This is a genomic window from Sphingobium sp. FG125 (genome assembly GCF_057809795.1).
In genome coordinates this window covers 55,274-112,944 of the sequence record NZ_JBMDKQ010000005.1, presented here as the reverse complement: position 1 = coordinate 112,944, position 57,671 = coordinate 55,274, and the positions used below count along the sequence as shown (strand labels likewise).

The window sequence follows — 57,671 nt, the reverse complement described above, 5'->3', positions numbered from 1 at the left end:
ACGGTGTGCGGCCTAACGTCTGCCGCCTATAGGTTGGGGTGGGACCTGTCCGCTCCGTCTAGCGCATGTGGAGTGCGGCCAAGTCAAGTGGCATCATAGAATTCTGTAAAGTGGGCCTTTGGAACGACCGTCGTATGACACCTAATAACCCCTGCTAACAGGGAGTAAAGCCATGAGCTATAAAATAGGGTCATCGACGGTTCTCGCGACATTGTTCATGCTGGCATACAATAATCCAGCATGCGCCCAAGGCACAGACTTGGCAGCTTCTAGTCCTGAGCCAGGTTCCGATATTGTCGTCACCGCAACTCGCCGGAGCGAACGCCTCCAAGATGTCCCGCTGAGCATCACAGCTGTTGGCGAAGACTTCATCAAGAACACAGGAGCGCAACAACTTAGGGACGTTGTTTCCGCCATTCCGGGTCTTTCGGTAGTCCCCAACGGCGGTGGGGCTTCTGTATTCACCATCAGAGGGGTAAACACAAGCAGCGCGACCACGAGCATCCAAGCGCCAGTCGCCATATACATGGACGATGTGCCAGTCTTGGATCCTTTCATTCCATACGCCGTTCCAGAGTTTCACCTATACGACATTGAACGCGTTGAGACGCTTCGTGGACCCCAAGGAACGCTCTTCGGAGCTGGTGCGCTTGGCGGTGCGATAAGATTCATCACAAAGAAGCCGAACATGTCTAAAGTCGAGTTCGGCACCCAGGAAAGCATTCAGGTAATTGATCACGGCGGCACGGGCTATGAAGCCAACGTCATGGCAAATTTGCCTCTGATGACAGATCAGCTGGCGCTGAGGGCTGTCGGCTATTATACCAAGAGGGCGGGATGGGTGGACAATCCCGGGCTCGGCGAGAAAAACACTAATCGCTTGGTTGCTTATGGTGGACGTGCATCACTCGCCTGGCAAGCTTCCGACAACTTTAAAATCACTGGAACCGTGTCAATAGATGCAACCAGACCTAATGACTCGAGCTATACTCCTTATGGTACGGGCGATTACATAAGTACACTACCCCTGAAAAGTTTTACTGAAAACGACTCTTACATCTATAATATTACTTCAGAGTTAGAGCTATCATGGGCGAACCTGACTAATAACCTTACATATATACGAAGGACCGCTCACCAGACTGTTGATTTCAGCGGGACGGCGATTCCGGTGACGGGTATCAACAGTCCATCCGAAGTACTTGATGATACAGTGTCCGAAAATTACGTTCAGGAAACGCGACTCTCATCTCGTGGTGATGGCCCATTTACGTGGATTGTTGGGGCTTACTATCAGAACTATCTTCTTGATCTGCGCGAAACGATATCTCAAGCCGGTGTGGCAGGTTTAGGGTATTCAAGCGATCTTCTGTCAGACGCTCGCTATACCGGGAAGGTCATCGAGCGCGCCTTGTTCGGAGAACTGGCCTATAAGCTGACGCCTGAACTCAAAGTCACATTGGGCGCCCGACTGTTCAACCAGACGGTAGGAACGACTGCTGACGTGGGAATAGGCGGAGAGACTTTGTTTGACGGGCCGCCAAACTCAACCAAAAACGGCGACCGATTCACGAGAGTGACCCCGAAAATCAATGTCTCGTACAGCCCGAATAAAGATTTTCTTCTCTATGCCACAGCTTCCAAAGGCTATCGCGCCGGACAAGGCAACCTCTTCACGGGGGAAGATCCCGTATCGAATCAGAAGATCCCCTCGGCTTACGGCCCAGATGAGTTATGGAATTATGAACTCGGTGCAAAGATCTCCGCGCTCGGCGGCAAGCTGGTTATAAGCTCAGACATATATTACATAGACTGGTCTAACATTCCACTTGAGACGTTTACCGACGGATTGGGATTGCCCTACACCGATAACGTCGGAAATGCCGAGGTGAAAGGCGTCGAACTAGAAATCGTCGCGCGGCCGATCTCAAGCGTCGAGACGGGCGCGTCGATAGCATATACGCATGCCCGCATCACCTCTCTCGCACCAAACGTAAATGCGCTCGTCGGCGATCAACTGCCCGGTGCCGCTCCATTCACCTCCTATGTCTACGGCCAGTATAATGCCGAATTAAGTGGCGGAACGAGCGTTTTCGTTCGCGCAAGCCATGCCTATGTTGGGAACCAGTTTACGAACCTTAATAATCCCACATCGCTACGATATGGAAAATATAACTCGGTCTCCGCTCAGGCTGGAATCAATATGGGCAGAAGCAGCCTAGTTTTGAAGATCGAGAACTTAACGAAGGAACGTGGCCGGGTGAACGCCCGCGACCTGTTCGGCACACCTGTACAAGTGTTGCAGGCCCCCAGAACAATCGGAATGACTTTTAATACGCAATTCTAATGGCAGGGCGCTTCATCGACCGGGGTTGATCTTCGGGCGGTGAAGCAGTCGCCAGCGCTATGAACCGCAGGGTGGCAAATCTCGTTCAACCCAATCAATCCCGCATTGCCAGTTCTCGCGGCTCCTTCGACCTATCATCATTGGCGAAAGGATTTCTCGCCAGAGCCGACACGTGTTGAGATGCATTCTCAATTCGATCGCTTGCCCTCGAAAGGGTTGTTTATGAAATTGAAATGGCTAGCAGCCGTGCCAGCAATCGGTTTATTATTCGGAACGCCTTTACTGAACAAAATCTCATACAGTGTATTTGGTCTGCCGATCATTCTCGCTTGGGAGGTATTTTGTACTATATTGACAAGCGCTATATTGCTTTTTATCTATTTCAGCGAACAACGCATGTCTGGCAAAGAGGAAATTGACCAAAAATATATTGAAGGGGATTCAGTATGACCCTTCCTTTGTGGATTATTGCAGCGACTACAATCGCCACGATCTTCCTTGCATTTAAGGCACGTTCAACAGGTCCAAAAAGCGTTGAAGAGTGGACCGTTGGCGGGCGAAAACTTGGTCAGCTATTCGTGCTTTTTCTGCTCGCGGGCGAGATATACACGGTATTCACTTTCCTTGGAGCGAGTGGCTTTGCTTACTCTCATGGTGTTGCTGTTTATTATATTCTTTCTTATTGCGCCATTGCTTACTCACTTTCATATTTTCTGTTGCCTCCCATTTGGCGATATGGAAAAAAGCACGGAATTTTCACACAGCCACAGTTCCTCGCTCACCGCTATGATAGCCCGACGCTTGGTCGCATAGTGACGGTCGTCGGTGTTGTTGCTCTGATTCCCTACACGGTTATTCAATTACGTGGCTTAGGAGTAATCGTTTCTGAAGTTTCGGAAAACAGCGTCAGTTCTGACCTAGCTGTTTACCTAGGAGGTACGGTAATGGCATTATATGTCATGATTTCCGGACTTCGCGGATCCACCTATGTTGCGGTGGTCAAAGATATTGCCGTCCTTTTTGTCGTGATCTTCATTGGTTTGTACATTCCCATACACTATTATGGCTCGGTGCCGGCCATGTTCCAGTCCATTCAAGACACCAAGCCAGAGACAATGATTTTTGGTCCAGAAAACAAAACAATTGCATGGTACATAAGCTCAGTAATCGTGACGTCATTAGGATTTCTAATGGCACCTCAAATATTCCTGACGATCTTTTCGTCCAACGGTGAAAATAACATTAAACGAAACGCGATTATTCTTCCCTTGTATACGCTGATGCTTTTGTTTGTTTTTTTTGTCGGTTTTGCGGCGATTTCACAAATTCCCGGGCTTCAGGGACGGGAGAGCGACCTGATACTGTTCCGGGTCGTAAAGCAGGTTTTCCCAAGCGCCATGTTGGGGTTGGTAGGGGCCGTAGGAATACTCATGGCCTTGGTGCCAGGATCAATCATCATCATGACTACCGCCTCTCTAATATCGAGCGGAATTTCAGACTTGTCCCGCAAGCAGGTCTCGTCGAAATCCGAGCTGTTGATGTCGCAGATTTTGGTGCCGGTCATATCTCTCTCCTGCTGCTATCTCGCCACGTCCTATTCAGGCACGATGGTGACAATTCAACTCATCGGTTACGGTTTGGCGACGCAGCTTGTCTGGGTGGTTGTGGCAGCGGCATTTCCTGGGTCCCCATATTTTACCAGCGCAGGAGCGTCTTGCGGTATTGTTGCGGGTGTCGCGGTCAGCAGTTGCATTTCTCTTGGCATCATTTCGCCAGACATACTCTGGACCCAGGTATCGCCTTCCTTGGCGCAAATCGACGGAGGGGTGATCGCGCTGGTCGTCAATTTGATTGTGGCGGTATCGGTGACCAAATTGGGCAGGCGTCGCAGGTCCATCAGTGAAGCGGCATTGCCAGATCGAATGGGCTCCCCAGTGATCCCGTGAGGAACTCGGCATTGTCAGCAAATCGCTGGTATGAATGGAGGTGTCACCTCCTGTCAGTCTTCAAAACATCTCGACAGATGGGGACGCGGATTAGATGTTTGGTCGCGGCGATTGCTGGTGCGGGTTGATATGAAGCGGATCACACTGATCGGCTCACCTGCAAACCCCAAACCACTGCATCGGCCATCAATCTTTAGCGTGATTGGCCTTTCCTTATGGGCAAGCAATGGCCCTATGCCGCTTTGCCGTTGTTGGACAAAAGGGCAGAGAATTGGAGCAGCGCAATTGTGAATTCGGCCGAAGAATCGAATACGCTGAAAGATGAATCGGTGTGTCCGACGACTGAGCGCACCCGGCTTTTCCGTCTCTACGAACGCGGCAGCCACGAACGAGCCGACGTTCATGAGGTGGTAGACCGAGCGCCGCTCTGCCACGTCGGATACAACTGCGCTAGCCGGATCGGGCCGGCCTATGCCTTTCATTTAGTGGAGTGTGTCGCCGAGGCCGGCGTGGCAGCCGGTCTTCTGTCACTACTTGCGGGTCGTCTGGCCGGCGTGACCGTGGAGGGTTCTGGAGAGATGCTGGCTCGATCTAGCCGCGCTCATCGCGGACGACAGGCAATGGGCTACTGGGCAAGATGAACGGCATGGCGCACGTCCTGGCACATGAATCCAAAGAGGAGGAACTGATGACGCAAATGTTCGACGCCAAGGGCATGTCCTTGAAGGAGGCTCAAGACTGGATCGATGATATCATCAGTCAATATAGCACTTTAGACATAGACATCATGCTGAGCTGCTTCACGCCGAATATCATCGTGAACTACGGCAATCTCCCTCAGATCAGGGGAATCGCCGCATTGCGGGCGTTTTTATCAGATAGATATGGCGCCGTGACCAACTTCAAGCTTGCCAAGAAAGTGAGATGTGTGACGGACGCCGTCGTCGGCCTCGAAGCTACGGTCAGTTACACCAACGCTAGCGGAAAGAGAATCCAGGGCCTCGCTTTTGAATTTCTTACCGTAGAGGAAGGTCGAATTTCTGTATGGGACAACGTCTCGATCTTACGGGACGAAGTGTGAGTTGAAACGAGTGACAGGCAATTTCGTACTCGGGAACGCTTTGGCCCCGAACCCATTTAAGCTGTCCGGCCAAGATGGTTTTGTCTCGCTGCTGTAAGCGAGATCGGACGGTACCGAATACGAGGTAGGCACGCTGGACTTCTGATCAGGGTCGCTTCGAATATCGGCAGCTGCCAGCGGCCATTGACGCGGCCGCCTTGGTCGGAACCCACGTTGGCAAACCGCTCGCAGAATTGATTGTGTAACGTAAATGGCGAGGAAATCGTCAGCGGTTTTGTGACGGGCGCGCGGGCCTCCGCCGTGGGCTGCCGTCAAACGGGAGAGGTAACGTAATGTACAAGCTGCTTATCAACGGCGAACTCGTTTCGGGCGATCAGACAATGGAAGTTTTGAATCCCGCCACTGAAACGATGTTGGCACTCTCCCCTCGCGCGTCCGAAGCGCAGCTCGATGCTGCAGTTGCGGCGGCAAAAGCGGCGTTCCCGGCTTGGTCACTCACAACCATCGAGAAACGCCGCAGGCTTCTTCAACAGCTTGCTGACGCCATCGACGCGGATCGCGACGGTTTCGCGCGGCTGTTGACGCAGGAGCAAGGCAAGCCGCTGACCGAAGCCACGGCCGAGATCACCTATACGGCCGCCTTCATCCGTCATCTTGGGTCGCTTGAGCTCAGTTCGCGCCTTCTCGATGACAGCGATAGCCGCCGTGTTGAAATGCGGCGCCGGCCTTTGGGGGTCGTGGCGGCGATCATACCATGGAATTTTCCGGTACTGATCATCGCGTTTAAAATGCCGCTCGCGCTCCTTGCCGGAAATACGATCGTCATCAAGCCAGCGCCGACAACCCCCCTGACTGCTCTGAGGTTCGGTGAACTTTGCGCCACCATTTTCCCACCGGGCGTCGTGAACGTCATAACCGATCTGAACGATCTTGGCGGTCGGCTAAGCAGCCATCCCGACGTGGCCAAGGTTTCATTCACCGGCTCTACGGAAACGGGCAAGAAGGTGATGGCGAGCGCCGCGTCGAGCATCAAGCGGATCACGCTTGAACTGGGTGGTAACGACGCCGCGATCGTGCTGCCCGATGCCGACGTCAAGGCTGCCGCTTCCGGCATTTATAATGCTGCAATGATGAACGCAGGCCAAGTCTGCCTCGCCATCAAGCGCGTGTATGCGCACAGCTCTATCTACGATGAGCTGTGCCGCGAACTGGCGACCCTCGCAGACGATGCGGTGGTGGATGACGGGCTGGCGCAAGGCGCGCAGATCGGTCCGCTTCAGAACAAGGCGCAATTTGAGAAGGTGAAGGGTTTTCTGGACGATGCCCGATCCAACGGGACGATCATTGCTGGCGGTCAGGTTCTCGATCGACCCGGGTATTTCGTCCGTCCAACCATCGTGAAGGACATATCTGATGGCACCCGCATCGTCGATGACGAGCAGTTTGGCCCGATCCTGCCCGTGATTGCCTACGATGACGCCAGTGACGCAGTCGCCCGGGCGAATGCTTCGCCTTGGGGTCTTGGCGGATCCGTATGGGGAACGGATCGCGACACAGCCTATGACGTCGCATGCCAGATGGAATGTGGAACGGCCTGGATAAACAAGCATCTCGATTTCGGGCCGGACATCCCCTTTGGCGGCGCAAAGCAGTCCGGGCTGGGCGTTGAATTTGCCGAGGAAGGTCTGGCGGAGTTCACACAGATCCAGATTATCAACGAGGCCCGATGAGCTACGATATTCGCCACATGGAAGTCGGTATGACAAACCCGCCAGCATCATGCTATGGCTCAAATGATTAAATCGTCACTCCAGCCTAACAGTTCATGATATAAACTTGACAACAAAGCGATCGATTTTCCTGCTAGGCGCTTGCTACTCCCCCCAAAGCCGAAGACGATGCCTTGCGGCGCATTCTCGCTCATGTATAGTGTCGACAGGGCTTCAGGATATAGCCCGTGGACCCGAGCGTGCTGCACCAACTTAGCATCAAACGCATCGGGCAACACTCTGTTAAAGAAAGTCAGCAAGAAGAGGCCTGCAGCATCTTGCCGAGCTATGATCAAATCAGAAAAGTGAGATTTTACATAGACAGTCAACTCATGCCTGCGCTCGGAGTATAATTTGCGCATTTTCCTAATATGACGAAAAAACAATCCGTCATCCATGAATCGAGATAACGCTCGCTGCGATATTAGAGACGTCGGCCCATCACTAGCATGCTTAACATGACAGAAACTCGCGATGAGGTGTTTTGGGACTATAACATAGCCCAGCCTAAGAGAAGGGAACATGGTTTTTGAAAACGTACCAATATAAATGACTCTCTCGTATTTATCGAGGCCATATAATGCAGGTAGCGGTGGCTCGTTATAGCGGAACTCGCTATCGTAATCATCCTCCAAAATCCACCCGTCACTTTTAGAGGCCCACTCCAACCAGGCCCGTCGCCGTTCTAAAGTCATCGTGACGCCAAGCGGATATTGATGCGATGGCGACAACGAGACCATCTTCGCCCAAGCGGCTTCCGGAACTTCGCCTGGAGTTCTGATACCTTCTCGGTCGACGGCCGCAGGCAGAAGTGTTTGACCTGCAGCGATCAATGCGGAACGGATTCCTGGGAAGCCCGGATCTTCGACGATCACCCCATCGCCGGGATTCAACAACGTTCGGGCGCTCAGATCGGCCCCCTGGCGTGTACCAGAAACAACGATGACCTGATCCGCATCGCATTGTATGCCCCGGGAGGCGGCTACGTAACTCGCGATATTCTCGCGGAGAGGCCAATAGCCCCCGATGTCGCCGAAGAACGCGCCGAGGCCGGGTGACTGCCATTCCTCCGCCAGAAGATCTGCCCAAGCGCGGAATGGGAAGTCCATGACTGCCGGCATACCCGGGGTAAACGTCGCAGGCCAAAGGGACAGATTGGCGGTGGCCTGCTCGATCCTCGCTCCACGCGCTGACGGGCGCGTAGACGCCGGAGGGTACATCGACAACTCGGCATTCGCGTTGAGGAGGAGGTCCGGAATCACGCTGGCTATGTACGAACCGGACCCCACACGACTTTCGATGTATCCCTCCGACTGGAGTTGGTCGAACGCATTGGCCACGGTGCTGCGCGCGATCCGCATTTCGGAAGCCATAACCCTCGTCGAGGGTAGTCGCGCTCCAGGCGACAATTGACCGGTCAATATCATTTGCTTAACGCGATCATATATCTGCATGCGCATCGATTGGGTCGAGCAGCGGTCGATATGGATAGAGAGTATGATACCGTCACTGCCATTTGAGGACGTCGCGGCTTTAGCGAGACGACGCATCATAACGCGTGCTGTCCTTGTAGTGGTATTGCAGCTAGCCTCTTTAAAAGTATTCGCATCCGGCCGCACCTAAATGGGTTGAAAGGCCTTTGATCAGGATGATCGAAAAAATCCTTGATCAACGGGTTTGGCTTGGCCTGACATGCACGGGATGGGCGTACAGACCATCGTGGTCGACCGCCCGGAGCATTTTTAAGTGCGGCTCGTGGTACGGTTCGGCTATATCAACACGATCTTCATCGGCCCGGACTGCACCAACGATGAAGGGTAGACCGGTCCAGCATGACCACGGTTCATGCCGGACCGGCCGCACGCCCTAAAAGTTGAAGCGAGCTTCGACGCCGTAACTACGTGGTGGTGAATAATAGACCCCCTGGCCGATCCCCGCGAGGAAAGAGCCCGTGGTGCCGTAGATTTCATCGGTCAGGTTCTTGCCGTAGAGCGACACCGTCATGTGTTTGTCAGGTGTCGTGTAGCTTACCGAAGCGTCAAGCAGCTTGTAGGCAGGCAGAAAGAACGTATTCTGGACGTTGGCCGTCGTTCTGCCGGTATAGCTGTAGTTGGTGTTTGCCGATAGCTTGCCAAGCGGCCCCGAGTAAACGTCCCAGGTTCCGCCGATCGACCACGTCCACTTGGGCGCACGTTCCAGCTGTAGCTGCTTGGCCAACGCGGGATCGGCGACCCCATCGCCCGTCAGGTCGAGCCCGTTGAACGATTCATAACGCGCGTTGGTATACCCTATGGTGCCGTCGATCCGCAGGCCCCGGAACGGCACCACCGCCCCCTCGAACTCGAGCCCCCACATGCGCGCGTTCGCGGCGTTCAGGACGGTAGAGATCGCATTGGAATTTAGCACGGTGCGCTGCAGGTCGCTGTACTTGTTGTAGAAGCCTGTCAGATTGGTGCGCAGGCGCCCGTTCAGGAACTCCTGCTTCAGGCCGGCCTCGAACGCATCGACTTTTTCCGGGCTATACGGCCCCGGCGGGGACAGCACGGCGAAGTTGCGGATATTGTAGCCGCCGCTGCGGAAACCGCGGGTGAAGCTGGCGAACAGCAGCGTATCGCTTGCGGGGCGATAGCTCAGCCCCACTTTCGGACTGATGTCCGTCCAGGATTTCGCGCCCTTGAAAATGGTCGTACACGACGCCGCCGGCAGCAGCGCCGCGTCGCAGGTGCCCGCCGGAGTTGCTTGCTGGAGCCCGTAGCCCAGGTCGGCACTCTTTCGATCATAATTGGCGCGCAAACCGCCGATAACCGAAAACTGGTCGGTTACGTGATATTCCGCTTGACCGAAGGCACTGAGCGAAACCTCTTTGAGTGTTCCCTCAGATGCTGACGAACGGCCGGGGTTGCCCTGATTGAATAAGGTAGCCGCAGCATCCAGATCTTGGCCAAACACATAGACGCCGATCGTATAGTCGAGCCTGTCGTCGAACGCGGTCGCCGCATAGCGCAATTCCTCGCTGATCTGTCGCTGCTTCACGTCAGTGTACAGGCGCAGGACAGGTAGCGAGGTGCCGTCGAGGTCGGTGAGGGTGTTGTATTTAACTTCGCGTAGTCCGGTGACCGAGGTCAGGATGCCGTTGCCGATTTCGTGCGTGATCTCGAGAGTTACGCCCTTGATATCGATGTCGGTGCTGCCGACCGTGTCGTGATCGAGGATCGTGCTGTCCGGCGACGGGGGTACATAGGTGCCAGCCTGCAAACCGACACCCGGTGTCGGCAGCAGGCGCAGTATCGATCCGCCGTCGCGATACCGGCTATACTGCCCCAGCAGAGTGACGGTCGTGCCACCGTCGCCCGGTTTCCATTGCAGGGTCGGGCGCACGTCGAGGTCGCTACGGCTGTCGACCTCGCGGCCGTTCACGCGATTGGTGAAGAAACCGTCGAGCGAGTGGTAGGACACCGACACGCGGGCGGCGAGTTCGGGCGTCAGCGGTGTGTCGACGGCCACCGATACGTCGCCGCGCCCGCCGTTGCCGACGTTCACCACCGCGTTGAAATGGGTGTCGCCCGTCGGCCGTTTCGTCCGGATGTTCACCGCGCCTGCGGTGACGTTGCGACCGAATAGCGTGCCTTGCGGGCCGCGCAGGATCTCGAGCGATTCGAGGTCGAACGCATCGACCATCGCACCGTAATTGTTCGCGAGGTAGACGCCGTCGACAATGATGCCCACCGTCGGTTCGTCGGACGCGATGCTGGAATTAATGCCCATGCCGCGGATCGAGAAATTGGCGGTGCCGGGTGCCGTACCGACCGGATCCAGCCGGACGTTTGGCGCTTGCCGACCGATATCGGTGATCGTCGTGGCGAAGGTGTTCTCGAGCTTCGCGGTATCGAACGCGGTGATTGCTATGGGAACGCGCTGAAGCTGTTCGGCGCGCGCCTTCTTTGTGGCGGTAACCACGATATCGCCGAGCCCCTCTGCGGCTTTATCGTCGGCAGGCGGCACGGATGTCTGGGCGATCGCCGCCGGCGAGGCGAACAGCATCAGCATGGATGCGACTGACTTGATCTTCATTTTCATTCCCCCTTTTGATTGTCAAAGTCATGCGTCGCCCCCCCCACCACGGGTACCAATCGCATGCGAGATCACATTAATAGCGATGCGGTTCGTCATATTCGGGCGGATACGGCGACCGGAGATGTCCGGACGCGACGAGTTCAGCCAGACTGTCCGGCAACTCGAGGCCAGGCATCAAGTCAGGTGCCGGCTCCGGCGCACCCATCGTCATCTGCAGGGGAAGAACCCCAGCCCACACAGGATGCGATGCGTCCTCCGGATCGTTGGGAAAGCCGGTCCGCACCTTGGCGGTCGCTTCCTCGACATCCATGTAAAGGATCGCGGTTGCCTTGAGCTCCTGCGCCTGCATCGGCCGCAGCGTGTCCCAGCGTCCAGGGAACAGACCATCAACGAAGCGGCGAAGGGCCGCTGTCTTGTTTTCGTCACCTTCGACGATCCGCGCCTTGCCGAAGAGCATGGCTGACCGAAATCGAACCGAGTGAAAGAATGCGGAACGGGAGAGCACGAATCCGTCCAGGAACGAGACGGTCAGGCACACGTCGGTTCCCTCGGCCTTCTTCAGGAACCGGCTTGCTGCTGAGCCGTGCCAATAGACGCGATTGCCCTCGCGCCAATGCGTGGTCGGCGTGACATAGGGCCGCCCATCGATGTTATATCCAACGTGGCAAAGTGGCGCTGCGTCCACCACCTCATGAACGTCGGCTCGCATGTGGCTGCCGCGTTCGTAGAGACGACGTAGCCGGGTGCGTTCAGTCGTCGGATACTCCGATTCATCTTTCGATATATTAGATTCTTCAGTGGAAGTCATAATTGCGCTGCTCCAATTTTTTGGCATGTTGTCCAACAACGGCAAAGCGGCATAGGGCCATTACTCACCTGTAGGGGGAGCCAATTGCGCTCAAAATTGATATCCCATGCAGTGGCTTCGTTTTTGAAGGTATGTGCAAAGCTTGCTACTCGGCTGAAGCAAGTACGGACTCGATCGAACTTGGTCTCTGTCTCTCGAGGGTCAGGATCTTTAATTGCAGAGCTAGGCGGTGTGATCCCTTCGCCGCAAGGTCACGCAGCCGGATCGCATCGCGGGGACGACGGCGAATTGAGAGCGCCATATACGCGCGGTCGCCAAATATGCCGGCCGTGCGCGCCCGCGCCGCCCCGGTCGTCGCGTCGGCGCGATCGGGCGCAAGCATCGCGATCGGATCTTCATTCCATTCCTCGACATCGGACCGGTCGAGATGGCAGGCACCCTTGCCGACACTCAGAAGGCGGCACATTCGCCCGTAGCCGGTGCGGTTCATCGGATAGACCAGCAAGGCCGATCCATCGACCAGGTCGAGGCGGCTGTCGGCGTCGCGTCACAATATGCTTCCTCGCTCCGCAAGACCTCCAACTGCCAGTCGCGCGTGTCGGTGACGCTCGCCTCGCGCGAGGTCCGGTGATGATAGGTCTGCGGCTCTTCCTCTCGGAGAGCTCGACGGCGGATGCCGAGCGCATGACGCGGGCGCGTCCCACTGGACCGACAGAAGGCTCTGACCAAGCCCGAGATCGCCATCGAAGAGATCGACCGCGTCATCGCCTCAGAGCTGCGGTTCGGCTGCGTGCTCGCCGACGTGGAGTATGGATCGAACGGCCCTTTCCGCCAGGCGTTGAGCAAGCGTGGCCTGCTCTGGGCAGTGGGGCTTTCGCGACGACAGAACGTCTATCCGGCCGATATCGGCCTGGTCTTTCCGGTCGCAAGCCGCCATGCCCAGCTGCTGCCTCTGGCCTTCTCAGATAAGTGCTATTCGGCGACAATCACTTCCGGGTTAACGCCCACCTACCATATTGGGCAGATCACTTGGCAGGTGCATGGTTCGTCCAGTGCGATCCGGCCTTTTCCAGGCAATGTGATGGTGCTATTGATGGTTTCGTCGATTTGCCACTGTCAATTTGCAGGGTAAATCAGCTGGTTGAGTGCCCTATAAGAGTGTTCTTCTGGCACCAGAGACCTTTCCGGCGACGTCCGGGAAGGTCCAGCAAGCAGCTGGTTTTACAGCATTTCTTGACCGTGAATCGCCAGACACCGTCCGGCGAAATCCGGCTAAGACCACCAGCAGCGACCCCAAAATGTTGCTCTTATTGGTGGCCTCGGATCGACCCGGCTTTGCTGGGAAAACGACTATGCTGACCTACATCCAGATCAATGCCGCCAAGCCGAAGGCGAAGGCTTGGAGCCTTGCCGATGCCCGCGTGCGGCGTGACGAGGCGAAAAAGAAGATCGCACAAGGTATCGATCCGGCGCTAGAGAAGAAGCGCGCCCGGATCGCCGCTCAATACGCCGCAGCCAACACCTTCGAGGCCGTTGCCAAGGAATGGCTCGTCAAGTGCGAGCGGGACGGCCTCGCGCCGGTGACCGTTGACAAAATCCGCTGGCTTCTCGCCAAGGCCTATCCATTGATCGGCACGGTCCCGATCGCCCAGATCACCCCACATGAGGCGCTCGCCGTCCTTCGCAAGGTCGAGGCGACCGGCGCCTACGACAGCGCACGGCGTATGCGCAGCGTACCGAGCACACTTGTGTCGGCGACGCCCTCATGCCGCAATGCCGGTCATGCCGAGCGCCACGTTACGCTTCCCGCACTGGGACACGCCGCAATCTGGACGCCCTGAGTGCCGCCGGATGGCGGCTGATGGTATCGGCACGCTGTGCCCTTCGCACTGAAGGATTCCGCTAAGCGCTCGACAACCGCGCGTGGACCTCGTGCCAGCGTGACGAGCCCTTGCATGTTGCCGCGTTCGAGAGGCTGGCTGGAAGGATCACGCTATGACGCTCAATTGCCTGCGATCGCGGCCATGACGAGATCGCCGACCATCGAAGAGCGCAGACAGGCGAGGCAGGAAGCCCTCGCCGCTCTGGAGACATTGCCGACCGAGCCGATCAGCGTGCGGGTCTCCACGGCGGTGAAGTTTACAGGCATCCCCCGATCGACGCTTTACGAGTTAATCAAGTCCGGCGAGATCGAGACCGTCAAGATCGGCAGATCGACATTCATCCCCTATCGCTGCCTGGGGCGGCTGGTTGAAGGCTGAAGCAGCAAATTGTCGAGGGTGTACGCGCGGCAACGCAAAGAATGTTCCTGATCCCTTTGCACTATCCTGCGACGTTACTTTCGTGCCGTCGCTCGGCAGGACCCGGACGGCTCCCGGCAGATCCGCGCCGAGCGCCGCCAACAGGTCGAAATCATTGGCCGGACGGAAGGCACCTGCGTGATGCTTTTCCATCGCCTCGCGCAGCTTGTCCTCTGGCAGCAGGTTCGCAAAGAAGGGCGGTAATCCAAACCGGCGATTTCGAGCCTTTTGGGACTCGAACCTCTCAGATAAAAAGTCCCAGGGCATCAGTTACGGCGCTTGCGACTTGAGGCGGTATGACCCTCGATTCCCTGTGATGTCATCAGCCCGTTGGGTAGACGGGCGCCGACCTTCACCGCACGGGTGAGGTCGGCGCCAAACCGTTACATGCGATAATTCAGCGTCACACCGATGGTGCGGAATGAGTTCGGGCCGAAATTATGCCAGTAATTGCCGCCCAACGCACCGTCGCTCTGCCCCGTGGAACCCGTATAGAAATTGGCGACCGGATCGGCAAGAATGTAGCTGGGCACGCGCTTGTCGAACAGGTTACGCACGAAGGCCGTCAGGGACAGCCGGTCGTCGGCACTGCGGGCACCGATCGAAAGGCCGACAATCGCATTCGCTTTGACGCGCAAGTTCGGATCGTTAGTCTGGGAGAAGTAGAAGGAACTGCGGTGGTAAACGTCACCCTGCAAAAAGCCGATCCAATTACCCGAAACAGGGTGCTCGTAACGGGCCGTTGCAGTCGTGGTCCATCGCGGCGCATTTGCAAGCGGGTTTCCGCTGACGTCGGTAGTGCCGGGAGCGCCGGGGATAGCGCTTGGAATGCAGACATTCGTGCCACTCGTGCCTGACGGCTGACCATAGTAACATGGAATGCCGGACAGGTCCTTATATTCGGTATGATTATACGTCGTGCCGCCGCTGATCGTCAGGCCTTCGAACGGCAGCGCGGTAAATTCGACTTCGACGCCCCGGGTCTTCAATTGACCCGCGTTAAGGTTCATGAAGCCGGCCGCTGTACCCTGTTTCTGCGCCTGAGTTTGATAGCCATCGAAGGTTGTATCGAACAGCGCCACGTTCAACCGGAGCCTGCGGTCCAGAAGCGTGGACTTGAGGCCCAGTTCGATGCTCTTGGGTATCTCGGGATTGACAGTGGTACCGCTTAGCTGGTCGAATGTCGGACCCTTATAACCCCGCGAGTAGGTAGCATAGGCAAGCACCTCCGACGCGATCTGATAGTCGATACCAAAGCGATAGGACAAATTATTCTTGGTAAGCCGACGTGTGAAATGGGTGTCAGGACCGTATAGCGGTAGGATTGCCACGGGGTTGGTCAGGTCCAGACTGTAGCCGATATCGTCATGCGTGTAGCGGACCCCCGCGGTCAGTCCCAGCTTCTCTGTGAGCTTGAATTGACCTTCGAAAAATCCGGCATAACTCTTGGTCGGGGATGTGGCATCCTGATATCCGCCAAGGAGCGACAGCCCGGGGGGAACCGGCGCACCGAGGTTTGCTCCCTGCAGGAGAAACTCTCGAGCGACAAGGTTCAGATAGAAGGCCCCCAACTGATAGCTGAACCGGCCTTCCTGTGGTGATGAAAGGCGCATTTCTGCAGTCGTTTGATGGCGCCTGAAACCTCCGGTGTTGATACTGAAGAGGTCGGCCGTGGTCGTATCAGTGTCGATTGACGTGTTCATCTTGTAGTTGCGGTATGCAAGGACGTTGGTCAACGTAAAGCCGCCGCCCAATTCCAATTCCGCTTTGAGCTGCACCCCATAGACGTCGGAATCGTTGTCATTGGGGACATCCGTGGCTATGCGGGTATTATTGGGCGATGCAAAAACGCCATTGGAAGCGTTGATCGTATCGATCAAGCCGCCCGGTGCCGTGAAACGATGCACGAGAACGCCTTCACCCGGCCCTTTGGAATGCTGATAGTCGCCCGCGAGCGTTAGGCGGATAGCATCGCTCGGCTCCCAAAGAAATTTGAGGCGTCCGCCATAGGCCGTATTGCCGAGATTCTGATCGAGCGCCACGTCGCGAACATAGGCATCCTGACGCGTGACGAACGCGGAAATCCGAATCGCTGAATTATTCGTGACGGGAAGGTTGGCCGCTGCCTGGACCGTAGCGATATTGCCGGATCCCGGCGCGTTCGTGTTGCCATACTGGGCGTTGGCCAACAGTTCGGTCCGCCCCAATTTCGGTTGGGCCGTGACGATATTGATCAGGCCTGCTGCCGCGTTTTTGCCGAACAACATTCCCTGAGGCCCGCGCAGGACTTCCACACGCTCAAGATCGAAAAACTGGATATTACCGAATTGCGGGCGGCTCATGGCGACATCGTCGATGACGATACCGACGCTCGATTCAACCTGCGGCCCGAATACTGTCGTCCCGATACCGCGAATAGCGAAATTGACGGCACCAGTCTGCTGATTGCTCGATTGCACCTGCAAGCTCGGGGTCAGGTTCACGAGCTGGTAGGCATTGAGAACCTGATGCTGCTCAAGGGCAGTAGCGCTTACAACGCTGACGGCAACGGGAACGGTCTGGGCGCTTTCGCTGCGTCGGCGTGCCGTGACGATGATGTCTTCCAGCCCTTTGCCGCCGGTGGATGCCGCTTGCCTTGCTCCTGTTGGCGCAGAAGTGGCGGACATGGCCTGCGATGGGCTGGAAGTCAGCTCGGCATCCGCCGCCGGAGCCGGAGCCGGAGCCTCTGCCGTCATCTGCGCATGTGCAGGTGCAGCGACCGCTCCCAGCATGCCGACCACACCGACACTGCCCAGCAGGGCGCGCTTGCTTTTCATTTGAATCCTCCCGTTCATTTTTTTGCCAAACTCAAGTGGTCATCCTCGCTACAATAGGAATATATATTCTGTCAATCATATAGATGGAACAGTGACTCCAGATGGGCCGCTTCTGAAACCCGACATTGACTGGGCCAGGTCGGGCTATTGTAGCAGGCGGACGCGCTCGGCTTGGGGTGACCTTGTTACATGACCGGAGCAGGGATTCCCTGAGTGAAATCGAGGTGCTTAGATGGCGTCCTTGGCCGACGGCTCAATGCCGATAGACGCGGGGGCATCAAGAGATTGGGCGAAGGCCAATGGGGGATGCGCAAAGGCGAGACGTCCTATCGCCGCCGATGGCGCAAGGTATATTGGCGACCGGCACCTGGTTGGCTGATCGCTCCTCGCTTCGTTGCTGGTATTGAGTTTGGCATTGAGGAATCAGCGAAATGAGTCGAAATTCCGGCGGTGCTCTTGACGGAATAAAAATTCTATTTCATCCTGGTCGGGATGGTGAGCTGCAAAGAAGATATGAACGCATTGCCGCGACGGCGCGTATCTAGTGCGCGAGGGCGTGTTCGGGCAACGTCGCAGACTCGCTGATCGAGTGCGACATGGTCAGAAGCGGCGCAACTGAATGCGGCTGACACCAAGCGGTTCGTAGCGCGGCGATACCGCGAACAAGAAAGTAAGGATCGATGGAGAGAGAGATGACGAAGCAGGCCTCTATCGACCGGCTGGAGCGGTCAATGTCGGTGACCGTGGAAGCCGACATGCCGGTGCCGATGCGCGATGGCACCATCCTGCGCGCCGACGTTTACACGCCGGAAGGTCCGGGGCCGTGGCCTGTCCTGCTGTCGCGCACGCCCTATGGCCGGGCGGCACCGGATCACCTGATGGTTCTGGAACCTGTTCGCGCGGCGCAAAAGGGCTTCATCATCGTGCATCAGGACACCCGCAGCCGCGGCGGGTCCGAGGGCGAGTGGATGCCGTTCCGCCACGAATATGACGACGGCCATGACAGTGTCGAATGGGCGGCCCGCCTGCCCAAGGCGAACGGTCGCGTCGGCATGTTCGGCGGCAGCTATGTCGGCAATACCCAATGGATGGCCGCAGCGGCGCAACCCCCGTCGCTCGGCGCGATCTCGCCGATGGTGACGTGGTGCGATCCAATGGACGGCCTCTACGGCCGTGGCGGCGCGATCGAATGGGGCGTCGAACTGCCGTGGACGATGCAGATGGGGTTCGAATATATTGTCAAGCACCCTACGCTCCCGCCCGAGGAGAAGGCGCGCCTGGGCGGGGAGCTGCTCGCCGACGTCGACGGCATGAAAGACCGGGGCTATTGGGATTTGCCCGTTCGCCGCAGCCCGACGCTCGAAAAATACAAGCTGCCGGGCCTGGGCGCGATCCGCGCGATCGACGAGCCCGAGACGGTGGCATGGTGCCGGGTGGCCGGTCAGCATGACCGGATCGACGTGCCGAGCCTCCACTGGGGTGGCTGGTATGACATCTTCCTGCAGGGCACGCTGGACAATTACGTCGCGATGGCGGCGGCGGGCAAGGATGCGCGGCTTCTGGTCGGCCCGTGGACGCACGGCATCTTCCGCGATCCCATCGGCGACCTGTGCTTCGGCGCGATGGCGTCGCGGCTCTATGCCCCCGTCCATCCGCACGGCGACACGAATGACTTCCAGCTGGCGTGGTTTCGGCGCCACTTAACACCCGATGCCGAGGTGGCGCTACCCGACACGCCGGTGCGGATCTTCGTGATGGGGCGCAACGAATGGCGCGACGAGCCAGCCTGGCCACTGGCGCGCGCCCGCACCGAGCAGCATTTTCTGCGCAGCGGCGGCGGCCTGACCACACGCAGGCCGGATGCGGCGGAAGCTGTCTCGACCTTCACCTATGATCCCGCCGACCCTGTGCCGACGCTCGGCGGCCCGCTTGTCATGGCACCAGCCTACCCAGCCGGGCCGCTGGACCAGGCGCCGGTCGAGGCGCGCAACGATGTGCTGATCTTTACCTCCGCGCCACTGACGGAAGAGGTCGAAGTGACTGGCCGTATCCGCGTCGTCCTGCACGCGGCGAGCTCGGCGCCATCGACCGACTGGGTCGCGCGGCTGTGCGACGTGCATCCCGACGGACGCTCGATCATCCTGGCCGACGGCATCACGCGCGTCGTGACCGGCGCGGACGCGATCGATCGCCACGAGATCGACCTATGGTCGACCAGCAATGTGTTTCTGCCCGGACATTGCATCCGCGTGCAGGTGACCAGCAGCTGCTTCCCCCGCTGGGACCGCAATCTCAACACCGGCGATCAGGACGGCACCGCGATGCGCGTCGCGCAGCAGCGCATCTTCCATGATGCCGATCGGCCCTCCTTCATCGAGCTGCCGGTGGTCCCGGTCAGCGGAGAGATGTCAGCATGAGCCGCCAGGACTATAGCATAGCGGCGGCCAGTTTCGATGCGGCAGCGGCGTTGGCATCGGTGGCGATGGACTCCGCCGGGCATATGAACGCGGCGGAGGTCTGCTGCGATCGTCATGCCGGTGACGGAGACCGGGTCGCGCTGCGTCACCGCGATCCGGCCGGCGAAACCCGCAACTGGACATTCGCCGAACTGAAACAGCGGTCGTCGCAGTTCGCGCATATGCTGGCGGAACTGGGTGTGGGCAAGGGGGACCGGGTCGCCGGTCTGCTGCCGCGAACGCCGGAGCTGATCATCACCATCCTGGCCGCCTGGCGGCTGGGCGCGGCCTATCAGCCGCTGTTCACCGCGTTCGGGCCAAAGGCGATCGAACATCGTCTCACGCTCGCTGAAACGCGGGTGGTGGTTACGGACGGGGCGAACCGACCGAAGCTGGCCGGGCTGGAGCATCTGGCGGCCATCGTTCAGGTCGGCGCGACGGCGGGATCGGGCGATCGCGACTTCTGGTCGTCGCTCGAAGGCCGCGATGAAGGGCTGGAGCCGGTTGCGTGCGATGCACAGGACCCGTTCCTGATGATGTTCACATCGGGCACCACTGGACTGCCCAAGCCGATGTTCATCCCGCTGCGCGCGGTCGCCCCGTTCATGAGCTACATGCGCGACGCTGTCGGCCTGCGCGAGGATGACCGCTTCTGGAACCTCGCCGATCCCGGCTGGGGCTATGGTCTCTATTATGCTGTCATCGGTCCCCTGGCGATGGGCATTGCCACCCTGTTCCACGAAGGAGCGTTCAGCGTCGAGTCGACCTATGCGACGATCGCCGACCATGGCATCACCAGCCTCGCAGGATCGCCTACCGCCTATCGCATGTTGATGGCCGACGGCCCGGAGAAGGCGGCGAAGATCAAAGGGCAGTTGCGCACGGTGAGCAGCGCGGGCGAGCCGCTGAACCCTGAGATCATCCGATGGTTTGACCAGAATCTCAGTGTGACGGTCCACGATCATTACGGCGCGACCGAACTAGGCATGGTCCTGTGCAACCATCACGGCCTCGATCATCCGGTACGGATCGGATCGGCGGGCTACGCCACGCCTGGGCATCGGGTGGTCGTGCTGTCGCCTGAAGAAAAGGAGCTGGGCATAGGCGTGCCGGGCGAACTGGCGCTCGACATCGCTGGCTCGCCGATGATGTGGTTCACGGGCTATCATGGTCGCGAAACGCCTGCTCTGGGCAAGGCCTATTTTCGCAGCGGCGACATGGTCGAGCTGAACGATGATGGCAGCATCTCGTTCGTCGGGCGCGCGGACGATGTCATCACGACGTCCGGCTACCGGGTCGGCCCGTTCGACGTCGAAAGCGCGCTGCTCGAACATGAGGCGGTGACCGAGTCGGCCGTCATCGGCAAGCCCGATCCCGAGCGGACCGAGATCATCAAGGCGTTTGTCGTGCTCCAGCCAGGTTATGAGCCGGGCACGGAACTGGCTGATCAGTTGCGGCTCCACGTCCGCTCGCGCCTGTCCGCCCACGCCTATCCGCGCGAGATCGAGTTCGTCGCGGACCTGCCCAAGACGCCGAGCGGCAAGGTACAGCGTTTCCTGCTGCGCAACCAGGAAATCGCCAAGACCAAGGCACCGGCATGAGGCCGGCCGTCCTTCATATCGGCGGCGGCGAAGCTATGTCGATGGCTTTCGAGCAGGTGGTTTGAGCGATGGCGGAACCCGATAAGACCGTTTCCGCCTACGACGCGGTCGGCGACCGTCGCTCCGTGCGCGCCTTCCTCCCCACCGCCGTAGCCGATGAGGCGATCGACCGGATACTCGTGGCGGCGTCGCGCGCGCCGTCAGGTCAAAACATGCAGCCGTGGCAGGTCCACGTCGTGACCGGCGACACGCACGCCCAACTGTGCGCCGAGGTTACCACCGCAGCGTCCGCCGGGGAGCGCAGTGATGAATATCCCTATTTCCCGGCCGACATCCGTGAGCCTTACCGCAGCCGTCGGCGCAAGGTCGGCTTCGACCTCTTCGCGATCTACGGTATCGGTCGAGACGATCTGGCGGGGAGACAGCGCGCGCTGTTGCGCCATTTCGACTTCTTCGGCGCGCCGGTAGGGCTGTTCTTCACGATGGAGCGCGACTGGGGCTATGGTGCCTGGATCGACATGGGCAATTTCATGACCAATGTAATGACGTTGGCACCGGCGTTCGGTCTCGCCACCTGCCCGCAGCAGGCCTGGGCGGAATATGGTGCCGCGGTCCGGCGCGTCCTGCCGGTGCCGGATGAACAGGTGATCGTCTCTGGCATGGCACTGGGCTATGCCGATCCGGGGGCCGTTGTGAACGGGCTGGTGACCGAGCGCGCCGGCATCGACGAGTTCGTCGTTCGACATCGCTAAGCGTTCGCAACAGGATGCAATGCTGGCCATCGCGCAGTCAGTCATCGCGGCCGCAATGATGTCGCTAGGAGCCGGTGCCTGTAATCTTGCGGCTGGCAAGCCCTATCGCAAGGGATTGCGCGAGACACATTGATGCCGCCAGAGAACGGAAGCCGCGGACTTCGGACTCACGAACCTGGAGAACCAGCGCGTCCTCCTTGGTAATGGCACCGATGACGCTGTCGGTGATAGCGATCACCGCGCCATGACCGGCGAACGCATCGACGAGGGCGATCGTTTCGAGGCTGTACGGCGCATAGCTGATTGCCACCAGGACGTCTCCGTCGCGCACGCCGCGGGCTTGCTGCAGGTGAAGGCCGCCGACCCCGTCGACAAGCACAGTCCGTTTGTCAGCCTGCGCAAGCATGTAGGTGAGATAGCTGGCGACGGGGAAAGAGCGACGAAAACCGGCGACATAGACCGTGTCGGCCTGCTCGATGAGGTCGATGGCCTGGGTCAGTTCACGCATTCCCACCGAGTGGTTCAAATTCTCCAGCGCCAGGATGTTGCCCTTGACGAATTCGGACAGTAGCTCGCGCGGCCCCTCCGCCTCTCCGGCAGCGGCATAACGATGCTGTCGTATTCGCTCGGCATAGCCAAGCGATCGGTCCTCCTTGAGCAGTCCGTCCCGGATCAGGCGCTGCATCGGGCTGGCACCGGAAAACCCGAACGCCTGCGCGAATCGGACAATAGCCGAAGGCTGCACGTTGCTGCGTTCGGCCACGACGGCTACCGTTTCGAAAGCAAGGTCGTTGGGTTCGTCCAGAATGTGCCGGGCTATGCGCTGCAAACGATCGCTTAGCGCATCATAGCGCTCGCGTATGGCGGAAAGGAAGGCTTCCAGGTCCTCAGGCGGGGTGTTCATCGTTTGCATCACGCCGACATTGACCATGAAATGGATTTCGGAACAACAATTTCATAATCGCTCTCGATATGGCATTCGTGCCAATCGCCCCTCGGCACCGCAGTCACCGCCTGCGCCTGAGCGACGGTGAACGCGGCACGAAATGCGTCGAGCGCGGTGGCGGGGTCACCCGATGCCCAACCTTCCAGCCCGACAATGCCGTCATAACTCATGTCCGCCAACGCGCGTGCGATTGCGGGATAGTTGATCTCGCCCGTTCCAGGTTCACAGCGGCCCGGCACGTCGGCAACCTGGATCTCACCGATATAGGGCAGCGCCTGGCGGCATAGCTCGATCAGATTCCCCTCACCGATCTGCGCGTGATAAAGGTCGAGCATCAGGCGAAGCGAGGGGCTATCGACGAATGCGATCAGCTCCAGGCATTCGGCTGCCCTGCCGAACGGCACGCCAGGATGGTCGACAGCGGCGTTCAGATTCTCCGGCACGAAGGTCACGCCGGCTTCCTCGCCCAGGTCGGCGAGGCGGCGCAGCGTGTCGCCTGCCTGCAGCCACATGGCACCCGTCATTTCGGTCGCCGGTCGCAGTGGCAGGCCGTCGCTGCCCAGGCCGGTGCCGTGCAGGTTGAGCCGGGGCACGCCCAGCCGTTTCGCGACCGTGACGGATTCGCGCGCCGTCGCCAGCAACTCATCGGCACCCTCGCGATCGGCGAGTCGACCACGGACGTATCCGGTCATCGATGAGAAAGTAGCGCCACTCGCTCCCAGCGCGTCGATATCGTGGCGCGTCCAGTCCCATATCTCCACCAGGAATCCGACCGCGTCGATCCTGCGCACACGCTCAAGCGGCGGCAGATCGACGAACAGCATCTCGCTCGACGCCGCGAGCGGAAAGGGGACGCCAGGGAAGCGACCTTTGCCGGCGCTCATTGATCGCCTCCGGTTCCAAGCGTGATGACGTTGCCGGTGCGCGCGGACCGTTCTGCTGCCTGTGCCAGCAGCAGCGCGCCGACGCCGTCGTGCTGGTCCGCCAGAGGCGTCGCTTTGCCTTCCACCACGTCGGCGAAATGGTCCATCTCGATTCGATAGGCGTCGGCATAGCGGTCGAGGAAGAAGTTTTCGAACGGTGCCTTCTTCGCACCTGGCTCGGTCCAGCTTTCTACTGTGGTTTCCAGCACATTGTCGGCGCGAATCAGTCCCCTGGACCCGAAGGCTTCGATTCGCTGGTCATAGCCATAGCCGCTGCGCCGGCTGTTGGAGATGACGCATAGCTTGCCCGTGACGGTGCGCAGGATGATCTTGGCGCTGTCAAAGTCGCCAGCCGCGCCGATTTCCGGATCGACCAGCACTGAAGCCGATGCGAAGACGCTCTCGATCTCCTCGTCCAGCAGCCAGCGCGCCATGTCGAAATCGTGAATCGACATGTCCTTGAAGATGCCACCCGAAGTTTTGATGTAGGCTGGCGGCGGCGGAGCGGGATCGTGGCTGATGATATGAAGCGTCTCCAGCGCGCCCACCGCGCCTTGTGACAGTTGCGCGCGCAGGCTGGAGAAATTCGGGTCGAAGCGGCGATTGAAGCCGAGAAGCACCTTCGGCCCGACGTCCTCCAGTTCCTTCAACGCCCCCAGCGCGCGATCGACATCCTGATCGAGCGGCTTTTCGCAGAAAACATGCTTCCCGGCCCGGGTCGCGGCGAGCGTGTAATCGAGGTGCGTGTCGGTCGAACTCGCGATCACGACGCCGGCGACATCGGGGTCGGCCCAGACCTGCTCTACGTCGGCGCTCTGCGCAGCATGCATCCGCGCCAGCCCAGCGGCATCGCCATAAGGGTCGACGACATATTTCAGCGACAGTCGCGCATTTCCCGCCGCGTTGGCGGCGTGGATCTTGCCGATCCGGCCGGCCCCGATGACCGCAATAGCATTCATGTCCGACCCTCATAAAAATAGAATTTATATTCCGTCAATCTAGCCATCGGATGTCCCGTTGGGAAGGGGAATGTATCAGAAACATACCACACCGCCCAGAAATTTATAGAATTTCTATTCTATACTTTTATTGACAGATATTTTCGTTCCTATAACCTGCACGGGAGAGGAAAATGCGATGGCCGAAATGATCGGATTCACCGTGTCGGCGCGGCAGGCGAGGCTGCTGCGTTCGAAAACAAGGCGCTTGGCCATTTTGCTGTTCCTCGCCTATGCTTCCCTCATCACTATCTTCCAGGGTGTGCAGAACATCTTGCTGCCCCCCGTCGTGCAACGGCTTGCGCCTGACGCCAAGGTGTCGACGATGGCGCTGCTGGTCACCCTCGCATCGGTCACAACGGTCATCTCGCTTTTTGCGGGGGGCATCGTGTCGGATCGGACGCGATCGCGCTGGGGGCGGCGGACGCCGTCGCTGGTGCTCTCCTGGCTCGCCAGCGTCATCCTGATGCCGATCATGGGCATCGCCGACTCCATCGTGCTCCTGGCGGTGGTGCTGCCCATGCTGTGGTTCGCGCTCAACTATTACCAGTCGGTTCTTCTGGCCGCGCTGCCCGATCGCATCGCGAAAGATGAACTCGGCTTCGCATCGGCCGCGATCGGCCTCGGCGCGCCGGTCGGAATCTTCTGCGGCGTCAATCTGGCGGCATTCGCGTCGAACACGCTCACAGGCTACATCCTTCTGGCGGTTCCCTTCACGATCCTGACCTGGACACTGGTATTGCTGGAACCGGAGGCATCGTCGGTCGACATGCCGGTCCCGCCCCGACATCCCATGTCACTGACCAACTTCCTAGCGCAATTCTCAAGCGTTCGGGAACGCAATTTCGCGCTGGCGCTCGCGTCGCGCTTTCTGATGTTCCTGTGCTATTTTGCGGTCAGTGGGTATATGTTCTACATCGTGCAAGATTATATTGGTGCGGAGAATACACCCTTTGGCAGCGCCGCAGCGGGGGTCAGCATCCTGTTGAGCGTGATGACGGTCACGTGGCTAGTGGTCACGATCGGATCGGGATATTTTGCCGACCGGATTGGTCGCACCGCGCTTGTCGTCGCACTCGCGTCTTTCTCTGCCACGATCGTCACCCTGCTGCCAGCGGCAAGCGCGAGCTGGCCAATTATGCTCGCTTTCGCTCTCGGCATCGGGCTGACCTTCGGCGCCTATTTCGTACTGGACCTGAAGCTTGCCACCCTCGTCCTGCCGACGCCGGAGACCGCCGGACGCGACCTAGGTATCCTTCTTGCGGCGGGGTCCGCCCCCGGGGTCATCTCCCCAGCGATCGCTGCGTCGATCATCGAAGCCGGCGGCTATCCGGCGTTGTTTGTTTTCGGCGCGGCAATCGCTGCGCTGGCGGGCGTGTGTGCGATCCGGATTCGCATCGCGCGCTGAACGCAAAGCGCGGTTCAAACATTGCAAGCTTGCAGTAGTTGTTCTATTAAACTATGTTATAGAAATATCATTCTGGAGTTGGTCTCGACATGCAAGTGGTGACGGAACGGTCGTATCTCGACGCGTCGACGGTCGACAGCGCAGCTGGCTGGGCGCCTATCGATGCGATGATCCGCGACGTGGTCGATCGCGGGCTGCTCAGTGGCGCCGTAACGCTGGCTTGGCATGGCGGCGGACTGGCGCATGACTCGGTAATCGGATGGCAGGACGTGGCCACGACCACGCCAATGCGGCAGGATACCATTTTCCGACTGTTCTCTATGACCAAGCCGGTCATGGCGGCCGCGATGATGATCCTGCGTGATGAAGGGCGGTGGGCACCCGATGACCGGCTGGAGGACCATCTTCCGGAGCTTGCAGGGTTACAGGTGCTGCGCGGCGTCGACGAGGACGGCGTTGCAATTCTCTCGCCGCCGCGAAACCCGCTGCTGATCGAGCATGTGATGACGCATCGCGCCGGTTTTACCTATGGCTTCAGCGACGAGCCAGTCGATCGCGCGTTCCGCGCGGCGGGAGTCCCAAGCCTCCCGCACAGCCTGCCGCTTGCCGACTATCTCGCGCGGTTCGCGCGCGCGCCGCTCGCTTTCGATCCGGGCACGGGATGGCGTTACGGCGTCGCAATGGATGTGCAGGGGGCCTTGGTCGAGCGGCTGAGCGGTGTGTCGCTCCGCGACTTTATGATGGAACGAATTTTCGCGCCGCTCGGGATGGTCGATACCGACTTCCTCGTGCCGGAGCCAAAGCGCGACCGCTTCGCCAGCCTGTATGTGCTGCCGGGCGACGCCCTGGTGGAAGCGAGCGTCGAGGGGCCGATGCCCTACGACAACATGGCGCATGTCCCGGCGCGCGACCTCGTGCTGCCCTACGAGCGCATTCCCGCCTTTGCGTCTGGGGGCGGGGGGCTGGTGTCGACGGCGGGCGACTATCTGCGCTTTGCACGGATGCTGCTCAATCGGGGCGAACTCGAAGGCGCGCGCATTCTGAGCGCCGGGGCGGTCGCGGAGATGACGCGCAGCCACACGCCATCGGACCTCCTGACCGGCGCATTCGGCACGGCACCGCATGTCCTGCGTCCAGGCTACGAATATGCCTATAACGGTGTGGTCGTCACCGATCCGGTGGCGGCGGACGTTCGGCTGGGACGCGACACCTATTTCTGGGACGGGGCGGCGGGGTGCTGGTTCTGGATCGACCCGACCAACGATATTGCGTTCGTTTGCCTGATCCAGCTGCTGGCGGATGCAGAGCGTCTGTCACTGCAATTCCGCAGCCGCGGGCTGGTGGCCGATATCCTGTCAGCCAAAGCGGGCCAGTGGCAACAAGGGGGAGAAGTCGGATGAGCGAAACAGTGGCTGCGGCCAGACCTCTGGACCTCATCGCCCTGGGCCGGTCCAGCGTCGACCTTTATGGCGAGCAGATCGGCGGTCGGTTGGAGGACATGGGTAGCTTCGCCAAATATATCGGCGGCAGTCCTACGAATACGGCGGTGGGCGCTGCGCGGCTGGGGCTGAGGACGGGGTTGATCACCCGTGTCGGCGCTGACCATATGGGACGCTTCATCCGCGAAGAACTCGAACGCGAAGGCGTGGACGTGTCAGGCGTGGTCAGTGATCCCGATCGCCTGACCGCACTCGTCATCCTCGGCATCCGCGATCCTGACAGCTTCCCGCTGATCTTCTATCGGGAAAATTGTGCGGACATGGCGCTGTGCGAAGACGATATCGACCCCGCATTCGTCGCTTCGGCCGGCGCGCTTCTCATCAATGGCACGCATTTGTCGCGCCCCGACGTGCGTGCCGCGAGCCTCAAGGCGGCGCGGGCGATCAAGGCGGCTGGCGGGCAGGTGATCTTCGATATCGATTATCGGCCGGTGCTATGGGGCCTGGCGCAAAAGGAAAATGGCGAGGACCGTTTCGTCGCAAGTGCGGTCGTGACCAACAAGCTGCAAAGTGTGCTGCCGCTTTGCGACCTGATCGTGGGCACCGAGGAGGAGATTCATATCCTGGGCGGCACGACCGACACGCTGGCGGCGCTGCACACGATCCGCGCGGCCAGCGACGCGCTGCTGGTCTGCAAACGCGGAGCCGACGGGTGCGTGGCTTTTCCGGGCGCGATACCGGATGACCTTGATGGCGGCATCGTCGGGCGCGGTTTCCCGATCGAGGTGTTCAACGTGCTGGGCGCGGGCGACGCCTTCATGGCAGGGTTCCTGCGCGGATGGCTGCGCGGCGAATCGATCGAGACCTGCTGCACCTATGCCAATGCGTGCGGCGCGCTCGTCGTCTCGCGCCACGGCTGCGCGCCCGCCGAACCAAGCTGGGAGGAACTGCAGACGTTCCTTGGGCGCGACGACTGGCCGCGCCGCCTGCGCGATAGCGCGGTGCTGGAACAGGCGCACTGGTCGACCAACCGTCACGCGGATTATCCCGACCTGAACGTACTCGCGATCGACCATCGCAGTCAGTTTGCCGAGCTGGTTGAGGCGCTGGGGACTGAAAACCTCGACCGCGTGCCCCGATTCAAGGAGTTGGCGCTGCGCGCGCTGGAGCGTGTGGCGTGCGAGAACCACGGCTTTGGCCTGCTGGCCGACGGCCGCTACGGTGCCCGCGCGCTGGAGGCGGCAGCGGACACGCCCTATTGGATCGGCCGACCGATCGAACTGCCCGGCTCTCGTCCGCTGCAATTCGAGGGTGGGCGCGAAGCGGCGACGATCCTGGCCGACTGGCCGCTCGACCATGTCGTCAAGTGCCTGGTTTTTTACCATCCTGACGACGCACCTGCGCTGCGCGAGGCTCAGGATCGCCAGATCCTGCGGCTGTTCGAGGCATGCCGACACACGCGGCACGAATTGCTGCTGGAGGTGATCGCGTCCAAGCATGGCGCGATAACTACCGCGACAATGGCGGATCTGGTGGAGCATTTTTATGCGCTTGGCGTATATCCGGACTGGTGGAAGCTGGAGCCGGCCAGTGAACCGGCGGCCTGGACCGCAGTGGAGGCGGTGATCCGCAAGCATGATCCCGATTGCCGTGGCATCGTGCTGCTGGGCCTAGCTGCCACGCAGGACGCGCTTATCACGAGCTTCGCGGCGGCGGCTAACAGCTCGATGGTAAAGGGTTTCGCTGTCGGACGGACGATCTGGGCAAAACCGGCAGCACGGTGGCTGCGGGGCATCATCAATGATGAGCAGGCTGTAGACGAGATGGCTGCAAATTTTCACGCGTTGGTGATGGGCTGGCGGACAGCCCGTGCGAGGCAGGCGGCATGAGTGCCTCTACGATCCGATTGACGACCGCGCAGGCGCTGGTGCGTTGGATGGCCGCGCAACACGTCGTCACGGCCTCAGGCGAGGTTCCGTTCTTCGCCGGCATATGGGCGATCTTCGGCCATGGCAATGTCGCGGGGCTGGGCGAGGCGCTGGCCGACGTCGGCGACACGCTGCCAACCTACCGCGCGCACAACGAACAGGGCATGGCCCACGCCGCCATCGCGTTCGCGAAGGCCGACCGGCGCGAGCGTGCAATGGCCTGCACCACCTCAATCGGGCCAGGCGCCACCAACATGGTGACCGCCGCCGCGCTGGCGCACGTCAATCGCCTGCCGGTGCTGTTTCTGCCCGGTGACGTGTATGCCAGCCGCCGCCCCGATCCGGTGCTCCAGCAGATCGAGAATTTCGGCGACGGCACGGTTAGCGCGAACGACTGCTTCCGCCCGGTCAGCCGCTATTTCGACCGGATCACCCGGCCCGAACAAATACTCGACGCCGCGCCGCGTGCGATGGCAGTGCTGACCGATCCGGTATCCGCAGGGCCGGTGACGCTGGCCCTGTGCCAGGACGTGCAGGCGCAAGCCTATGACTGGCCAGAAAGCTTCTTCGCGCGGCGCGTGTGGCGGCGGCGGCGGCCCCGGCCCGACGAGGGGGAAGTTGGTGCGCTGGTTGATGCGATCCGCGCGGCGAAGCGCCCGCTGATCGTCGCCGGCGGCGGCGTTCTCTATTCGCGCGCCGAAGCCGCGCTGGCGGCGTTTGCGCAGGCAACGGGCGTACCCGTCGCAGAGACCCAGGCGGGCAAGGGCGCGCTGGCATGGGACCAGCCCGAGGCACTGGGCGCGATCGGCGTCACCGGCACCAGCGCTGCCAATCGTGCGGCAGCAGCGGCAGACCTGGTGATCGGCATCGGCACGCGGTTGCAGGATTTTACCACTGGCTCCCGCACGCTGTTCGGCGGCGCGCTATATCAGGTCAACGTCGCGCCCCACGACGCGGCGAAACACCATGCGCACGCCGTGGTCGGCGATGCTCGCGCGGTGATTGAGGCATTGACGACCCACATCGGTGACTGGCAGGTTCCAGCGGCGTGGCGCGAGGCCAATGCCGCTGCGTTGACGACATGGAACGCCGCCTTCGAGAGTGCGACGGCACCCGGTGACACGTTGCCGTCGGACGCGCAGGTAATCGGCGCGGTGTGGCGACAGGCGGGCGATGACACGGTGATCGTCAGCGCCGCAGGGGGCCTGCCCGGTGAGTTGCACAAGCTCTGGCGCGCGCACCGGCCCGGCGGTTACCATGTCGAATACGGCTTTTCCTGCATGGGGTACGAGATTGCCGGCGGGCTGGGCGTGAAGATGGCCGATCCTTCGCGCGACGTGGTCGTGATGGTCGGCGATGGCAGCTATCTGATGCTCAATTCGGAACTGGCGACCTCGGTCATGCTGGGACTGAAGATCACGGTCGTGCTGCTCGACAACCGTGGCTATGGCTGCATCAACCGGTTGCAGCAGGCGACCGGTGGACGGCCGTTCAACAACCTGCTCGCCGATACGCGGCACGACATGCTGCCCGCCATCGACTTCGCCGCCCACGCCCGCAGCCTAGGTGCGGCGGCGGAGAAGGTGGCGAGCCTGGCCGAACTCGATGCCGCGCTGGGGCGCGCCGCTGCATCCCCGATCAGCTATGTCGTCGTGATCGATACCGATCCGGTTCCCACGACGGCGACCGGCGGCCACTGGTGGGATGTCGCCGTGGCGGAAGTGTCCACACGCCCGGACGTGCTGACGGCGAGAGCGCGCTACGAGGATTCCAGGAAGGGACAAGTGAAATGACTATCCGTTGGGGTGCCAGCCCGATCGCCTGGGCCAATGACGACCTGCCCGAACTGGGCGGCGACACGACGCTCGACGCACTGCTGACCGACGTGAAGGAGATTGGCTTCGACGGTGTCGAGCTGGGCAACAAATTCCCGCGCGACGCCGCCACGCTGAAGCCGATCATGGCGGGCTATGGGCTCGACATCGTCGGTGGCTGGTATTCGTCCAGCCTGCTGACCCGCGACGCCGATGCCGAGATCGAAGCGATGGCGGATCATCTCGCGCTGCTGGAGGCGATGGGGTCGAGCGTGTTTATCCTCGCCGAAACCTCCAACGCGGTGCACGGCGACCGATCGAGCCGGCTCGACACCCATCCGCAGCTTGCCGGCGATACGTGGGTGCGTTTCGGCCAGCGGCTCGATGCGGTCGCAGCCCATGTCAACCGGCGCGGCTTGCGCTTCGCCTACCATCATCATTGTGGCACCGTCGTTGAGACCGACGCCGAACTCCGCCGCTTCTTCGAGGTGACGGGCGACCATGTCGGACTGGTGCTCGACACCGGCCACGCCTATTGCGGCGGCATCGACCCGGTCACCGTCGTGCAGGAGCGGTTGGAACGGGTGAACCACGTTCACTGCAAGGATGTGCGCGCTGCCCGGCACCAGGCGTTCCTCGCCGACGGCAGCAGCTTTCTGGACGGTGTGATCGGTGGCATGTTCACGACGCCCGGCGATGGCGATTACGACTTTGCACCGTTCATGCAGGCGCTGGCCGGGGTCGACTATACCGGCTGGATCGTGATCGAGGCGGAGCAGGATCCTGCGATCGCGAATCCGCGCACATACCAGCAGCTGGGCCTCGACACGCTCAGGCGTCTCGCCCGCGAAGCCGAGCTGGTCATATGAGCCTGCGCGTCCGCAGCCATGTGCCCGACGCCAGCGGCGTCATGCTGGACATCACGCCGGAGAGTGCGGGCTGGCGCTATATCGGCTTTCGGGTCGTCCGGCTGGCACCGGGCCAAACCTTTGCGGGAACAGAGCACGGTCGTGAGGCTTGCCTCGTCATCCTTTCGGGCACGATCAGCGTCACCGGCGGCGACGAGCGCTTCACCGGCATCGGCCGGCGCGCGAACGTATTCGACGGTCCGGCCAGCTCGGTCTATGTGCCAGCCGGAACGCCCTACCGGATCGAGGCGGACAGCGTTACCGAGATCGCTATCTGCACCGCACCCGCCACCGGCAGGGGCCGACTGCGCCTGATCCCGCCAGAAGATGTCGGCCTGGAAACGCGGGGGCAAGGCACAAACACGCGCTTCGTGCGCAACATCCTGGACGACAAGGCGGAGGCCGAGAGCCTGCTCGTGGTCGAGGTGATAACCCCCGGCGGCCATTGGTCCAGCTATCCTCCGCACAAGCATGATCGCGACGCCTATCCGGAGGAGACCTTCCTCGAGGAGACCTATTATCACCGGTTGTCGCCCCCGCAGGGCTTTGCCTTCCAGCGTGTCTACACCGACGACCGATCGATCGACGAGGCGATCGCGGTGGAGGATGGCGACGTCGTCATGGTGCCGCGTGGCTATCATCCGGTCGGGGCCGCACATGGCTACGACCTCTATTATCTAAATGTCATGGCAGGGCCTCGTCGCAACTGGGTCTTCGCCAACGACCCTGCGCACGCATGGATCGTGCGCGCGGCCATGGCAGACAACGCAACAGGAGACTGACGATGGCTCTGGACCCCGTATTGCAGCAGATGCTCAATCAGATGCCGATACCCGCATCGGAGGAGCTGGACATCGCGGCCTACCGCGCGGCGGCCGAGGCGCTTCGCCCGATGATGGTCGGACCCGAGGGACCGATAGCCGTGGCATCGATTGAGGATCGCACGCTGTCCGGACCGCGCGGTGACATCGCGATCCGCATCTATCGCCCCGACGGCGCGGTCGAGGGCACGCTCCACCATTTTTATGGCGGCGGCTGGTCGATAGGCAACATCGACATCATCGATCCGATCGCTCGTCGGCTGGCGCGCGACCTGTCGATGGTGGTGGTAACGAGCAATTATCGCCTTGCGCCGGAAAACCCATTCCCGGCGGGCCTCGACGACTGCCTCGTCGCAGCGCGCTGGACGCTCGATCATGTCGGGGAACTGGGTGGCGGCGATCGGCCGGTAGTGTTGAGCGGCGAGAGCGCCGGCGCCAATCTCGCTGCCGTGGTGGCGCTCGTGCTGCGCGACGAGCGGCCGGGCAGAAGCTTCGACGCCCAGTTGCTTGTCAATCCGGCGGTCGACCTGCGCGACACGACGTTTCAGCGCGCCTCGGTCTTGGCGGATGCAGACCCCTCGCTGCGCACCCATTCGCTCCGCCAGCTCTATCCCTTGTACAGCGCCGGACACGACCGCGCCGACCCGCGCCTCTCGCCACTGGCGGCGGATGATCTCTCCGGGCTGCCGCCGGCGGTGATTGCTGTCCTGACGGTCGATCCTCTACGCGACGAGGCCGTGGAATATGCCGATAGGCTGCGTGCCGCCGGGGTGCCGGTCGAACTGATCGAGTTCCCTGACCTGATACACGGCTTCACGGGCTTCACCGTCCTGGTGCCTGCAGCGGATTGCGCCTTCGCGCGCACGCTAACCCGCCTTCAAGACTTGATTGCCTGTACCACTGCCGAAGCTGGCCGATCGTGATCACTGCCCCAGCTTCAAGGAGAAAGATATGATTACGTCCCCCATCCGCGAGGTAGAGCATTTTATCGCGGGCGCGTCCGTGCGATCCTCGTCCGGCCGCACCGCCGACGTGTTCGATCCCAATAGCGGGCAGGTCCAGGCCCGGGTGGGTCTGGGCGGGGTCGCCGATCTGGACGTTGCGATCGCTGCGGCACAAGCGGCGCAACCGGCGTGGGCCGCGGTCAATCCGCAGCGGCGCGCGCGGGTGATGTTCGCGTTCAAGCAACTGGTGGAAGCGGAGATGGAATCGCTCGCGCGGCTGCTTGCCTCCGAACATGGAAAGGTGGTGAGCGACGCCAAGGGTGACATTCAGCGCGGCCTTGACGTGGTGGAATTTGTCTGTGGTATCCCGCACCTGTTGAAGGGGGACTATACCGAGGCGGCCGGGCCGGGGATCGACGTATATTCGATGCGCCAGCCGATTGGCATCGGCGCGGGCATCACGCCGTTCAACTTCCCGGCGATGATCCCGCTGTGGATGAGCGCGGTGGCGATCGCATGCGGTAACGCCTTCATCCTCAAACCCTCCGAACGCGACCCGTCAGTGCCGGTGCGTCTCGCCGAACTGTTCAAAGCGGCGGGCCTGCCCGATGGCATTTTTCAGGTCGTGCACGGCGACAAGGAGATGGTGGACGCGATCCTCGACCATCCCGCTATCGGCGCGGTCAGCTTCGTCGGCTCGTCCGATATCGCCCAATATGTCTATTCGCGCGGCGTCGCGGCGGGCAAGCGCGTGCAGGCGATGGGCGGGGCCAAGAACCATGGCATCGTCATGCCCGACGCCGACCTCGACCAGACCGTCGCCGACCTGTGCGGCGCGGCGTTCGGCTCTGCCGGTGAACGCTGCATGGCATTGCCGGTGGTAGTGCCGGTCGGTGCCGATACTGCCGAGCGGCTGAAGGCGAAGCTGATCCCGGCGATCGAGGCGCTGCGTGTTGGCGTTTCGACCGATGCCGACGCGCATTACGGCCCGGTCGTCACCGCCGAGCACAAGGCGCGGATCGAACACTGGATCCAGACCGGGGTGGACGAGGGTGCTGAGTTGGTGGTCGACGGCCGCGGCTTCACCCTGCAGGGGCATGAGGAAGGTTTCTTCGTCGGTCCCAGCCTGTTCGACCACGTCACGCCCAATATGTCCGCCTACCGCGAGGAGATATTCGGGCCGGTGCTGCAAATCGTCCGCGCTTCGAGCCTTGAGGATGCGATCGCGCTGCCCTCCAGGCACCAATATGGCAATGGCGTGGCGATCTTCACGCGCAACGGCGATGCCGCGCGCGAATTCGCCCGGCGCGTCGATGTCGGCATGGTCGGCATCAACGTGCCGATTCCGGTCCCGGTCGCCTATCACAGTTTCGGCGGGTGGAAGCGCTCCGCGTTCGGCGATCATAACCAGCACGGCACCGAAGGTGTGCGCTTCTGGACAAAGGTCAAGACCGTCACCCAGCGCTGGCCCGATCATATGCGTGCAGAGGACAGCGGCCCGACCCAGATCGAAGAATCGTTCGTGATCCCAACGATGGCCTGACTTTCCGGATCCTGTGGCGCAAGCACCAGCGGTCGCGACAGTATTTTTTTGAGCAAACCCCTCGTTAAGTTGGTGATGATATGAAATTGACACGAGCGAATGAACATCGTTGGGGAATGGGCGCCAGCCGCGTTTTTCAATGGAAAGGTACGTATTGAGTTCCTCAGTACACCTCCCGCTCCGGCGCGCGTGTCGTGCCGCAACACTATGTTTGAAGCAGGCGCGAGGTCGAACTGGCATACTCACCCTCTCGGCCAGACGCTCATCATCACTGCCGGACATGGTTGGACCCAATGTGAAGGTGAAGAGGTCGTCGAAATTCAGGCTGGTGACATCATCTGGTGTCCGCCGGGACATAAGCACTGGCATGGCGCGACCGCAACTACTGCAATGACCCACATCGCGGTGCAGGAAGCATTGGACGGACGAAAGAGACCATCCGCTTTTCCTGAACTGGTTGTTCTACAGCGATGCGACGCTGACTTTCCCGCAAACCATCGTCTTGCGATACCGGCAGCTCGAAGCGCCTGAGAAGCGGGCCGAACAACCGGCGGCGGATTATGAAAAATGGTTCAATGGCCGGCTCAGGACAGTCGAGTCGGCACTGGCGGATCGGGAATGGCTTTGCGCCGGGCGGTTCACGATCGCGGACACCGCGATTGCCTACGCATTATGTCTCGCTGATCGCGTTGTCGGTCTTGGCGGGAGTTTCGGACCACACGTCCGCGCTTACCTCGAAAGGGCGTGCGCGCGGCCAGGTTTCATGCGCGCGAGCATTGTGGACGCACAGGCGCCCGCCTGGCGATAGGGCGCGCCTGGGAGAGCGCGAAGTCGGCGCTATGCGCGTTGCCAGGCGATCGCGTCAGCCCCGCGGAACGCGGAATCCCGTCCGGAATGCCTTGGGCGCCATCGCCCTATCACCCATCCTTCGAGCCCCACGGCGCCACAATAGTCCAGGGCCGAAAATGCTTGGTCCATACGCAAATAGTTGATTCTCCTGTGCCTGACTCACATCGGCCTGGTACGTCGGCTATGCGATCCACATCCGATGCCGTGGCATCAGAAGCGCGCGCCGACGACCTCTTTTCCTGCGGCACGGAAGCAAGTCAGCGCAAGGATATCAAGCCAACACTGATCCTCAGTTCTGAGCGAACAGATCAGGTCCGCGCCATCTTCTCCAGTTTCGCGATGAAGAAGCGATCACCCCATAATTCCAGTGATTTCGACTCCGTGGGACGCAGGAAGCGCCTGACATCGTCGGCGGCTGCCTTCCAGTCGACGGCGGCTATTGTGTTCCGCAGCGTACCCTCAAGCCATGCCATATCGATCTTGAGGTCTTCCCGCCCCGCCCAAGGGCCTGCCTGGATGAGGGCGGCCTCGAGATGCATCAGATTGGGAAGTACCCCGTTCGAGACATACCAGGAGAAGTCAAACCAATCCCGCCCTTTCAAATAGCCTCGGCAAAGAAGCGCGTGGATTTTTAACGCGAAGTTGGACGGCAAATCCTGGTGCCGCACCTCGTAATCGGCAGGGAAATCGAGAAAGGTGTTGGCTTCGCCGGACGCGGACGGTGGATTGGTGTCGATTTCCAGCTTGATCCTGATGGTCTTGCGGCGTCCTGTTCCTGCGAAGGTCAGGTCGAGCTGGCTCGCAATGGAATTATCCTTGAGCACCGCCTCCCGAACCGCTTTGTCCATCCTCTCCTTCGGCTGGGCATCAAGCTTCAATCCGAACTGAGCGAAAACCTCGACCAGAATTTTGAGATAGGGTGCCCAGTCGAATTCGGGGTTGGGCGACCGAAGCATGAAATCGAGATCTTCGGAAAACCTGGGCAGGTGATGCAGGATACGCAGGCTCGTGCCGCCCTGAAAAAGGGCAACATCAAAAAAGTCGCCACGCCACAGCGCGTACAAGGCGATCTCCTGGATGATCTCCTTGGTCGCATTCTCTTCCTCGACCGCGTTGGTCGCTCGATATTGGCGAAGCTTCTCTTGAATGATTTCAATCATCCGCAACGCGTCCTTTGACTGCGCCGTTGTTCGTCAAAACGGCGCCTTCGAGTGAATGGAGAAAATGGTTGGCGGCCTTATGCTTGTAAACGAGGCGGAGTGCGGAGAAATCCTTGCGCTTGAGCGACAACAGCCGATCCTCGTCGATGCGCATGCCCGTGGTAAGCCAGTCCAAACCGGACCAGTGTTCTTTCCTCAAGGCGACAAGATCCATCAGCGCTCGCAAAGGCTGTGCGACGAATGCCGCAAGGCTGCCGAGCTTTTCCCGATCGACGCTCGTCAGAAACTGGTATTCCTTGAGCGCGAGGGGATGAAAGCTGAATTGCCCGAGGCTTGGCGTGTCATATATAATCGTCTTGCGGCTGGGCGAAACGCTTGCCGTGGTGAATACGGCCTCCGGAATCCAGCCGTGATAGGCCAGGGCCGTTTCAAAGGAGATATAGCTGCCTGGCAGGAGCGCCTGCGCCACGACAAAGGGATGGACGGCATCGTTGCTGGCGCGCCGACCGAGCATATAGGTGGCCCGTTTGAGACGGATTAAGGAACCGTCCTTCAATGCCCTGTGAACCAGGGCATAGCGACGGGCATCGCTGCCGCCCAGAAGGTCACGAAGCTGGCCTTCGCTGAAGATTCGCTCAGCAAGGCTTGATTGTGTAACCTGATCAGCAAGCGCGCTCATAAAATTCGAGATACTTTCAAATGGTAAAAGTTTCAAGAATTTCTTGGAACGGCATGGGCTATATCTGCCTGCCCTACACAGCATGGTCGAATCACCTGCCGACGCACGCCATTTTAGAAGATTGAGGACTCGCACCATTCCGACAAAAAGTCCCAGGGTATCGAGCATGGTATCGCCCTGTGATGACCCTCAAGAAATGGTGGTTTTCTGCGCCGAAACAGGCCGTTTTTGAGTCCTCTTCTGGCACCAGAGACCTTTCCGGCGACGTCCAGGAAGGTCCAGCAAGAAGCTGGTTTTACAGCATTTTTTCAGTGAAAATCGCCAAATGAAATCCGGGCTCATCCACCCGAATCCATCAGCAGCACCATCAGAATGATGGTGTTTTTGATGGTGCCGGAGAGCCCCTTTGGAGCTGGAACCATCATGGCACTGAATCACATCCAGATCGCGAACGCCAAACCCCGGGACAAGGCCTATAAACTGGCCGACGCCGATGGGCTGTATCTCGCCGTCCAGACGAACAGCACGAAACTCTGGCGCATGAACTACCGATACCTCGGTCGACAAAAGACGCTCTATTTCGGCGCGTGGCCCGAGGTAGGGATAGCTATGGCACGCCAGCAGCGCGCCGCAGCAAGAGAGCAGATCGCTGCCGGGCTCGATCCCGCCGCTGAGAAGCGGAGCGACACACTCGCGCGCACGGTGGCCGCGGACAACACATTCAGGACGATCGCCGAGGAATGGGTGACGAAGAATGAGTGGGAGGGGCGCGCGCCGATTACGCTCGACAAGATTCGCTGGCTGCTCGGCATGGCCTATCCCATGATCGGCAGCTTTCCTGTCTCAAAGATGCGGATTTGATGTGAAGCGCTTGGGTTCTTTTGTCCAGCATTTACAGATGAACTCGTATGGCGTGATGCCCTGTCCTTCCATACGCAAATACTATGCGCTTGGTATATCCTCCGTCTCGAATTCCAACGACGCCCTGCAATATCTAGGCGACTGCAGATGACTCATGCGGCTTCCTTCGCGCGAGCACTGTGGGAGACAACCCATGCAGGACATCCTCTGGATCGGCCTCATCCTCGCTCTGCTCGGCGCTAGCCTTGGCTATGTCGCCCTGTGCGACAACGCGTGAGGGTGGCCGGACAATGACCCTTGATCTCTGGCTCGCGGCGATCACCGCCCTTGGCCTCCTTCTTTATCTGGTCGCCGTACTCGTGCGGCCCGAACGCTTCTAGACAAAGGAAGCTCTCATGACATTCCAGGGATGGCTGCTGATCGCGGCCTTTGTGGGCATTTTGTTGGCGCTGACCAAGCCGGTCGGCCTTTGGCTGTTCGCTCTATATGAGGGACGCCCCACACCGCTTCATGCCATACTCGGCCCGGTCGAGCGTGGGTTTTACAAATTGTCGGCCATCGATCCGAACGAGGATCAGAGCTGGCGGCGCTACGCCGTCCATATGCTGATCTTCAATGCCGCGCTGCTGCTGCTGACCTACGCCATATTGCGATTGCAGGCGGGGCTTCCGCTCAATCCGCTGGGACATGCGGGGCTGAGCGAACATCTCTCGTTCAACACCGCCATCAGCTTCACCACCAACACCAACTGGCAAAGCTATGGCGGCGAATCGACCATGTCGAACCTCAGCCAGATGCTTGGCCTGACGATCCATAATTTCCTGTCGTCCGCGACCGGCATCGCGCTCGCCTTCGCTTTCTTTCGCGGATTCGCGAGGCGCAGCGCGACGGGCATTGGCAATTTCTGGGCCGATATGACGCGGGTGACGCTGTATCTGCTGCTGCCGATCTGCATCGTCTATGCGCTGTTCCTGATCGCCAGCGGTGTGCCGCAGACATTGGCGGGTTCAGTCGATGTAACGACCCTGGAAGGCGTGAAGCAGACACTCGCGCTTGGCCCGGTCGCCAGCCAGGAAGCGATCAAGATGCTCGGCACCAATGGTGGCGGCTTCTTCAACGCAAATTCGGCCCACCCGTTCGAGAACCCGACCGCGCTCACCAATTTCGTGCAGATGGTGTCGATCTTCCTGATCGGCTTCGGCCTGACCTGGACCTTTGGCAAGGCGGTTGGCAACACGCGCCAGGGTTGGGCGATCCTCGCCGCAATGCTCACCATTTTCCTGATCGGCGTGACGGTCGTTTATGCGCAGGAAGCCGCCGGTAATCCGATCCTGCACGGCCTGGGTGTTCCCGGCGGCAATATGGAGGGCAAGGAGGTTCGTTTCGGCATCGCCGCTTCTTCACTCCTCTCCGTCGTCACCACGGCGGCCAGTTGCGGCGCGGTCAATGCGATGCATGACAGTTTCACGGCGCTGGGCGGCATGATTCCGCTGTTCAACATCCAGCTGGGCGAAGTCGTCGTCGGGGGTGTCGGTGCCGGGATCTATGGCTTCCTGCTGTTCGCTATCCTGGCCGTGTTCGTCGCTGGCCTGATGGTTGGCCGGACGCCGGAATATGTCGGCAAGAAAATCGAGAGCCGCGAAGTGAAGCTGGCGGTGCTGGCCATTGCCGTTCTGCCGCTGATCATTCTTGGCTTCACCGCCATTGCATCGGTCATGGAGGCCGGACTAGCCGGGCCGCTCAACAAGGGACCGCACGGCTTCTCGGAGATACTTTACGCTTTTACCAGCGCCGTCGGGAATAACGGGTCGGCCTTTGCGGGCCTTACCGCCAACACGCCCTTCTATAATGGGCTGCTGGGCATCGCGATGTGGCTTGGGCGCTTCTTTGTGATCATTCCGATGCTGGCGATCGCAGGCAGCCTTGCCGCGAAAAAATATACACCGGCGACGGCGGGCAGCTTCCCGACCACCGGACCGCTCTGGACCGGCCTCCTGATCGGCATCGTGCTGATCGTGGGCGGCCTCACCTTCCTGCCCAGCCTCGCGCTTGGTCCCATTGCCGATCATCTTGCGATGATCCGCGGCCAGCTTTTCTGATCGGAGCATCAAAATGGCACGCACAGCGTCCAAATCGCTCTTCACAGCCGACCTGATCGTTCCGGCGATCGGCGATGCATTCCGCAAGCTCAACCCCAAAAAACTGATCCGCAATCCAGTGATGTTCACGACCGCGGCAGTGGCTGTTCTTCTGACCGTCCTTTTGGCTGTCGGACAGGACGGGCTGACGGTTGGCTTCAAGCTGCAACTGGTCATCTGGCTGTGGCTGACGGTCTTGTTCGGCACCTTTGCCGAAGCCATCGCGGAGGGCCGCGGCAAGGCGCAGGCCGTGTCGCTGCGCGCGACCAAAGCCGACCTGACTGCCAAGCGCCTGAAAGGCGATGGCCGCGAAAGCGAAAATGTGCCGGCCAGCGCGCTCCGTATGGGCGACATCGTACTGGTGGAGACGGGCGACCTGATCCCGGCCGATGGCGAGGTCGTGTCGGGCGTCGCGTCCGTCAACGAAGCGGCCATTACCGGCGAAAGTGCGCCTGTCATCCGCGAAGCCGGCGGCGACCGGTCGGCGGTCACGGCGGGCACGCGGGTCATTTCGGACGCAATTCGCGTCCGTGTCACCGTGAACCCCGGCCAGGGCTTCCTCGATCGGATGATCGCCCTGGTCGAAGGGGCCGAGCGACAGAAAACGCCCAACGAAATTGCCCTCACCATATTGCTGGTGGGCCTGACCATCATCTTCCTGATCGCAGTCGGCACCATCCCCGGCTTTGCAAGCTATGCTGGCGGGTCTATTCCGGTCGCGATCCTGGCCGCGTTGCTGATCACCCTTATCCCGACGACGATCGCGGCTTTGCTGTCTGCGATCGGCATCGCCGGCATGGACCGTCTCGTGCGCTTCAACGTCCTCGCCAAGTCCGGCCGTGCCGTCGAGGCCGCAGGCGACATTGATGTGCTGCTGCTCGACAAGACCGGCACCATCACGGTCGGCGATCGGCAGGCGACCGAGTTCCGCCCGGTCGGCGGGGCAAGCCAGGCAGCGCTCACAGAGGCCGCCCTGCTCGCCAGCCTGGCCGACGAGACGCCGGAGGGCCGCTCCATCGCCCTGCTCGCCCGTGACAAGTTCGGCCAATCGGCGCAGGTTCTGCCCGACGGCGCGGAAGTGATCCCGTTTACGGCACAGACGCGGATATCCGGCGTAAAGGTCGGCGGTAGCGTGATCCAGAAGGGGGCGGTCGATTCCATCCTTCGCGCCAATCCCGGCCTGGACAAAGAACCGGCGACACAGGAACTGCGCCGCATCACCGACGAGATTGCACGCGCAGGCGGCACGCCGCTGGCGGTTGCAAAGGACGGCAAGCTGCTGGGCGCGATATTCCTGAAGGACATCGTCAAGGCGGGCATCCGCGAACGGTTCGGCGAACTGCGCGTGATGGGCATCCGCACGGTCATGATCACCGGCGACAATCCGCTGACCGCCGCGTCGATCGCCGCCGAAGCTGGCGTCGATGACTTTCTTGCCCAGGCGACGCCAGAAGACAAGCTGGCGCTGATCCGCAAGGAACAGGAGGGCGGACGCCTGGTCGCCATGTGCGGCGACGGCACCAATGACGCGCCAGCGCTCGCCCAGGCGGATGTCGGCGTCGCGATGAATACCGGCACCCAGGCAGCGCGGGAAGCGGGCAACATGGTCGATCTCGACAGTGATCCGACCAAGCTCATCGAGATAGTCGGGCTTGGCAAGCAGCTGCTGATGACCCGCGGCGCGCTCACCACCTTCTCGGTCGCCAATGACGTCGCCAAATATTTCGCGATCATTCCGGCCATGTTCGTGGTCCTCTATCCCGGCCTCGGCATTCTCAACGTCATGAAGCTTGCGACACCGCAGAGCGCGATCCTGTCGGCGATCATCTTCAACGCGCTGATCATTCCGCTGCTCGTGCCGCTGGCGTTGAAGGGTGTGACCTACCGGCCCATCGGTGCCGGGCAGCTGCTGGCGCGCAATCTCGCCATTTACGGGCTTGGCGGCCTCCTGTCGCCGTTCGTCGGCATCAAACTCATCGACCTGGCCGTCAGCGGCTTGGGCCTCGCCTGACATCATCGGGCCTGAAGGAAAGCATCATGGGCAAGGACTTCCTCACTTCTATCCGGCCAGCGTTCACGCTGACCATCCTCTTCGCGCTTCTGCTCGGCATCGTCTATCCGCTGACGATAACGGGCATCGGCCAAGCCCTCTTCCCGCATCAGGCCAATGGCAGCCTGATCGAGCAACAGGGCAAGCTCGTCGGCTCGTCGCTCATCGGCCAGGGTTTTGCCGATCCGCGCTATTTCTCCTCACGCCCGTCTGCCGCTGGCAAGGGCTATGATGGCCTTGCCTCATCAGGCTCCAATTTCGGTCCGACGAGCCAGGCGCTGGTCGATCGCACGAAAGCCGATGTTGCCAAATTTCAGCAAATGTCCCCCGGTCTCCCTGTTCCGTCCGACCTGGTGACAGCCTCCGCCTCAGGCCTTGATCCTGATATCTCGCCTGAGGCGGCTTTTTTTCAAGTTGCAAGGGTCGCCACCGTTCGCGGCCTGCCCGCGGCGCGCGTTCGCGCCCTGGTGCAGGACACGATCAGGACGCCGTTCCTTGGCTTCCTGGGCGATCCCAGCGTCAACATTCTCGATCTTAATCGACGACTGGACCGGATCAGCGCTACAACAGCACAGTGAACGACACCGACAAACGCCCTTCGCCAGAGTCCTTCCTGCGGGTAGCCGCGCAGGAAGGACGCGGCCGTCTCAAGCTGTTCCTTGGCGCGGCACCTGGCGTTGGCAAGACTTACGAGATGCTCAGCGACGGGATGCGGCGGCTCAAGTCCGGCGTCGATGTCGTGGTTGGCGTTGTCGAGACGCACGGCCGACGCGAAACCGAAGCGCTGATCGTGGGTCATGAAGTGATACCAAGGCGGCAGATCGACCATGGGGGGATCAGCCTTGGTGAAATGGATCTCGATGCCATCCTCGAACGGCAGCCAAAGCTCGCCCTGGTCGATGAACTGGCGCACAGCAATGCACCCGGCAGCCGTCACCCCAAACGCTATCAGGACGTCGAGGAACTGCTCGACGCCGGTATCGACGTCTATTCGACAATCAATATTCAGCACATAGAGAGCCTGAACGACGTCGTCGCATCCTTCACCCATGTGCGCGTACGCGAAACCGTGCCCGATTCCATCCTGGAAACCGCGGAAATCGAGGTTGTCGACATATTGCCCGACGAGCTGATCGAACGGCTCAAGGAGGGCAAGGTCTATATCCCGGCAGAGGCGACGCGGGCGCTCTCCCACTTTTTCTCCAAGTCCAACCTGACCGCCCTGCGGGAACTGGCGCTGCGCCGTGCTGCACAGGCGATCGATACGCAGATGCTCGATTATGTCCGCGCCCACGCGCTGGCGGGCAGCTTCGCGGTGGGCGAACGTGTCGTGGTCGCCGTTAGTGAACAACCGAGCGCGCCGGGTCTGGTCCGCGCGGCCAAACGCCTCGCCGATGCGCTCAAGGCGCCCTGGACTGCGGTGCATATCGAAACCCGGCGCGCGCAGGCCTTTTCCGACGAAGAGCGCAAGGCGCTGGCCGATACGCTGGCGCTGGCATCGCGACTGGGCGCGGCGACAGCCAGCATTCCGGCGGAAAATGTTGTCGAGGGTCTGCGAAGCTTCGCCGCCGATGCGCACGCGACCCAGATTGTCATCGGCAAGTCGAGCCGATCCTGGTGGTTTGAGCTGCGCCACGGATCCGTGGTCGACCGGCTTGTCCGCGACATCGGGTCGGTGGCGGTCCACGTCCTTCCATCCGATGACGATCTTGCGCCGCCGCGCAGCCGGCATTCGACCCGCATGGCATGGGGCAAGCCGACCGACTATCTCTGGTCGGCGTTGATGATCGCCGCGATGACGGCGGTTGGCCGCCTGCTGCTGGAGGTCATCGACCTTGGCAATATCGCCTTGCTGTATCTGGTCCCGGTCATGTTCGCCGCAGCAACCTACGGCCTGCGCGCCGGACTGTTCGCAGGTCTGGTATCGAGCCTTGCCTATAATTTCTTCTTCCTGCCGCCGACCGGCACATTGACCGTCAGCAACCCGGAAAATGTCATATCGATCCTCGTGCTGCTGGGTGTTGCGATCGTCACCAGCCAGTTTGCCGCGCGGGTGCGCGGGCAAGCCGATCTTGCCCAGTCCAGCGCGCGCCAGAATGCGGCGCTTGCCGGTTTCTCCCGACAACTGACCTCCGCTGCCAGCCAGGATGATCTGATACAGGCGATCTGCGCGGAGATTGCGCGGCTGCTTGACGTTCGCACGGTCATGCTGCTGCCGTCCGATTCCGGTCCCGCGCTGCGCGCCGCCTACCCGCCCGACGACAGGCTTCAGGAAATCGAGCGGGCAGCGGCGCAATGGGCGATGAACAATGCCCAGCCAGCGGGCCGCGGATCATCGACGCTGACGGCGTCCGACTGGCTGTTCCATCCGCTGCGCACCCAGCGCGGCGTGCTGGGCGTGCTGGGGATGGCGCGCGACGATGCGGGCGAACCGCTGCGATCGGATCAGACGCCCCTGCTCATGAGCCTTCTCGATCAGGCAGCCATAGCGCTCGATCGCATGGCGCTGGAGGAAGAGATGCAGGGCGCGCGACAGATTCACGAACGCGACCGTTTGCGGTCCGCGCTGCTGTCCTCCGTCAGCCACGACCTGCGCACACCGCTCACGACGATCATGTCCGCGGCGCAGGAATTGCGAAGAAAGCAGCCATCGGCGCTGCTCGACACGATCGAGGGGGAAGCGCAGCGCCTCAACCGGTTCGTCGCCAACCTGCTGGACATGGCGAGAGTGGAAGCCGGCGCCCTGCCGATGAAGATCGAACCGACCGACCTGTTCGACGCGGTGGCCAGCGCCATCAGGGACACCCGCCAGTCGCTTGTTGGCCATGAGGTCGGGGTCGACATTCCTTCGGACATTCCGCTGGTGCGCGTCGATCCGGTCCTGCTGCACCACTGCCTTATCAACCTGCTCGACAATGCGGGCCGCTATGGTGAGCCGGACACCCCGGTCACCATCAGCGGCAAGCGGGTCGCCGACGCCATCCTGCTATCGGTCATCGACGAGGGACCGGGCATCCCGGTCGGCGCGGAAAAGAAGGTGTTTGATACGTTCACGCGCCTGGAAGGATCGGACCGGGTCAAGCATGGCACGGGACTTGGCCTGGCCATCGTCAAGGGTTTTGCAGAAGCGATGGGCCTGGGCGTGGATGCGTCGACCAATAGCGAACCGCGCGGTGCCTGCTTTACATTGCGCATACCCGAACATCTCATCATCACCGATTTTCCCGGCGAGCCACTGTCATGACCATCCGCCACAAGGTTCTTATCATCGATGACGAACCGCAGATCCGCAGGCTGATCAATGCGGCGCTGAGCCGCGCCAATTATGCGACCGTCGAGGCGGAGAATGCGCGCGACGCGTTGGAAAAATTGCGGACCGAGCGGCCGGATATCAGCCTGCTTGACCTGGGCCTGCCCGACCGGGACGGACTGGAACTGGTGCCTCTGTTCAAGCAGAAAAGCGATACGACCCTGATCATCGTGTCGGCGCGGGACGCCACCGAAGAGAAGGTCGCGGCCCTCGATCTGGGCGCGGACGATTATCTGACCAAACCCTTTGACACGGACGAGTTGCTGGCGCGGGTTCGCGTGGCGCTGCGCAACCGCATGACCAAGGGCGGCGGCGTCCCGTCGGCGCGGGCGGGCAATGTCGAGATTGATCTGCTCAACCGGGTGGTCAGGAAGGCCGGGCAGGAGGTTCATCTGACGCCCAAGGAATATGCGGTGCTGGCCCAGCTCGCCCAATTTCCCGGCCGTGTGATCACCCATGGCCAGATCATGAAGGAGGTCTGGCCCAAGGAACATGAGCATCATGTCGAATATCTGCGCGTCCTCATCCGCACCTTGCGGCAAAAGCTTGAGGATGATCCGCAGCGTCCGCAGATTATCGGCAACGAGTTGGGGATCGGTTACCGCCTCCGCTTCTCAAGCGAACTGACCGACGGTTAAGGTGACCAGCCCGATATCAAGCAATCTCCATCGCATCGCCCGGTTGCAACAGCGGTAGCAACCGCAGCATGTCCGTGCGCTCCACCGCGACACAGCCTGCGGTCGGTCTGCCTTCGGACAGGTGAAAGAAGATCGCACTGCCCTGCCCCGGCACCGGCGGCCGGTCGTTATGGCCGAGGATGACGATCACATCATAGGCGTCGTCGGCGCGGATCAGGCTTTCAGCGGAGAGGGCGCGCGGCAGACGGACCGGGCGATTATAGGCGGGATCGGCGGTGTCATCCGACCAGCCATCGCCAGTCCGCACCCAGCGCCAGGGCAAACGCAGCCCCGCCGGATCGACCTTGCCCGGTCGCAACAATATGCCCCGAAGCGGCCAGACCCCCAGCGGCGTGCAGCCATCGCCCTCGCGCTTGTCGCTCGCCACGCAGGCACCGCTCCGACCAATGGTGCAGGCCATGCTGGTCGCGCCAAAGGTCAGGCGACCCGCGCCGCTATCGACGCGGATCAGGCTCATAGCTGGTGGCCGGTCCGGTCGCGCTTGGTGGCGAGATAGCGTTCGTTATGCGGGTTGGTCGGCAGGATGATCGGCAGCCGTTCGGCCACGCTGATCCCCGCCGCCTCCAGCCCCGCCACCTTTTGCGGATTATTGGTCAGCAGCCGCACGCTGCGTACCCCGATCAGGTCCAGCATCCGCGCTGCGACCGAAAAATCGCGCGCGTCGATGGCAAAGCCAAGCCGGACATTGGCGTCCACAGTGTCGAAGCCCTGATCCTGCATCGCATAGGCGCGCAATTTGTTAACGAGGCCAATGCCGCGCCCTTCCTGCCGCAGATAGAGCAGCACGCCCCAGGGCGCGTCAGCAATCTGGTGGAGCGCTTCGTGCAGCTGCGGGCCGCAATCGCATTTCAGGCTGCCCAGCACATCACCGGTCAAGCATTCGCTGTGCAGGCGGACGACGGGGGGTGAGGAGTCGCGTTTTCCGACAATGAGTGCGACATGCTCGCGCGGTTCATCCGGGCTGCGGAAGGCAATGATTTCCGCGCTTTCGCTGGCCGACACCGGCAGGCTGGCGCGGGTCGCGATGGCAAGGTGGACGGCATCATCATAGGCGTCGATCGCGTCGGCGCTGACATCGACATCCCGGTCGCCGTCACCGTCCAGCGCGAAATAGGCGGGGAGGATGCCGGCCAGGCGGGCGAGGCGCAGCGCAGCCTTCGCAGCCAGCGGCGCAGTGAGCAAGCGGGCCTGAAATGGCCCCTTGAGCGGAGAGGCGAGGTCCAGCACCGGGTCGGAGATAGCGGTCGCCACATCGGCGTCGATCCAGGGCGCGCGGGCAATCAGCACCGGCATGTCGGGATCGGCCGCCGCGATCTGGTTGGCGAGTTTGAGCGTCTGGCCGCGCGCGGCGGAGATTAATATGTCGGCTTTGCCCGCAGGATCGAAATCGGCCAGCGTGACCGCGTCCGCCCCTTCCACCGCCATCAATCGCAGCGCACCATCGGCGGCCGACACCCGCACCGCCCAGCCGCGGCGCAGCGCGTCGATCGCCCGCGCCGCGTCGCGCCCGGTCGCCTGCCTGCCCATCAAAAGGCGAATTCGGTGATGATGGGGATATGGTCGGACGGCTTGCCCCAGTTGCGCGCTGGTTCGACGACGCGGTGGCCGACCGCCTTTTCGGCGACGTCGCGGGTCATCCACATATGGTCGAGCCGGCGACCACGATCCGATTCGGCCCAGTCCTTGGCGCGATAGCTCCACCAGGTGTAGAGCCGCGCCGGTGCGGGGTGGAAATGGCGGCCAATGTCGACCCAGTCATTCGATGCCTGCAAGCGGGCGAGGATTTCGCATTCGACCGGTGTGTGGCTGACGACGTTGATCAGTTGCTTGTGGCTCCATACATCGCATTCCAGCGGCGCGATGTTGAAATCGCCGGTCAATATGGTCGGCTTGTTATCCAGCGCCGACGACCATTGGATCATGCGTTCGATAAAATCGAGCTTCTGGCCGAATTTGGGGTTCTGCTCCCGATCGGCAATGTCGCCACCGGCGGGGACATAGACATTTTCGATCCGCACCCCATTGTCGAGACGGACGCCGACATGGCGTGCCTCGCCATTGGCCTGCCAGTCGAGCCGGTCATCCTCATGAATCGGCACCCGGCTCATGATCGCGACGCCATGGTGCATTTTCTGGCCGTTCAGCACCTGATGAACATAGCCCAGACGGCGGAACATATCGGCGGGGAAGGTCTCGTTCACCACCTTGGTTTCCTGAAGGCACAATATGTCCGGCGCTTCCTGCGTCAGGAATTGTTCGACAATGTCGATGCGCGCGCGAACGCTGTTGATGTTCCAGGATGCGATGGAAAGAGTGTCGGCCATGCTGTCGCACTAGGAGTCTAATCCGCGCCATGCAAGACGGCTGCGCGCACTGCGGACAAAGTAAGACCCCCGCTCCGGGGGCATGGAACGGGGGTCTCGATCGCGCCCTTGAAGCGCTTTGCGACGGGAGGCGTGTGCCGGGTAACAGGGGGGAAATCCCGGTTGGCCTCTCGCCGTGGAGTTCTAAATAGCGCCCCGGATATGAGCGGCAGATGAACGGAACGGCAAGTTTTTCCGTCCATCGTGCGGGGCGCTCGTTTCAGCCGCCCGCCGATCGGCCCTTTGGCCTAGGATCAGTCCAGCGGAAGGCGGAATCCGCAATGGGGACGCCATAGCGCTGGTTGGAAAGGCGGATGGCGGTGCGGTTATTCTGCGAATCGAGCGCGACCCAGCCATAAAGTTGCAGGCCAGCCGGACTGGCGGCGTCCCGGCGAAAAATCATGGTGATGGTGCCATATTCGGGCCGCTTGGGATCGCGCGCCTGCACGCTCAGGATCGACGGGTCACCGGTCGGCACGACCTTGCCAAATTTGGACAGATCCTTGCTCGGATCAAGCAGCGCGCCCAGCGGCGAATTGCCGATCGGCCAGCGCTGCACCTGCCGCACTTCATAATCGATCATGGTCAGCGCCTTGCCATCGCCCACGATCAGCAGCGGCACGCCCTTTTGATACTGAAAGCGGATCTTGCCCGGCTGCTTGAGCGTCAGCTGGCCGGTCAGCGTCTGGCCATTGCGGTCGGTCTGGCTGAAATCGGCGGTCATGCTGCTGACCGCGCGGATATAGGCATTGACCCGGCTGAGTTCAGACTGACCCTGCTGCGCCAGCAACGGCGCGGCGAGCGGGACGGCAAGGACGACAGGCGCGGCGGCCAGCGCGAAACTGATGCGCTTCATGGAATACTCTCCGGTTGTTACGGATGCGGTGTAGGATGACGCGATTGAACGACCTGTGAACCCGGCCGTTCCCTGCCGTTCAGCCATACTCTCCAGTCAGACTATAGCGGATTGCCATTTTCATCGCGCAGCACTTCGCGGCGACCGACATGGTTGGGGGGGCCGACCAGCCCTTCCTCTTCCATTTTCTCGATCAGGCGCGCGGCGCTGTTATAGCCGACCCGCAATTGCCGTTGCAGCCAGCTGGTCGAGGCTTTCTGGTTCTCGAACACCAGCTGGCACGCTTTGCGGAACAATTGTGCGTCGGGGCTGTCGTCGCCCAGGTCCACGCCGTCCAGAGCGAAGCTGCCTTCTTCCGGTTCTTCGGTGACGGCCTGGATATAGTCGGGTTGGCCCTGCGCGCGCCAATGGTCGGCGACGACGCGGACTTCATCGTCCGATACGAACGGGCCATGAACGCGCATCAGCCCCTTGCCGCCGTGCATGTAGAGCATGTCGCCCTTGCCCAGCAATTGTTCGGCGCCCTGCTCGCCCAAAATGGTGCGGCTGTCGATCTTGCTGGTCACGAAGAAGCTGATCCGGGTCGGCAGGTTCGCCTTGATGACGCCAGTGATGACGTCGACGGAAGGGCGCTGGGTCGCGAGGATCAGGTGGATGCCCGCCGCGCGCGCCTTTTGCGCCAGGCGCTGGATCAGGAATTCGACTTCCTTGCCCGCCGTCATCATCAGGTCGGCCAGTTCGTCCACCACGACCACGATCTGGGGCAGCGGCTGGAAATCGAGCTGCTCTTCCTCATAGATGGGCTTGCCATTTTCGGGGTCGTAGCCGGTCTGGACGCGACGGCCCAAGGGCTTGCCCTTCGCTTTGGCGGCGCGGACCTTTTCGTTGTAATTGGCAAGGTTACGGACCGAGATGGACGCCATCATGCGATAGCGATCCTCCATCTGCTCGACCGCCCATTTGAGCGCGCGGATCGCCTTTTGCGGTTCGGTCACGACCGGGGAGAGGAGATGCGGAATGTCGTCATAGGTCGACAGTTCCAGCATCTTGGGATCGATCATGATCAGGCGAAGCTGGTCCGGCGTCATGCGATAGAGCAAGGACAGGATCATCGCGTTCAAGCCGACTGACTTGCCCGACCCGGTGGTGCCCGCGATCAGCAGATGGGGCATGGGAGCGAGGTCGGCGATGATCGGTTCACCGGAAATATTCTTGCCCAGGATGATCGGCAGCGTCCCTTCGCCACCAAATTGTTCGCTGGTGATCAGTTCGCGGAAGGACACGCCTTCGCGATGCGCGTTGGGCAGTTCGATGCCGATGACGGTGCGGCCGGGAATCGTCGCGACACGGGCGGATAGCGCAGACATATTGCGGGCGATGTCGTCAGCCAGCGCGATCACCCGGCTGGCCTTGATGCCCGGCGCAGGTTCCAGTTCATACATGGTGACGACCGGGCCGGGGCGGACCTCGACAATATTGCCCTTCACATGGAAGTCGTCGAGCACGGATTCGAGCAGCCGGGCGTTGCGCTCCAGCGCCGCCTTGTCGATCTTGCCGCCCTGGCTGGCGGGAACCGGGTTGAGCAGGTCGGGCGATGGCAGCGAACTGTGGCCGAACAGATCATCCTGGCTGATCGGCGCCATTTGCCGCTGGGCGGGCGCGGGCCTGGGCGTCTGGATGGTGATGGGCGGCTTGGGTTCGTTGGACACGGTCTTGCGCGGGGCGATGACCCGTTCGCCGACCTCTTCCTCCTCTTCCTCATCCGCCGCGCTGCTGCCCGCAAAGGCCAAGCTGGGCTTGGGCAGGCTGAGTTTGGGCAGGGCCGGACGGCGCAGCGCGAGAATCGGCTTTTCCAGCGCCAAGCTGCGATAACAGGCGACCAGGCCACCGATCATGGCGATGATCACGATGGCCCCGGTGATCCATGGTTGCGCGACCGGTACTTGGGCCGTCAGGCTCAATATCCCCTTGGCAGTGACCAGCGCGATCACCCCGCCCCAGCCCGCGGGCAGGCCAACCAGCGGATTAGCCTGGAACAGGGCGAGCGCAATCCCGATCAGGATGATGCCGAACAGGCATTGGCCAAACTGCCCCTTCCACGCGCTCATATCCTGATCGCCCCACAGGCGGCGCGCGGTGACCGCCATCAGCGGCAGGATCAGCGCAATGGGTACGCCCAGCAGCCAGAGCAGGAAATCGGCGGTCCAGGCACCCGGTGCCTGCATGACATTGGCGACATGATCGCCCGCCACCGTGTTCATCGACGGATCGCTGGGTGTATAGCTCAGCAGCGCCAGCGCCAGAAACAGCGTCGCCAGCATCAGCGCGATCGCGCCGATCAACGCGCCGCTGCGGAGCAGGCTGCGCTTGAGCATTTCGCGCCATTCGGGCGTGCGCTTCACTGTGCGGCTGACAGCCATGTTAACCCCGTGTCCCCCAAATGTTCCGTTTGCGCACATTGCGCCGAGCGGGGAGTCGGCGTCAAGGGTGCGCGCCCACGGCTCGTCCCGACTGATCCGTAACATTCCGTATAGCGGGCGGGGCCTGCAGCGGGGCAGGAACAGGTCCGAAAGGAATTCACCATGATCGCCGACTATTTCCCTGCCGTCGTTGCCCTGTCGCTGGGCGCTTTTGCCGCCATGCTGATCTTTGTCAGCGTCGAGGACGCGCTCAAGCGGTGATCGGGGCCGCGGCGGCGAGCGCGCGGAGCGCTTGGCCGTCGAGCCGTTGCACCGTCCATTCATCCATCGGCTGCGCGCCGATCGCGCGGTAGACCGCGATGGCGGGCGCGTTCCAGTCCAGCACCGACCATTCCAGCCGGGCGCAGTCGCGATCCAGCGCGATCTGCGCCAGCCGGGCGAGCAACGCCCTGCCCGCGCCCATGCCCCGCGCGTCCGGCTGCACGAACAGATCCTCCAGATAAAGACCCGGTCGCCCTTCAAAGGTCGAGAAATTGTGGAAGAAGAGCGCGAAGCCTATGGCCGCGCCGTCACTTTCCGCGATCAACACTTCGGCCATGGGGCGCGGACCGAACAGGTAGCGGGCCAGCGTCGCGGGGTCCGCCTTCACCGCATGGGACAGCTTTTCATAAGCCGCCAGCGCGTGAATGAAGCCGACGATCGCGTCGAGATCGTCGGGCGTTGCGGGGCGGATGGTCAGGTTCATTCAGGCGGTTCCCGGTTCGACATGAGCAATAGCCGCCCGTTTGCCGCGTGCGGTTATCAGGCAGGCGGCGATGATGAGGGCCGCGCCCGCCACTGTGGTCAGGGTCAGCCGCTCGCCAAAGGCCAGCCAGCCGACCACCGCCGCCCAGAGGAAGGCGCTATATTCGACCGGGATTAGCCGCTGCGCCTCCGCCCGTGCATAGGCCCAGGCGAGCGCGGCAAGAGAGGTGAAGGCCAGACCCGCCGCCAGCAGGATCAGCGGGATCGCTGACGGCGCGGGCAGCCGGGCGTAGAAAGGCGCGCCGATGGCGAACACGCCCAGCATGACGAGATGCTGGAAGAAGGCGACCTCGATCGGGGACGCGCGCTGCGCCTGCTGGCGTTGCAGGATGAGGTTCCAGGCGAACAGCACCGCCGACGCCAGCACCGCCAGCGCACCCAGCAAAGCGTCGCGATCATAGTGGCCCTGCAAACGCCCCGACAGGATCACGCCGACGCCGACCAGCCCCAGCACAGACGCACCGATTGCCTGCCGCCCGATCGTTTCGCCCAGCAGCAGGGCGGCGAGATAGAGCGCGATCAGCGGCGCGATGAAGGACAGGGCTATCGCTTCGGCGAGCGGCATCCGCATCAGCGCCCAGAAGAACAGCCCGGCCATCAGCGCCACGACCGATCCGCGCAGCATGTGCAGGCGCAGCACCGTCCGGTCAGGCCAGCGCTGGCGGGTGAGGAGCATCATGCCAAGGCCAAGCAACGTCCCCGTGATCGCCCGCCACAACAGGGCGTTGTAGAGACCGATGGCGAGGCTCAGCCCCTTCATCGCCGCATCCATCACGGAAAACAGCGCTACGCCGACGCAGCAGACGGCAAAGGGAATGAGGAAATTGGCGCGCGCGGGCATGGCGGTCAGCGGATGAGCCGGATGTCGATGCCGATGTCCAGCGCGGTCCAGGCCCGGTCAGCGGTGATGACGGGCAGGTTAGTCAGTCGCGCAAGCGCCAGACAGGCCCGATCGCCAAGGGACAATCCCAAATGCCGGGTCATCGGACGAAGCATGGCGGCTTCCAACGCGTGCGCTTCTTGGAATGGGCTGATACGCAGTTCCAGGCGCATGATCTGGTGCTCCGCATCGTCTCGCGACAGGCCAGCCTCGACGAGTTTCGTGTAGGTTTCACACAGATTGACGACCGACATCTGCCCGGTCGCCAAATGCGGCCGCACCTGATCTGCTCCCGGCTCATCCAGCAATATGGTCAACAAAGCCGATGTATCGATGACCGCGGTCATTCGCGTTCCGCTTCGGCGCGGCGCTCGGCCAGAAAATCATCGACGGTAAAAGGCTTTTTTATCAGGGCTTTCAGATCGTTCTGCACTTCGCGCAAAACCTGATCATAGCTTTTGACCAGAATGCCGCTGCCGTGCCGCTCAAACACGATCCGGTCACCATCCTTGAAGCCCAGTTGTCGGCGCAACTCTGCCGGGAATACGGCCTTGCCGCCTGCAATCATCTTTCCGCTATAGGTCATGAAATGCCTCCAGGACCTGAATAATATATCGGTCCTGAATTTCCAAGCTGCCTATTCCGCCGCTTCCGCCTTGCCCGCGTCGGTCATGTCGGATTCCGCCTTGGCTGCCTCGATCTCCGCTGCCTTGGCCTCGACCAGCCGGACGATATGATCGACCATATTTTCGTCCTGAATGGTGTGGTCGGTGACACCCGACAGATAGACCATATGCTTGCCATTACCGCCGCCGGTCAGGCCGATGTCGGTTTCACGCGCTTCGCCGGGACCGTTGACGACACAGCCCAGGACGGAGAGCGAAAGCGGCGTGTGGATATGCTGGAGCCGTTCTTCGAGCGCCTGCACGGTGCGGATGACATCGAAACCCTGCCGCGCACAGGACGGGCAGGAAATGACCTTCACTCCGCGGGTGCGGATGCCCAGCGATTTGAGGATTTCATAGCCGACGCGGACTTCCTCTTCGGGTTCGGCGGAGAGCGAAACGCGGATCGTGTCGCCCACCCCGGCCCAAAGCAGATTGCCGATGCCGATCGCGCTCTTCACCGTGCCACCGATCAGACCGCCCGCTTCGGTAATACCCAGATGCAGCGGGCAATCGACCGCGTCGGCCAACTGCATATAGGCGGCGACGGCGAGGAACACGTCGCTGGCCTTCACTGCGACCTTATATTCGTGGAAATCCTGGTCCTGCAGCAGCTTGATATGGTCAAGCGCGCTTTCGACCAGCGCTTCGGGGCAGGGTTCGCCATATTTTTCGAGCAGGTCGCGTTCCAGACTGCCGGCGTTGACGCCGATGCGGATCGCGCAACCATTCGCCTTGGCCGCGTCCACCACTTCCTTGACGCGGGCGGACGATCCGATGTTGCCGGGGTTGATGCGCAGGCAGGCCGCGCCAGCATCGGCGGCTTCCAGTGCGCGCTTATAGTGGAAATGAATGTCCGCGACGATCGGCACGCGCGCAGCGCGGACGATCTGCTTCAAGGCGGCGGTCGATTCCTCGTCAGGGCAGGATACGCGGATGATGTCCACGCCCGCCTCCTCGCAGCGGCGGATCTGGTCGATCGTCCCCTTGATATCATGGGTCAGCGTGTTGGTCATGGTCTGGACCGTAACCGGCGCACCACCGCCCACCGGGACGTTGCCGACCATGATCTGGCGGCTCTGGCGGCGGGCAATGTCACGCCAGGGGCGCAGGCCGGGATTATGGTCGGACATCTATGAACGGCTCCATCAATATGGAGCCGCTATAGGCATGTTTGGTGACGGTTAAAACCGGATCGTTAGGGAAGCGGCCAATTGATCCGCATTGCCGCTGGCGCTCGACAGGGTCGTGGTGGTCACCGTGGCGGGGGCGGGATAATAATGGTCCGGGCGGATGATGTTCGCCTTTTCAACGAATGTGTGCGCGTAGCTGAGGTTGAGCGCCAGCGCGGCGGACATATTCCAGGTCGCGCCACCGCTCAGCCAGACGCGGTCGCCATCGGGGACGCGGGTGGTCAGAAATTGCGGATTGGTCGGGGTGCGATCGAACATGGTGCCGGCGCGCAGGGTCAGTTGGTCGCTGACATCATATTCGCCGCCAGCGCTGACGCTGTAGCTGTCATGATAGTGCATTTCCTTGACCGATGTGCCGGTCGCGGTGTTGATCGTGATCGCCTTGAACACCGACCAATTATACCAGCGCGCCGTCAGCATTGCCCGCAATTTTGGCGTCAAGCGGTGCATCATGCTGACCGTGACGATATCGGGCAGTTCCAGCGGCGCATTAGCGGCAAAGGTGCCGTTGGCGGCGGCCAGCGGTCCCAGAAGCCCTGAAATCTCCTGTTCGCCCTTGAGCTTGTGGGTCATGCGCGAACGATAATGGACGCCGAAATTGGTGTCGCCGCTGGTGTAGAACAGGCCTGCGTTCCAGCCGACCGACAGATCGTCGCCCTCGATCGAGGCATGGCCATCGGCCAGCAGCGGGGAGAGTTGCGGCAGGGCGTTGGTGAGCGTCACCTTGACATATTGCACGTCAATGCCGCCGCCGATCGAAAGATTGTCGCTCAGCTTGTAGGCGGCGGACGGCTGGACATTATAGGTTTTCAGATCGGTATGGAGGGAATCGTACCGGCCGAAATAGCTTTCGTCATAGTCCAGTTTCAGCCCGAACGGCGCGTTGACGCCCAGGCCCAGCCACAGCCGGTCGCTGACCTGCGCGGTGGCGTAGAAGCTGGGAATCGGGATGATTTTGGCAAACGGATTGCCGCCATCATTGCCGGTGACCGGCACGGATGCGGGCAAGCCAGGCACCGAACGGCTGGACCCGCGATTGCCTTGCTGCGCGGTCGCGGACAGGATGATGCCGCCCACAGACGTCTGGATGCCCGACAATTGGGTCATCGCCGCCGGGTTGAAA

General features: G+C 61.2%; 51 protein-coding genes and 1 pseudogene (1 of these 52 cut by a window edge). 30 read left to right on the top strand and 22 right to left on the bottom strand.

Annotated elements, in window-relative coordinates; translation table 11 throughout:
• The first annotated feature begins 172 nt into the window (after positions 1-172).
• The 6 genes from ACODSR_RS06525 to ACODSR_RS06500 all read left to right on the top strand — a co-directional run bounded on the left by ACODSR_RS06525 (position 173) and on the right by ACODSR_RS06500 (position 7,104).
• Positions 173-2,347: a TonB-dependent receptor gene (locus tag ACODSR_RS06525; protein WP_489074823.1), complete on the top strand. Its 2,175-nt coding sequence runs from the start codon at positions 173-175 to the stop codon at positions 2,345-2,347.
• 222 nt (positions 2,348-2,569) lie between these two features.
• A complete protein-coding gene (locus tag ACODSR_RS06520) occupies positions 2,570-2,797 on the top strand; it encodes a DUF3311 domain-containing protein (protein WP_489074821.1) in 228 nt (75 codons plus the stop codon).
• On the top strand, positions 2,794-4,293 hold the full coding sequence (locus tag ACODSR_RS06515; RefSeq protein ID WP_489074819.1) for a sodium:solute symporter family protein: 1,500 nt from the start codon (positions 2,794-2,796) through the stop codon (positions 4,291-4,293). The genes ACODSR_RS06520 and ACODSR_RS06515 overlap by 4 nt, the downstream gene beginning before the upstream one ends.
• Positions 4,294-4,508: 215 nt before the next feature.
• Complete coding sequence (locus ACODSR_RS06510; protein ID WP_489074817.1) at positions 4,509-4,934, top strand: pyrroline-5-carboxylate reductase dimerization domain-containing protein; 426 nt, start codon at positions 4,509-4,511, stop codon at positions 4,932-4,934.
• 5 nt (positions 4,935-4,939) lie between these two features.
• A complete protein-coding gene (locus ACODSR_RS06505; protein ID WP_489074815.1) occupies positions 4,940-5,374 on the top strand; it encodes a nuclear transport factor 2 family protein in 435 nt (144 codons plus the stop codon).
• 332 nt (positions 5,375-5,706) lie between these two features.
• The gene (locus ACODSR_RS06500) at positions 5,707-7,104 is read left to right on the top strand and encodes an aldehyde dehydrogenase family protein (protein ID WP_489074813.1); all 1,398 of its coding nucleotides are present in this window, start codon (positions 5,707-5,709) and stop codon (positions 7,102-7,104) included.
• A 59-nt stretch (positions 7,105-7,163) separates the two neighbouring features.
• Here the strand turns inward: ACODSR_RS06500 and pdxR are convergent, their stop codons facing one another.
• The 4 genes from pdxR to ACODSR_RS06480 form a co-directional block, all read right to left on the bottom strand.
• Positions 7,164-8,696, bottom strand: a complete 1,533-nt coding sequence (gene pdxR, locus ACODSR_RS06495; protein ID WP_489074811.1) for a MocR-like pyridoxine biosynthesis transcription factor PdxR — start codon at positions 8,694-8,696, stop codon at positions 7,164-7,166.
• 313 nt (positions 8,697-9,009) lie between these two features.
• Positions 9,010-11,214 carry a TonB-dependent receptor gene (locus ACODSR_RS06490; protein WP_489074809.1) on the bottom strand — a complete coding sequence of 735 codons (2,205 nt, stop codon included), beginning with the start codon at positions 11,212-11,214 and terminating at the stop codon, positions 9,010-9,012.
• A gap of 76 nt (positions 11,215-11,290) precedes the next feature.
• Positions 11,291-12,025, bottom strand: coding sequence for a pyridoxamine 5'-phosphate oxidase family protein (locus ACODSR_RS06485; RefSeq protein ID WP_489074807.1), 735 nt, complete (start codon positions 12,023-12,025; stop codon positions 11,291-11,293).
• A gap of 145 nt (positions 12,026-12,170) precedes the next feature.
• Entirely contained in the window at positions 12,171-12,530 is a 360-nt protein-coding gene (locus tag ACODSR_RS06480) for a hypothetical protein (RefSeq protein WP_489075036.1), read from the bottom strand.
• A 24-nt stretch (positions 12,531-12,554) separates the two neighbouring features.
• Here ACODSR_RS06480 and ACODSR_RS06475 point away from each other — a divergent pair.
• The 3 genes and pseudogenes from ACODSR_RS06475 to ACODSR_RS06465 form a co-directional block, all read left to right on the top strand.
• Positions 12,555-12,959 (top strand): annotated as a pseudogene (locus ACODSR_RS06475) (transposase); the annotation flags it as partial.
• 364 nt (positions 12,960-13,323) lie between these two features.
• Positions 13,324-13,866, top strand: coding sequence for a tyrosine-type recombinase/integrase (locus ACODSR_RS06470; protein WP_489075017.1), 543 nt, complete (start codon positions 13,324-13,326; stop codon positions 13,864-13,866).
• 114 nt (positions 13,867-13,980) lie between these two features.
• Positions 13,981-14,286, top strand: a complete 306-nt coding sequence (locus tag ACODSR_RS06465) for a helix-turn-helix domain-containing protein (RefSeq protein WP_489074805.1) — start codon at positions 13,981-13,983, stop codon at positions 14,284-14,286.
• Here ACODSR_RS06465 and ACODSR_RS06460 read toward each other — a convergent pair.
• A complete protein-coding gene (locus ACODSR_RS06460; RefSeq protein ID WP_489074803.1) occupies positions 14,197-14,592 on the bottom strand; it encodes a HipA N-terminal domain-containing protein in 396 nt (131 codons plus the stop codon). The two genes, ACODSR_RS06465 and ACODSR_RS06460, sit on opposite strands and share 90 nt — an antisense overlap.
• A gap of 116 nt (positions 14,593-14,708) precedes the next feature.
• Entirely contained in the window at positions 14,709-17,141 is a 2,433-nt protein-coding gene (locus ACODSR_RS06455; RefSeq protein ID WP_489074801.1) for a TonB-dependent receptor, read from the bottom strand.
• A gap of 692 nt (positions 17,142-17,833) precedes the next feature.
• Here ACODSR_RS06455 and ACODSR_RS06450 point away from each other — a divergent pair.
• From ACODSR_RS06450 to ACODSR_RS06440, 3 genes are all read left to right on the top strand, one after another.
• Positions 17,834-19,558 carry a CocE/NonD family hydrolase gene (locus tag ACODSR_RS06450; protein WP_489074799.1) on the top strand — a complete coding sequence of 575 codons (1,725 nt, stop codon included), beginning with the start codon at positions 17,834-17,836 and terminating at the stop codon, positions 19,556-19,558.
• Complete coding sequence (locus ACODSR_RS06445) at positions 19,555-21,198, top strand: AMP-binding protein (protein WP_489074797.1); 1,644 nt, start codon at positions 19,555-19,557, stop codon at positions 21,196-21,198. The genes ACODSR_RS06450 and ACODSR_RS06445 overlap by 4 nt, the downstream gene beginning before the upstream one ends.
• A gap of 68 nt (positions 21,199-21,266) precedes the next feature.
• Positions 21,267-21,950 carry a nitroreductase gene (locus tag ACODSR_RS06440; protein WP_489074795.1) on the top strand — a complete coding sequence of 228 codons (684 nt, stop codon included), beginning with the start codon at positions 21,267-21,269 and terminating at the stop codon, positions 21,948-21,950.
• Between the two features lie 64 nt (positions 21,951-22,014).
• Here ACODSR_RS06440 and ACODSR_RS06435 read toward each other — a convergent pair whose 3' ends face one another.
• From ACODSR_RS06435 to iolG, 3 genes are read right to left on the bottom strand one after another with little or no spacing between them, the layout of a single operon-like run.
• Positions 22,015-22,881, bottom strand: a complete 867-nt coding sequence (locus ACODSR_RS06435; protein WP_224546322.1) for a MurR/RpiR family transcriptional regulator — start codon at positions 22,879-22,881, stop codon at positions 22,015-22,017.
• A complete protein-coding gene (locus tag ACODSR_RS06430; RefSeq protein WP_489074793.1) occupies positions 22,863-23,780 on the bottom strand; it encodes a TIM barrel protein in 918 nt (305 codons plus the stop codon). Before ACODSR_RS06430 ends, ACODSR_RS06435 begins: the two co-directional genes overlap by 19 nt.
• Positions 23,777-24,778 (bottom strand): inositol 2-dehydrogenase, encoded by a 1,002-nt coding sequence (gene iolG / locus ACODSR_RS06425; protein ID WP_489074791.1) that lies wholly within the window; start codon positions 24,776-24,778, stop codon positions 23,777-23,779. The genes ACODSR_RS06430 and iolG overlap by 4 nt, the downstream gene beginning before the upstream one ends.
• Before the next feature lie 178 nt (positions 24,779-24,956).
• Here iolG and ACODSR_RS06420 point away from each other — a divergent pair, with 178 nt between their 5' ends.
• From ACODSR_RS06420 to ACODSR_RS06375, 10 genes are all read left to right on the top strand, one after another.
• Entirely contained in the window at positions 24,957-26,225 is a 1,269-nt protein-coding gene (locus ACODSR_RS06420) for an MFS transporter (RefSeq protein ID WP_489074789.1), read from the top strand.
• Positions 26,226-26,314: 89 nt separating this feature from the next.
• Complete coding sequence (locus ACODSR_RS06415) at positions 26,315-27,625, top strand: serine hydrolase domain-containing protein (protein ID WP_489074787.1); 1,311 nt, start codon at positions 26,315-26,317, stop codon at positions 27,623-27,625.
• Positions 27,622-29,553: a bifunctional 5-dehydro-2-deoxygluconokinase/5-dehydro-2-deoxyphosphogluconate aldolase gene (locus ACODSR_RS06410; protein WP_489074785.1), complete on the top strand. Its 1,932-nt coding sequence runs from the start codon at positions 27,622-27,624 to the stop codon at positions 29,551-29,553. Before ACODSR_RS06415 ends, ACODSR_RS06410 begins: the two co-directional genes overlap by 4 nt.
• Positions 29,550-31,385, top strand: a complete 1,836-nt coding sequence (gene iolD / locus ACODSR_RS06405) for a 3D-(3,5/4)-trihydroxycyclohexane-1,2-dione acylhydrolase (decyclizing) (RefSeq protein WP_489074783.1) — start codon at positions 29,550-29,552, stop codon at positions 31,383-31,385. The genes ACODSR_RS06410 and iolD overlap by 4 nt, the downstream gene beginning before the upstream one ends.
• Positions 31,382-32,275: a myo-inosose-2 dehydratase gene (gene iolE, locus ACODSR_RS06400; protein WP_489074781.1), complete on the top strand. Its 894-nt coding sequence runs from the start codon at positions 31,382-31,384 to the stop codon at positions 32,273-32,275. Before iolD ends, iolE begins: the two co-directional genes overlap by 4 nt.
• Positions 32,272-33,096 carry a 5-deoxy-glucuronate isomerase gene (gene iolB / locus ACODSR_RS06395; RefSeq protein ID WP_489074779.1) on the top strand — a complete coding sequence of 275 codons (825 nt, stop codon included), beginning with the start codon at positions 32,272-32,274 and terminating at the stop codon, positions 33,094-33,096. The genes iolE and iolB overlap by 4 nt, the downstream gene beginning before the upstream one ends.
• Positions 33,097-33,098: 2 nt before the next feature.
• Positions 33,099-34,058, top strand: a complete 960-nt coding sequence (locus tag ACODSR_RS06390; RefSeq protein ID WP_489074777.1) for an alpha/beta hydrolase — start codon at positions 33,099-33,101, stop codon at positions 34,056-34,058.
• Between the two features lie 43 nt (positions 34,059-34,101).
• Positions 34,102-35,622, top strand: coding sequence for a CoA-acylating methylmalonate-semialdehyde dehydrogenase (locus tag ACODSR_RS06385; RefSeq protein WP_489075015.1), 1,521 nt, complete (start codon positions 34,102-34,104; stop codon positions 35,620-35,622).
• Between the two features lie 99 nt (positions 35,623-35,721).
• Complete coding sequence (locus tag ACODSR_RS06380; protein ID WP_489074776.1) at positions 35,722-36,153, top strand: (R)-mandelonitrile lyase; 432 nt, start codon at positions 35,722-35,724, stop codon at positions 36,151-36,153.
• Complete coding sequence (locus ACODSR_RS06375; RefSeq protein ID WP_489074774.1) at positions 36,080-36,430, top strand: glutathione S-transferase family protein; 351 nt, start codon at positions 36,080-36,082, stop codon at positions 36,428-36,430. The genes ACODSR_RS06380 and ACODSR_RS06375 overlap by 74 nt, the downstream gene beginning before the upstream one ends.
• A gap of 349 nt (positions 36,431-36,779) precedes the next feature.
• Here ACODSR_RS06375 and ACODSR_RS06370 read toward each other — a convergent pair whose 3' ends face one another.
• Both ACODSR_RS06370 and ACODSR_RS06365 read right to left on the bottom strand, forming a co-directional pair.
• Positions 36,780-37,631, bottom strand: a complete 852-nt coding sequence (locus ACODSR_RS06370; protein WP_489074772.1) for a nucleotidyl transferase AbiEii/AbiGii toxin family protein — start codon at positions 37,629-37,631, stop codon at positions 36,780-36,782.
• Complete coding sequence (locus ACODSR_RS06365; protein ID WP_489075013.1) at positions 37,624-38,310, bottom strand: type IV toxin-antitoxin system AbiEi family antitoxin domain-containing protein; 687 nt, start codon at positions 38,308-38,310, stop codon at positions 37,624-37,626. The genes ACODSR_RS06370 and ACODSR_RS06365 overlap by 8 nt, the downstream gene beginning before the upstream one ends.
• 182 nt (positions 38,311-38,492) lie before the next feature.
• Between ACODSR_RS06365 and ACODSR_RS06360 the strand changes: the two genes are divergently transcribed.
• The 8 genes from ACODSR_RS06360 to ACODSR_RS06325 all read left to right on the top strand — a co-directional run bounded on the left by ACODSR_RS06360 (position 38,493) and on the right by ACODSR_RS06325 (position 47,307).
• On the top strand, positions 38,493-38,639 hold the full coding sequence (locus tag ACODSR_RS06360; protein ID WP_489074770.1) for a hypothetical protein: 147 nt from the start codon (positions 38,493-38,495) through the stop codon (positions 38,637-38,639).
• A gap of 43 nt (positions 38,640-38,682) precedes the next feature.
• Entirely contained in the window at positions 38,683-39,171 is a 489-nt protein-coding gene (locus ACODSR_RS06355; RefSeq protein ID WP_489074768.1) for an integrase arm-type DNA-binding domain-containing protein, read from the top strand.
• Between the two features lie 290 nt (positions 39,172-39,461).
• Positions 39,462-39,551, top strand: a complete 90-nt coding sequence (gene kdpF / locus ACODSR_RS06350) for a K(+)-transporting ATPase subunit F (protein WP_037492487.1) — start codon at positions 39,462-39,464, stop codon at positions 39,549-39,551.
• Positions 39,552-39,566: 15 nt separating this feature from the next.
• Positions 39,567-41,270: a potassium-transporting ATPase subunit KdpA gene (gene kdpA, locus ACODSR_RS06345; RefSeq protein ID WP_489074766.1), complete on the top strand. Its 1,704-nt coding sequence runs from the start codon at positions 39,567-39,569 to the stop codon at positions 41,268-41,270.
• Between the two features lie 13 nt (positions 41,271-41,283).
• Complete coding sequence (gene kdpB, locus ACODSR_RS06340) at positions 41,284-43,320, top strand: potassium-transporting ATPase subunit KdpB (RefSeq protein WP_489074764.1); 2,037 nt, start codon at positions 41,284-41,286, stop codon at positions 43,318-43,320.
• Positions 43,321-43,346: 26 nt separating this feature from the next.
• Positions 43,347-43,937: a potassium-transporting ATPase subunit KdpC gene (kdpC, locus tag ACODSR_RS06335; RefSeq protein ID WP_489074762.1), complete on the top strand. Its 591-nt coding sequence runs from the start codon at positions 43,347-43,349 to the stop codon at positions 43,935-43,937.
• A complete protein-coding gene (locus ACODSR_RS06330; protein WP_489074760.1) occupies positions 43,934-46,603 on the top strand; it encodes a DUF4118 domain-containing protein in 2,670 nt (889 codons plus the stop codon). The genes kdpC and ACODSR_RS06330 overlap by 4 nt, the downstream gene beginning before the upstream one ends.
• A complete protein-coding gene (locus ACODSR_RS06325) occupies positions 46,600-47,307 on the top strand; it encodes a response regulator (protein ID WP_489074758.1) in 708 nt (235 codons plus the stop codon). The genes ACODSR_RS06330 and ACODSR_RS06325 overlap by 4 nt, the downstream gene beginning before the upstream one ends.
• Positions 47,308-47,323: 16 nt before the next feature.
• Here ACODSR_RS06325 and ACODSR_RS06320 read toward each other — a convergent pair whose 3' ends face one another.
• From ACODSR_RS06320 to ACODSR_RS06270, 11 genes are all read right to left on the bottom strand, one after another.
• Positions 47,324-47,824: a L,D-transpeptidase family protein gene (locus tag ACODSR_RS06320; protein WP_489074756.1), complete on the bottom strand. Its 501-nt coding sequence runs from the start codon at positions 47,822-47,824 to the stop codon at positions 47,324-47,326.
• On the bottom strand, positions 47,821-48,894 hold the full coding sequence (gene ribA, locus ACODSR_RS06315) for a GTP cyclohydrolase II (protein ID WP_489074754.1): 1,074 nt from the start codon (positions 48,892-48,894) through the stop codon (positions 47,821-47,823). The genes ACODSR_RS06320 and ribA overlap by 4 nt, the downstream gene beginning before the upstream one ends.
• Positions 48,894-49,691 carry an exodeoxyribonuclease III gene (gene xth / locus ACODSR_RS06310; protein WP_489074752.1) on the bottom strand — a complete coding sequence of 266 codons (798 nt, stop codon included), beginning with the start codon at positions 49,689-49,691 and terminating at the stop codon, positions 48,894-48,896. Before xth ends, ribA begins: the two co-directional genes overlap by 1 nt.
• Positions 49,692-49,950: 259 nt before the next feature.
• Positions 49,951-50,586, bottom strand: coding sequence for a LolA family protein (locus tag ACODSR_RS06305; protein WP_489074750.1), 636 nt, complete (start codon positions 50,584-50,586; stop codon positions 49,951-49,953).
• 101 nt (positions 50,587-50,687) lie between these two features.
• On the bottom strand, positions 50,688-53,006 hold the full coding sequence (locus ACODSR_RS06300; protein WP_489074748.1) for an FtsK/SpoIIIE family DNA translocase: 2,319 nt from the start codon (positions 53,004-53,006) through the stop codon (positions 50,688-50,690).
• Between the two features lie 250 nt (positions 53,007-53,256).
• Positions 53,257-53,751, bottom strand: coding sequence for a GNAT family N-acetyltransferase (locus ACODSR_RS06295; protein ID WP_489074746.1), 495 nt, complete (start codon positions 53,749-53,751; stop codon positions 53,257-53,259).
• Positions 53,752-54,651: a DMT family transporter gene (locus ACODSR_RS06290; protein WP_489074744.1), complete on the bottom strand. Its 900-nt coding sequence runs from the start codon at positions 54,649-54,651 to the stop codon at positions 53,752-53,754.
• Between the two features lie 5 nt (positions 54,652-54,656).
• A complete protein-coding gene (locus ACODSR_RS06285; RefSeq protein WP_489074742.1) occupies positions 54,657-55,037 on the bottom strand; it encodes a type II toxin-antitoxin system VapC family toxin in 381 nt (126 codons plus the stop codon).
• Positions 55,034-55,276 carry an AbrB/MazE/SpoVT family DNA-binding domain-containing protein gene (locus ACODSR_RS06280; protein ID WP_489074740.1) on the bottom strand — a complete coding sequence of 81 codons (243 nt, stop codon included), beginning with the start codon at positions 55,274-55,276 and terminating at the stop codon, positions 55,034-55,036. Before ACODSR_RS06280 ends, ACODSR_RS06285 begins: the two co-directional genes overlap by 4 nt.
• Before the next feature lie 51 nt (positions 55,277-55,327).
• On the bottom strand, positions 55,328-56,488 hold the full coding sequence (gene ispG, locus ACODSR_RS06275) for a flavodoxin-dependent (E)-4-hydroxy-3-methylbut-2-enyl-diphosphate synthase (RefSeq protein WP_489074738.1): 1,161 nt from the start codon (positions 56,486-56,488) through the stop codon (positions 55,328-55,330).
• 51 nt (positions 56,489-56,539) lie between these two features.
• Positions 56,540-57,671: the 3' portion of an OmpP1/FadL family transporter gene (locus ACODSR_RS06270; RefSeq protein WP_489074736.1), read on the bottom strand. It continues 164 nt past the right edge of the window; the window shows 1,132 of its 1,296 coding nt (coding positions 165-1,296); the start codon falls outside the window, past its right edge — the gene reads right to left on this strand; its stop codon occupies positions 56,540-56,542.

Excerpts from the sequence above, each read along its gene's own strand:
- ACODSR_RS06370 (WP_489074772.1), bottom strand. The coding sequence starts at position 37,631 with ATGATTGAAATCATTCAAGAGAAGCTTCGCCAATATCGAGCGACCAAC.
- ACODSR_RS06360 (WP_489074770.1), top strand. The coding sequence starts at position 38,493 with ATGACCCTCAAGAAATGGTGGTTTTCTGCGCCGAAACAGGCCGTTTTT.
- ACODSR_RS06290 (WP_489074744.1), bottom strand. The coding sequence starts at position 54,651 with ATGCCCGCGCGCGCCAATTTCCTCATTCCCTTTGCCGTCTGCTGCGTC.
- iolE (WP_489074781.1), top strand. The coding sequence starts at position 31,382 with ATGACTATCCGTTGGGGTGCCAGCCCGATCGCCTGGGCCAATGACGAC.
- ACODSR_RS06440 (WP_489074795.1), top strand. The coding sequence starts at position 21,267 with ATGGCGGAACCCGATAAGACCGTTTCCGCCTACGACGCGGTCGGCGAC.
- ACODSR_RS06305 (WP_489074750.1), bottom strand. The coding sequence starts at position 50,586 with ATGAAGCGCATCAGTTTCGCGCTGGCCGCCGCGCCTGTCGTCCTTGCC.
- ACODSR_RS06445 (WP_489074797.1), top strand. The coding sequence starts at position 19,555 with ATGAGCCGCCAGGACTATAGCATAGCGGCGGCCAGTTTCGATGCGGCA.
- ACODSR_RS06510 (WP_489074817.1), top strand. The coding sequence starts at position 4,509 with ATGGGCAAGCAATGGCCCTATGCCGCTTTGCCGTTGTTGGACAAAAGG.
- ACODSR_RS06300 (WP_489074748.1), bottom strand. The coding sequence starts at position 53,006 with ATGGCTGTCAGCCGCACAGTGAAGCGCACGCCCGAATGGCGCGAAATG.
- ACODSR_RS06490 (WP_489074809.1), bottom strand. The coding sequence starts at position 11,214 with ATGAAGATCAAGTCAGTCGCATCCATGCTGATGCTGTTCGCCTCGCCG.
- ACODSR_RS06415 (WP_489074787.1), top strand. The coding sequence starts at position 26,315 with ATGCAAGTGGTGACGGAACGGTCGTATCTCGACGCGTCGACGGTCGAC.
- ACODSR_RS06450 (WP_489074799.1), top strand. The coding sequence starts at position 17,834 with ATGACGAAGCAGGCCTCTATCGACCGGCTGGAGCGGTCAATGTCGGTG.
- ACODSR_RS06420 (WP_489074789.1), top strand. The coding sequence starts at position 24,957 with ATGGCCGAAATGATCGGATTCACCGTGTCGGCGCGGCAGGCGAGGCTG.
- ACODSR_RS06295 (WP_489074746.1), bottom strand. The coding sequence starts at position 53,751 with ATGAACCTGACCATCCGCCCCGCAACGCCCGACGATCTCGACGCGATC.
- iolB (WP_489074779.1), top strand. The coding sequence starts at position 32,272 with ATGAGCCTGCGCGTCCGCAGCCATGTGCCCGACGCCAGCGGCGTCATG.
- ACODSR_RS06355 (WP_489074768.1), top strand. The coding sequence starts at position 38,683 with ATGATGGTGTTTTTGATGGTGCCGGAGAGCCCCTTTGGAGCTGGAACC.
- ACODSR_RS06280 (WP_489074740.1), bottom strand. The coding sequence starts at position 55,276 with ATGACCTATAGCGGAAAGATGATTGCAGGCGGCAAGGCCGTATTCCCG.
- iolD (WP_489074783.1), top strand. The coding sequence starts at position 29,550 with ATGAGTGCCTCTACGATCCGATTGACGACCGCGCAGGCGCTGGTGCGT.
- ACODSR_RS06520 (WP_489074821.1), top strand. The coding sequence starts at position 2,570 with ATGAAATTGAAATGGCTAGCAGCCGTGCCAGCAATCGGTTTATTATTC.
- kdpA (WP_489074766.1), top strand. The coding sequence starts at position 39,567 with ATGACATTCCAGGGATGGCTGCTGATCGCGGCCTTTGTGGGCATTTTG.
- ACODSR_RS06525 (WP_489074823.1), top strand. The coding sequence starts at position 173 with ATGAGCTATAAAATAGGGTCATCGACGGTTCTCGCGACATTGTTCATG.
- ACODSR_RS06430 (WP_489074793.1), bottom strand. The coding sequence starts at position 23,780 with ATGAGCGCCGGCAAAGGTCGCTTCCCTGGCGTCCCCTTTCCGCTCGCG.
- ACODSR_RS06460 (WP_489074803.1), bottom strand. The coding sequence starts at position 14,592 with ATGCCCTGGGACTTTTTATCTGAGAGGTTCGAGTCCCAAAAGGCTCGA.
- xth (WP_489074752.1), bottom strand. The coding sequence starts at position 49,691 with ATGGCCGACACTCTTTCCATCGCATCCTGGAACATCAACAGCGTTCGC.
- ACODSR_RS06380 (WP_489074776.1), top strand. The coding sequence starts at position 35,722 with ATGAACATCGTTGGGGAATGGGCGCCAGCCGCGTTTTTCAATGGAAAG.
- pdxR (WP_489074811.1), bottom strand. The coding sequence starts at position 8,696 with ATGATGCGTCGTCTCGCTAAAGCCGCGACGTCCTCAAATGGCAGTGAC.
- ACODSR_RS06515 (WP_489074819.1), top strand. The coding sequence starts at position 2,794 with ATGACCCTTCCTTTGTGGATTATTGCAGCGACTACAATCGCCACGATC.
- ACODSR_RS06390 (WP_489074777.1), top strand. The coding sequence starts at position 33,099 with ATGGCTCTGGACCCCGTATTGCAGCAGATGCTCAATCAGATGCCGATA.
- ACODSR_RS06500 (WP_489074813.1), top strand. The coding sequence starts at position 5,707 with ATGTACAAGCTGCTTATCAACGGCGAACTCGTTTCGGGCGATCAGACA.
- kdpC (WP_489074762.1), top strand. The coding sequence starts at position 43,347 with ATGGGCAAGGACTTCCTCACTTCTATCCGGCCAGCGTTCACGCTGACC.
- ACODSR_RS06435 (WP_224546322.1), bottom strand. The coding sequence starts at position 22,881 with ATGGTCAATGTCGGCGTGATGCAAACGATGAACACCCCGCCTGAGGAC.
- ACODSR_RS06470 (WP_489075017.1), top strand. The coding sequence starts at position 13,324 with ATGTTGCTCTTATTGGTGGCCTCGGATCGACCCGGCTTTGCTGGGAAA.
- ribA (WP_489074754.1), bottom strand. The coding sequence starts at position 48,894 with ATGGGCAGGCAGGCGACCGGGCGCGACGCGGCGCGGGCGATCGACGCG.
- ACODSR_RS06320 (WP_489074756.1), bottom strand. The coding sequence starts at position 47,824 with ATGAGCCTGATCCGCGTCGATAGCGGCGCGGGTCGCCTGACCTTTGGC.
- ispG (WP_489074738.1), bottom strand. The coding sequence starts at position 56,488 with ATGTCCGACCATAATCCCGGCCTGCGCCCCTGGCGTGACATTGCCCGC.
- ACODSR_RS06285 (WP_489074742.1), bottom strand. The coding sequence starts at position 55,037 with ATGACCGCGGTCATCGATACATCGGCTTTGTTGACCATATTGCTGGAT.
- iolG (WP_489074791.1), bottom strand. The coding sequence starts at position 24,778 with ATGAATGCTATTGCGGTCATCGGGGCCGGCCGGATCGGCAAGATCCAC.
- kdpF (WP_037492487.1), top strand. The coding sequence starts at position 39,462 with ATGACCCTTGATCTCTGGCTCGCGGCGATCACCGCCCTTGGCCTCCTT.
- ACODSR_RS06325 (WP_489074758.1), top strand. The coding sequence starts at position 46,600 with ATGACCATCCGCCACAAGGTTCTTATCATCGATGACGAACCGCAGATC.
- kdpB (WP_489074764.1), top strand. The coding sequence starts at position 41,284 with ATGGCACGCACAGCGTCCAAATCGCTCTTCACAGCCGACCTGATCGTT.
- ACODSR_RS06365 (WP_489075013.1), bottom strand. The coding sequence starts at position 38,310 with ATGAGCGCGCTTGCTGATCAGGTTACACAATCAAGCCTTGCTGAGCGA.
- ACODSR_RS06465 (WP_489074805.1), top strand. The coding sequence starts at position 13,981 with ATGTTGCCGCGTTCGAGAGGCTGGCTGGAAGGATCACGCTATGACGCT.
- ACODSR_RS06505 (WP_489074815.1), top strand. The coding sequence starts at position 4,940 with ATGGCGCACGTCCTGGCACATGAATCCAAAGAGGAGGAACTGATGACG.
- ACODSR_RS06485 (WP_489074807.1), bottom strand. The coding sequence starts at position 12,025 with ATGACTTCCACTGAAGAATCTAATATATCGAAAGATGAATCGGAGTAT.
- ACODSR_RS06410 (WP_489074785.1), top strand. The coding sequence starts at position 27,622 with ATGAGCGAAACAGTGGCTGCGGCCAGACCTCTGGACCTCATCGCCCTG.
- ACODSR_RS06455 (WP_489074801.1), bottom strand. The coding sequence starts at position 17,141 with ATGAAAAGCAAGCGCGCCCTGCTGGGCAGTGTCGGTGTGGTCGGCATG.